This window comes from Halobacteriovorax sp. DPLXC-1, from assembly GCF_036903125.1.
In the GTDB taxonomy this organism is placed as follows: domain Bacteria; phylum Bdellovibrionota; class Bacteriovoracia; order Bacteriovoracales; family Bacteriovoracaceae; genus Halobacteriovorax_A; species Halobacteriovorax_A vibrionivorans.
The window spans coordinates 1-57,671 of record NZ_JAYMCO010000001.1 but is presented as its reverse complement, the minus strand read 5'-3'; the positions used below and the strand labels follow the sequence as shown (position 1 = coordinate 57,671).

Sequence of the window (57,671 nt, the reverse complement as noted above, 5' to 3'; positions counted from 1 at the left end):
GTGTTAGAACTTGGATTTGTTAAGAAAGCAGAAAGAATTAGTCCACTTCCAACAGTTCCCATAATCGCAGGGCGCCAAATATCCTCTTGTGCATCTTGATAGTCATTTAAGTAAGTTAGTGCAACTTTATCTTTTTCTAAGTGATATCTTAACCCTTCTCCTTTTAGAGAAGAACTTGGGTCAATAAGAATCTCTTGTTGATTAATTACTGCAATGCGAGAGCAGGTCTCATCATTTGCTATTGAAGTCGTTGAAAAAAGTATAAATATAGTGAGTAGTATATGTTTCACGTAATATTTTTACCATTTTTCTGGCAATAGGGCTATGCACCTTTTGTCGTTAGCGTGATAAAATACTATAATTTTAAGAAAGGATATTGTGTGGGGCTAATTACAACTAGTTTTAAGATTACTAAAACCATTAGAAATATTTCTCGATTAAGGGAGATTGCAACAGTTTTTGCTAAGAATGGACTAGATGAATTTATTTCACAGAATGTTCTAAATATTATTCCAAATTTTGTATTTCCTAAAAAAAGTGAAAAAGTAAGACAATTACCAGAGCATGATAACTCTTGGGGCGATGTTATGGGATATCGTCTAAAGTTATGCTTTGAAGAGTTGGGACCTGCATTTGTTAAATTTGGACAACTATTAAGTACACGTGAAGATATATTTGATGAAGACTTTATCAAACACATGAAAAAGCTTCGCGATCAAGTTAAGCCTCTGCCTTTTTCAAGTGTAAAAAAAGAAGTTGAAGAGTCACTTGGAAAGAAAGTCGAAGAGATATTTAAGTCAATAGAAGATAAACCAATTGGTACGGCCTCTATTGGTCTCGTCTATAAAGCTGAGCTTTTAACAGGCGAAAAAGTTGTTTTAAAAGTTAAAAGACCAAAAATTGATAGGCTGATCGAAACAGATCTTTCAATTCTTATTTTTCTGGCCAATCAAGCAGAAAGAGCAACAGATGAAATTAAGTTTCTGGGCTTCTCTAATGTCTTAGAAGATTTTTCATATTCATTACAAAGTGAATTAAACTTTAATGTTGAGGCCTTGAACTGTCAGAAGCTTAAGAAAGTTATTGCTAAATATGATGAGAAAGAAATTTTCTATCTTCCAAAAGTTTATAACGAGTACACATCTGAAGATCTTCTTGTAATGGAGCTGATAGAGGGGATATCTTTTAGTGATTCAGTTGAAATAAAGAAGCACATCTCTCGCTTAGAACCAAAAATAGATGAAAGTTTAAGTATCTTTATGCGTTGTTTTCTTAACGAAGGATTCTTTCATGCTGATCTTCATGGTGGGAATTTCTTCTTTTTAGAAAATGATCAAATTGCACTGATTGATTTTGGACTAGTTGGGAGCTTATCAAAAACAGGCCGTCAGAACTTTATTGCAATTATTTATGCTATCTTAACGCAGAATTTTGAAAATCTCGTTTATGAGTTTTTAGATGTCGCTATTTATAATGATGTGCCAGATGTTGATAAATTAATTGTCGATATAAAGAATGCAATTGGTCCTCAGATTGGATTAACAATTCAGCAAACAAACTTTGCTCTTATCATTCGTTCCATAATTACAACTTTAAGAGAACATCATATCTTTTTACCAAGAGAGTGGTTTGTCGTCTTCCGAGCATTAATAACTTTAGATGGTGTAGGGAAGTCATTAGATCTTGATTTTGATATCTTTAATCTTTTAGAGGGAGATATTAATGAGATCATTCAAGAAAGCTTCTCAACAGAAAGTTTTGTTGAAGATGGGATGTGGATCGCAAAAGATCTTTTAGGAGCTTCGCGAGTGATACCACGTCACTTCAAATGGTTTTTAAAAGAGTTCTCTAAAAATAATTACGCAATTAAAGTTAGACATAAAGGAATTTGGAAACCAATTCTATCTGTTGCTAGTTCAGTACGCCTTTTGTCATTTTACATACTAGGTGGAATTCTCTTTTTTGCAGGTAAAAGTTTTGTGTCCCAACATTATTTAACAAATCGTGACCTCTTAGATTATCCAACGATTACGTTAGTTTTATGGGCCGCTTCATTATTTTCAATTGGCTACGGTTCACTAAGGCATCGATAATAGTTTAGATACTATCAGCACCAGTTATGTAAATAGAAGGTAATAGATGGCCAATCTCTTGAGCTTTTCCTGGTCCAAATAAGATTGTTAAGATTTCATTTTGATCAATTTGATAAGGTCTCGTTTCGATTTTAAGCTCATCTCTTTTTATCTCAATAGACCCTTTACTTAACTTGTGGATAAACTTTGAAAATATATCCTCATTAATAATTTTTCCCCAAGCGAGATGAATAAAGAAAGAATCTTCATCCAATGTGCTTGGATTAAGAAGTTGGAGAGGCTTAAATTTCTTTAATTCTTTTTGATTAGAAGAAAAAGAAACTTCATGAATTATTCCTTTTAAGTCCTGTCCTTTCTCAAAAAATAAATATTCATTATTATCTTTATTTCTAAATAGCTTCATTGAAGATATTTGCTTGATATCTCTCCAGTCATTAAGTGTTCTTTTTATTGATATCGTATTCTTATAAGACTGATTATATAATTCATTTAATTGACTTAGTTGAGAATCACTATAGTTTGCAATATTGTCTTTTTGATAACCTCTCTTGATAATCTCTTCTTCAGTAACAGTCTTTTCTCCTATTACAGAAGTGAGTCCGAATTGGCGAAAGCCTAGCTTTTGATAGAAGTCATTCTTATCAGACCAGAGAATAATCATTGAATACTTATCTTTATATAGCTTACATATATATTCATATAACTTCTTAAATTGCCCCTGACCTTGGAATTCCTTCTTTGTAAAGATTCCTCCAAGAAGAAGTACATTAATATTTGCATCATTATAATGTAGTGTTACGGGACGAACTCCAATATGAGCAATCAGCTCTCTATTATCATTTAGAAGTAAGTGGCAATTTTCAAGATTACTATCTTTTATAAGTTGATGAAAATCGATAGCGAAAGAATTCTCTTCATTGTATTGAAAAGCATCTTCGATTTCATTTAGAACTTCGCTCTTGTACTGTGAATGTTTCTTTAAATTCGTGAAAATCATGTCTATTTATTTTACATTTTTTTTGAAGATCGATGTTGAGTGAAATACTCCGCTTTCCTCGAAGCCCATTAATACTGACTTCTTTGTCTAACTAGGCAAAAAAGTTCGTATAAGAATTAGACAAATTTTTTCTAAAGAGTTTCATATTTCTAGCGATAAGGAGTTGTAACAATTGTACAGCTGTATGGATTTCAGCTGACTGACAGGAAGGAATCTTGTCGGTACCCAGTCAAGGAGGATAGAATGGGACTACGAATTAACACGAACGTTGCATCTCTAAACGCACAGAGGAACCTACGTGGAACACGTCTTGGTATGCAACAATCTCTAGAAAAATTATCATCAGGTCAAAGAATCAACAGAGCAGGTGACGATGCCGCAGGTCTAGCGATTTCTGAAAACTTAAAGGCACAAATTAGAGGTCTTGGACAAGCAGAAAGAAACGCAGAAGATGGGATCTCTTTAGTTCAAATTGCTGAAGGGGCTTTAGGGGAAGTTTCAAACATCCTAATCCGTCTTAGAGAACTGTCTGTACAAGCCGCTTCGGATACTATCGGTTCAACAGAAAGAAAGTTTCTTAACGTTGAATTTGAGCAACTTACATCAGAAATTGATCGTATTGCTAACTCAACAGAATTCAATAGAGTACCACTACTAAATGGTACAGGTGCAGTTTTTGATATTCAGATCGGGACGCGTAATGACCCTATATCTGACCGTCTAACATTCGACGCTTCATCAGCAGATGTTAACGTCGCTGCCCTAGGTCTTAACCTTGCATCAGTTGCTGATAAGATTTCTGCACAGAACTCTCTATCATCAATCGATCAAGCAATTATTTCAGTTTCTGGTATTAGAGCAGACTTTGGTGCCCTTCAAAACAGACTTCAATCAACGGTAAACAATATCGCAACGTCGATTGAAAACTTAAGTGCAGCAAACTCTCGTGTAAGAGACACAGATGTCGCAGCAGAAACTGCAAACTTAACGAAACAAAATATTTTAATGACTGCCGGTACTTCGGTTCTTGCGCAAGCGAACACAAGTACAAATAGTGCACTAAGCTTAATCCAGGCAGCATCTCAAGGGTAATAAACCCTGAGATCGCCGGATGGCAAAGTGATTTAAAACTAATTTAAACGGAGTCAATATGCAAACTACTGGATAGCTAAGTAAAAGCAATGACAGACTGCAACCTTGATTTGCTTGTTAATACAATACAAGAGGAATGATTGGTTTATCCGTAGAAGCATTATTTAATTATTAACGAATTTATTGAGCTGGACGCTCAATTATCAAACAGGAGGTTTATATGATGATTGAAGGAGACTAATCATGGGAATCAGAATTAATACAAATGTGGCATCAATCGCAGCACAAAGAGCAATGTCACTTACAAATAAAAGAGTTGGAGATAACTTAAGAAAACTATCATCAGGTGAACGTATTACGAGGGCCGGTGATGACGCCGCTGGACTGGCAATTAGTGAAAACTTAAAAGCACAGATCAGAGGTATGAGGCAAGCAAAGAGAAACGCAAACGATGCTATCTCTCTTGTCCAAGTAGCAGAAGGTGGATTAAATGAAGTATCAAATATTATCATTCGTCTTAGAGAGCTTGCAGTGCAGACTTCCTCTGACACGATCGGTGATACTGAACGATCATTTTCAGACATCGAATTCCAACAGCTTAAAGAAGAGATCGACAGAATTGCTAAGTCGACTAACTTTAACGGAGTTCAGCTACTGGATGGAACAGGTGGTAGACTTGAGTTTCAAGTCGGGATTCACAATGATCCAACGCTCGATCGACTCACGTACGACGCAGCAGGATCAGACGCAACAATTACCGCTCTTGGGCTTGCCGCTGACAGTATCGCAACTAAAGAAGGATCTCAATCCGTTCTTAAGAAACTTGATGATGCGTTGGTTGAAATCAACGGACAGCGTGCAAATATGGGTGCGCTCCAAAACCGACTTTCGTCAACTGTTAACAACTTGGGAATTAGCGATGAGAACCTAAGTGCAGCTAAATCGCGAATAAGAGATGTGGACGTGGCCAAGGAAACAGCAGATATGGCCAAAAATAACATTCTTATTCAGGCGGGAGCCTCTGTTCTTGGACAGGCAAACCAAGTGCCGAATGTGGCATTAAAACTAATTGGATAAATCAATCATATAGGCGACTATGGTCCTGAATAGGACATAGTTGCCTCCTCTTATTTCTACTTATCAATTTTTTCATCTTACCCTTATAATAAAGACTATGAGTGAACTTAAACCTAAGACTATTCTAATCTTTGGGATCTCTTCTTTTGTAGGATCATCTTTAGCAGAATTCTTTAAAAGAGACTACAAGGTCGTGGGGACATATTGTCAAAACCCCGTATCAATCAGGGGAATTACGACTTTGCCTTGTGATGTTTTAAATAAGCAAGAAGTTCAACTTGTCCTTTATACTTTTAAGCCAGATATCACTATATATGCGGTAGGGAAGTCGTCAATTGTAGATTGCGCACTTTCTGAAAGAAGTGCCGACGCATTGAATACGAGTGGTCTATTTAACGTTTCAGATTCTTGTCAGCGATATAAGTCTCAAGTTGTTTATCTTTCTTCCAATTTTGTTTTCTCTGGTGAGTCTGATGAATATATGGAACTTGATATTCCTGATGCGACAACTACATATGGAAAGACTCAAGCAGCTGCTGAGTTTTATATTCAAAAATCATCTTTAAACTATTTAATCTTTCGCGTGTGTCGACTATACGGTCGTGGTGGCGTGCACACTCGAAGAAATCTCTTTGAAAAGATACAGTATAAGCTTCATTTGAGAGAGGAGTTTGAGCTCGATGATTATGTTAAGACAGGCTTTCTCGATGTGGACTACTTAGGGATGGTTATAAAAATCTGTATTGAAAGAAAGCTTAAAAATAGATTATTGCAAATAAGCTCATCTGACTTTATGTCGACCTATGCATTTGGAAAGCTATATTGTGAAAAGTTTCACGAACCTGCAAAGTTAATTAGCTCAGGAAAATGGCCTTATCCGATTATGAGCAGTGCTAAAGTTGGAGATAATCATAGTGGTTATCTAAACTTTAATATGAATATTGCCAATGCCGAAGGCTATCTTCACTTAAGACTTCCAACGGTCGAAGAATCACTCGAGTATTCTGCGCAAAAAATGCGAACGCTTGCTGATAACAAAGAAGCATCAGAGTCTAAGGATTCAATCAACTATATTTAAGTCTATCTTGCAGATAATTTTATGAATTCACTAAGGTAGTGCTTCACTAATGCATCACAATTAACTTCTTCATTCTCAAATCGCCATGTAATTTGATTAAAAGGACCAATATGAGCGCGAATTTCGTGAAGATTTCCTGCTCCGTGGTTTTGCGATTCACTCATTCTGGCACTAAAGATGTCTTTTCCATTTGCTAAGAACCCAATTGAAATTAAATCATCAGACTTTCTAGCAAAAATAAGACGTAGTGAGTTGCGATAGATCATGAAGTCATTAATCGTATTAGCAATCTTAAAGATTTTAATCGTATTAGTGTCACCACGATATTCATTGAATTTATGGACATAGATCTCAAAGAGATCTCTTAATTTATTCATAAAATTAACAGATGACTCTTCTAGCTGAAAAGCTGGGTTTAAATGATCATTGAAACTTACGACACCGCTCTCATCCATATTGATCTCTTCAAGAGCGAGATTTTCGATCCATTTCGTTGATACTTCCGTGTTTCTTTCGAATTTTGTAATATCCATAACTTAAATTCTACTAGATATTGGCGATTTGAAAAGATTTTTTTGAAATGCGTAATAATAAAGGGCATTTTGGAGATGTGAATGAGCTAGATGAGCGATTTGAAAGTTTCCGCCCGTCATGTGACAGGTGGATGCAGTGATAATCACTTTAGGCTTCCCACTGATTCATGGGCCTGCTCACCGTAACCAGTGACCGCTTCCTTTCTAAGCTTTGTAGGGCGAAACAACTTTATAGATGCCCATCTAGCTCACCCATAAATTATACCCGAAATTTGTAAACGGCAACAGAAATAGGCACATTTAAATCACCTTGACGATAGTATTTTCAGTTATTTATGAACATAAACCTAAAATATTAGGCCCTGTGAACGCGAGGTGTTAAAATAAACTTAAGAAAAGTTAAAGCTCTGGGCCATTTCAGCCGAAAAGTTGAGATAGTTACTGAGTTTTGTCCCCACGTTTGGGGTTAATTGAAAGGAGTGCAACAATGAAAACCTTACTAGCGTTTCTTAAAGACGAAGAAGGTCAAACATCAACAGAGTATATCTTACTTGTTGCTGTTGCTGCGATGTTAGTTATGAAGTTTAGAGAGAAAGCTTCTCAAGGGATTGAACAGCTTACAGATGGTGTATTTGGTAATACATCTAATCTACTGCAAGATCTCCAAGGCGGTAATTAATATATTTCCCCGCTCCCCAGTTTCTTCTAGGGAGCGGAGGAAAATCTTTCTCACCAACTTCAAAGTCGTACTTAATGTAAAATATTAAGTATGTTACGTCAGTCACAAAGCGGTCAGGCTTTAATCGAGTATATATTTATCTTAGCTTTCTTTGCGGGAATTTCTATTGCTATGGCAAGAGGAATTGGTACGTATACTACTGGCTTCTTTAAAAGTTTTGCATTTCATTTATCGCAAGAACTCTCTACTGGAGCATGCCCAAGAGGTTGCTGGCATTCACCTTTTGTAAATGGAAATGAGTAATTCGATATGCCAGTTAGTGTTTTTATTTTTCTTCTCGTTCAATTAATTTATATTTCTTATATTGATATTCAATCAAGAAAAATAGCCAATGCATGGTCAATTGGAAATATCTTTCTCTTTATTGTGTTGTTATTCTTCTTTCCAAATTCTTATAACCTAAGTGTTCAAACTTTTCTTTTTCCATTGGGGATATTTTGTGCCGGTTTTCTTCTTTTTATTTTAAAGATAATGGGAGGGGGAGACTCGAAATATCTAGCAAGTTTGTTTCTTATTATTCCAGTTGAAATTCAAGAACAAGCATTCATCTCTTTGGCCGTTGTTACAGTGATTGTGGGGCTATCCGTATTTATTACTAATATACTCAAGAATTGGGATTTTATAGTAAAGGCTTTCAAAGAAGGTAACCTGTTTCAGATAAAACGTATATTTGGGAAGAAATTTGCATTTGCTCCTGTTATACTAGTTTCATGGATTTTTCTAGGATGGAAAATAAAAGAACTCATTTACTTCTAAATAAGAAGGGGCAATCAACAGTAGAGTATATTCTGCTCTTTGTTGTCGTCACGACTTTTGCCATGACTATATTTAAAAGCGATGCCTTTCAGGACATGATTGGTGAAGGTATGTTTGGGACACTTGCAAGATCAATGGAGTACTCTGCTCGTTATGGAACGAAGGGAACTGTAGATGGTTATGGAAGCAATTATTCAAATCCAAGACACCCATTATATTATAATGAAGCAAAAGGGCAGACGCATTTCTTCTCACCAAGAGAGCCTTATAATGAATAAGTTATCAAAGAATAATAAAGGTCAGTCGACGATTGAATTCTTATCGACATTCACTTTTGTGATCGCCTTCTTCTTTGTGTTTGCTAAAATTGGCCTAAACTTTACGCATTCTTATTTACTACAATATGCAAATTTTATGGCCTCTCGTGCATACCTTGTTGCAGATAATAAGATACCTGGTGATAGCTTAGCACGCTCAAAGGCAAACCAGGTTTTTCAATCTTATAATGTTGTTAATTGTGGTCCTGAATGTGCTTTAAAGTTCAACTCTAAACAAACAACGGACTGGTTTTTAACAGGAACTTACCTCGATTATAAAACAAAGTTTTCTCTAATGAAGGTTTTAACAGGTGATATCGATATGAGCTTTCGTATTGAATCATTTTTGGGAAAAGAGCCCACGATTAGAGAATGCCTAGTTCGTGTTTGTCAGTCGTTTTCAGAAGTTACGACAGCAAGTGGCGCTGGAAATTGTTCGAGTACACTGACAACAATTTACGATAATGGATGTTAATTGAAGAAGAATAGCTATAAAGACATATTCAACAATGAAGAAGGTCAGGCATTATTTGAGGCCATGATATTTATTCCTATTCTTCTCTACTTAGTTGTAATGATGATCACAATCGGTAACTCCATTAACACTGCAATAAATCACAATAAAGCAGCTCGTACCTATACTTTCTATATTATGCGAGGAAACTCTGATGCAGCCGGAAAATTCGATATTAATCGACTAAATGGAACATTAAGTGAACTTGGTAATTTTATGATTGGTTGGAGTGATGAAATGGGTGGCGCTGGTGGAGAAAGTCCGATAGCTCCTACTTTTCAAATCCCAACACTGCCATGGGCCCCAGCAGCTGAGGAAAATTGTCAAGATAGAGGGGATCCAGAGGATACGACATGTATAAAAGTGTTCACTTTATTTGGTGTTTGCGGAGAAACATTTAATAAAACAGGTGATGCTTTATTTAGAAATACAGATCCTGGTATTGCCACACTAAATTCGTCGTGTAATTTCAAGTAGAATTACCTCTCTTCAAGTAGCCAAAAATGCCTCTTGGCCACCAACTCCTTGTTTTTTGATAAAATATTAACTGATTACTTAACTAAGTAAAGCAGGATGTTTTATGAATACAAGAGCTTTTACCCTGGCCCTAGTTATTGCAATGGTCGCAATGTTTATGGTCCATACATATATTGAAGACCAGCAGTCAGCGCTAATTAAAAAGTACGGAACAATGAGTTCTGTTCTCGTTGCAAAAGAAGATATTCGAGAGTTCGATCTACTGGATGAAACGAAGGTTTCGATTGTAACTGTTCCTCAGAAGTTCTTAGCACCTGGAAGTTTTAAAACAGTTAAAGAAATTGAAAACACAATTGCCACTGTTCCTATTTTAAAAGGGGAGCAAATCACAAAACCTCGTGTAACTTATCCAGGAGAGAGTACTGGACTTTCTAGAGAAGTTACTGTTGGTATGAGGGCCATCGCATTTCAAGTTGATGAAAGAAGTTCTGTAGGAAAACTTATTCGTCCAGGTGATCGTGTCGATGTACTTGCACCAATGGATTACACTGGTGGAGCGAGAATGGATCGTCAAAAAATTGTAACGATTCTACAAGACGTAAGAGTTCTATCAACAGGTAAAAGTGTATCTAATAATATTCCACTCATTGGTGTGAAGACGGCCGATGTCGTTCGAAAAATGAAGCTTAATACTTATTCAAATTATACAACAGTAACGCTTGAATTAAGTCCATTCCAAGCACAAAAGCTAACACATCTTTATCTCTTCCAATCAAATAAACCGATCTTAACTTTAAGAAATATTAATGATGGAGAGAAACAGCTAATTGAAGGAACAAGGCTATACGATATTTTATCAGATGCAGATCGTAACGAGGCAAGAGCTTACTTTAATGAAAAGTATAAGAAGAAAAATTAATGTATATATTTAAAATCTTAATCATATTCTCAATGACTTTTATGAGCTTTGCGCAGCAAAGCTCTTCAGGTATTGGTGTACAAGAAGAAAAAGTCGAAGTTGTTCTGGGTATTGATAAAGTACTTCCAATAGACTTTCGTATTACTTCAAGAAGTGTTCAAGTTGCAAATCAAAGAATCTTAAAAGTTCAACCAGTAAATACAGCAGCAGGAACTAGTGAGCTTGTTTTAAAAGGTGAGGCTCCTGGTATTACTTCCGTGACAGTTCGAGATCGCCTTGGTGCTATCAAAAAGAGATACCTTGTTACGGTAACAGCAACAGAAAAGTCAAAACTTATCTCTGAAATTAAAGAGCAATTAGGGCCAATTGAAGGGCTTGAAATTAACCTTCGTGGAGGAAAAGTCTTTGTTGAAGGAAAGATCATTGTTCCAGGTGATATTGGTCGAATTGTAAAAGTATTAGAAGATTACCCTGATGTGAAAAACTTAGTTGAAGTTTCACCTCAAACCTATTTGATTATCTCTCGAGAAATGCAAGAAGGATTACGTCGTAATAATTTAAAAGATGTAACAGTTAGGTTTTTTAATAACTCTTATCTGCTTGAAGGGATTGTAAATTCAGAAGAAGAAAGTGCTCTTGCTGTGAAAATTGCGGCCACTTATTTACCGGATCGTATTGAGAGTTTAGCAAGACGTACTGACTCGGTTCAACAGTTGGGTCGTGATGAAATTATTAAAAACTTTCTTGCAATTAATAGAAAACCACAACCACCTCAGCCTTCAAAGCTTATTAAGATTACAGCTCAATTCGTCGAGTTGTCTAAAGACTATAATCGAGTCTTTGGCTTTAAGTGGAATCCAAGCGTTGGAACCACTGGTGGTCAGATCATTTTTGGCCGTGGTGAAAACGGGGGAACAATTACAACTTCTTCAAGTGGAAACTTCGGAGGAACAATAAATCAATTATTTCCTAAGCTAAGTTCTGCTAAGGCCGCTGGCTATGCACGTATCGTTCAATCTGGAATGGTGATTACAAAAGATGGTGAAAAAGCCAAGCTCTCTAAAGGCTCAGAACGAAATGTTGCGGTAGGTACTGGAGAGTTTCAACAGGCAAAAGTAATTGAAGCAGGCTTTAACTTAGACGTTACACCAAAGATTCTTCAGGAAGAGAAGATCAATCTCGATATTGTCCTAGGTGTTTCTTCTTCACAAGGTGCAGATAAGCAAACAAATTCATTAGATACAAAGTTGATTGTTAAATCAAGAGAGTCAGCTGTTGTAGGTGGTATTTCCATTAATAAGACAGCAACAGAATACGATAAAGATCCGCCAGATGGTGTTTCAAGTACTCAGAGTGATGACTCTGACTCATCAGTTCAGACATTTTCATTATTCTCATTTGTCCGTTCAAAAGATGTCTCAAAGTCAAAGGAACAATTTGTTGTTTTTATTACTCCTGAGATTATTGAAAGTGCATCAACTGGAACTGAGGATATAAAAAGAAAGTTTAGAAAGAGGGGGCCATAATGGCCGAAGGTCATATTATAGCAGTTATTGGTGGTAAAGGCGGTGTCGGTAAGTCACAGGTCGCCACGAATTTAGCATTTGCTTTTAGTGGTGAAAAACGCTCAAAAACACTTTTATTGGACTTTGATCAAAAGGCCAGTGGAGATTTAAATCTTCTAACTGGAATAAAGACTAATAAGAACTTAAAAGATCTTTTCAGTTTTAATGGGAATATCGATCCTCGCTCCTTCCAACCATTCGTTAATATGCATCCAAGTGGTGTTCATTATATTGGTTTACCAAATGATCCCGTTGCAACCGAAGGGATGAGTGTTGATAACGCTGGTAAGGTGTTAAAAGCTGCAAAAAATATGTATCCCACTACGATAATTGATGTGGGAACTGAGATTAATGATTTAACAGCTAAAGCTTTAGAGCACGCTACAATGATTCTTGTGGTTATTACACCGGATCTTTTAGCACTTAATCAAACAAAGCGCATGGTTTCAGAACTGATTACCATGATGTTTCCAAAAGAGATGATTCACTTTGTTTTTAATCAGGCACAAAAAGGTCATCCTGTCTCTGCTGATGTTGCAGGTAAGTCTGTGGGAAGGCCAGTATTAGCTCAAGTTCCAAAAGATGATCAAACTTGTGCAATGGCATTAAATCAAAAGAAGCCAATCATGCTGGCAGCAAAAAATAGTGCTTTTGCTAAAGGTATTATCGAGTTAACTCGTACTATTAATGGTAAGGGAATTCTCAATCAGCTTGCTAAGCTAAATAAACCATCGGGTGTGGGTGTAAAGAAAGAGCGATCAGCAACTGGTGCAGAGGCCAATTCATGGAGAGATTTAAAACTTCGAATTCATAAGGCCCTTGTCGAAGAGATGGATCTCTCAAAAGATGATGATAACGATCCTAAAGCTAAAATTATTCTAAAAGAAAAAACAAAGAAAATTGTAATTGAGCTTCTTGGTAAAGAAGATACTAAGGGAATTGTTAATAATCGCGATGAAATGAATAGTATTGTTAAGGAGATTTTGGATGAGGCTCTAGGTCTTGGTCCTTTAGAGGATCTCCTTGCTGACCCACTTATTTCTGAGATTATGGTAGTTGGCCCTAGTAAAATTTATTATGAAGAAGATGGGAAGGTTAAGCTTTCAAAAGTGACCTTTTCCAATGATAGACAAGTTCTAAATGTAATTGAAAGAATCGTAGCACCTATTGGTCGTCGTATTGATGAGAAGACTCCATATGTTGATGCTCGATTACATGATGGTTCAAGGGTTCACGCTATTATCCCTCCCTCTGCCATTGATGGGTGTTGTATTACAATTCGTAAGTTCCCTGAAGAAAGGCTAACTCATAAGCACCTTGTGCAATACGGGTCGATTACTCAGAACATGGCCGACTTTATGAGAATTGCCGTTGAAGGGCATAAGAATATTATTGTCTCTGGTGGTACCGGTTCTGGTAAGACGACACTTGTAAATGTTTTAGGAAGTTTTATTCAAGCAAACGAGCGTATCATTACTTGTGAGGACTCTGCCGAACTTAGTTTTCCTCAAGAGCACGTTGTTCGACTTGAAACAAGACCTCCGTCACTTGAAGGTGATGGTGAAATTGATATTCGTTGTCTCGTTAAGCAGTGTCTGAGGATGCGTCCCGAAAGAATTGTCGTTGGTGAGTGTCGTGGTGGTGAAACTCTTGATATGTTACAGGCCATGGGGACAGGTCACGATGGTTCGCTTACAACAGTTCACTCGAATAATCCAAGAGAGTGTATTGGAAGAATTGAAACCCTTGTTCAATATGCAGGAGCAGGACTTACACCAAAGGCCATTCGCGATATGATTGCTAATGCCGTTCACCTTATTATTCAAGCATCAAGACTTGATGATGGTTCAAGAAAGATTACCCATATTACAGAAATAGGTGGAATCCAAGGTGATGTCGTAACACTACAAGATATTTTCTTATTTCAACAAAAAGATATTGATAAGAATGGGAAGATTATTGGATCCCATCAAGCAACAGGATTTATTCCTAAGTTTATCGAAACACTAGAAAGACAAGGTTATAATATCCCACGAGGTTTATTTTCTAATACTCCTAGTGGAGGAGCGCCAGGACAAAAGCCGGCAGCACCGCCAAAGGCCCCTGGGAATCGTCCACCACAAAAGGGACAAAAGCCAGGGCAAAGACCACCGCAAGGTAAACCACAACAGCGTCCAGGTGTCCCACCGGTGAAGAAGAAAGCTTAAGGTAGAGGTTTAAACAATGAGTTTCTTTATTGAATTATTAGGTCGAAATGGAATGATAGCCTTCATAGGTCTTATCTTCTTTCTATTTTGTTACCGCTATTCAGTAGGGATCTTTGACCTCATCGAGAAGCAGACTTTCGGAACGCGTACATATATTTTAGAAAAGTTTGAATTACTCTTTATTGATGTAAAACCTGAGCATGTCACATATGCTCTTTTGGCCTTATCTTTTGGACTTGGAACACTGACACTACTTATTTTTGGTGTTTTTGGAAAATGGGGAATCGGTGCATTTGTAGGTTTAATCCTCGGTTTTATCGGATTTAAGGCACCAAAGCCAATTGTCGACTATATGGTCAATAAGAGAGTTACAGATTACCAAAATCAAATGGTCGATGGCCTAACTCTATTATCTAATGGTCTTAGGGCCGGTTTATCTGTACCACAGGCCTTAGGAATGGTTGTGGATGAGATGCCACCACCTATTTCTCAAGAGTTCGGTGTAATCCTTCAACAGAACCGAGTAGGGGTAACTTTAGAAGAGTGCTTCGAAAACTTGGCAGCTAGAGTACCAACACAAGACAATGATATGTTCGTTTCAAGTGTTAATATTTTACGCGAAACAGGTGGTAATCTTGCCGAAGTTTTTGACACTATCGTCTCTGTTATTCGTGAAAGGATTCGTTTAAAGCAGAAAATTGATACTGCTACGGCCCAGGGAAAGTTCCAAGGACTGACTATTGCGGCCATGCCCTTTGTCATTCTAGCTATTTTCTCATCAAATGACCCAAGTCTATTACCGAAGATGTTTTCGACACCAATAGGGATTGTCTTATTTGTAGTCGCATGTATTTTAGACGGTATTGGGACCTACATTATCCTCCAAATCGTAAAAATCAAGGAATAAAGTTAATATATGTTTAAGTTTTGGTTATTGGATACCGATATATCTAGGGAGAGAATTTAGGATTCTTTAAAACCAAAAAGGAAATACGTCATGAGAATCAGTTTAAAGTTATTAGTACTATGTTTGTTTTCGCTGGCATCGATTGCTGGTGTGAACTTGAAGAACGGAAACTTCTACATCACGTACACGGACATTATTGTGCCTGGTGGTGGGAACGATCTCGTTATTGAAAGAACTTATAATTCAAAATCTCCTGGAAAGGGATGGTTTGGTTATGGTTGGGGTTCTGACTATGAAACACATTTAGTTGTTTCGGCAGATGGGTCAGTAACGATTCATGAAAATGGGTCAGGTGCAAAAACACGCTTCACACCAAGACAGGCCGTTGATCCTAAGGCAGCAGCACAAAAGATTGTGGATGTGATGAGAAAGAAAACATCGCTTTCAACTACAGTTGCAAGTACTCTTGTTAAGAAGCTAACAAATGATGCTGAATTAAGACAAGCGTATGCTAAGAAATTCAATGTTTCTTCAAACCTTGCTGTAGGAACAGAACTTTACTCGAATGTTCGCGGTCTTCAAAAGGTTGTGAAAACTAGAAAGGGTTATATTAGAAAGTATAATGATGGTAAAGAGAACCATTTCAATGAAGATGGTAAGCTTATCGAAGTTAAAGATAAGAATGGTTATGTTGTAAGACTTGATTATTCAAAAGCTGGAACTCTTCAATCAATTAAAGATTCAATGGCAAAGCAAATTTTCTTTAAGTGGTACCCGAATGGACTTGTAAAGTCTGTTGAATCAGGTGCAGGAAAGAAAACTGTTTATACTTATGATTCAGCTTATAACTTAAAAGAAGCAAAAGATGTTTCTGGAAACAACTTTAAATATGATTACGATGCTAATCACAACATGACGAAGATTACATATAAAGATGGTACTTTCCAAAAAATTGATTATGAAAAGAAAACACAATTTGTAAAAGAACTTACAAAAAGAAGTGGTGAGGTTGTTAAGTATTCATATGAAAGTAATCCAAAGAATCCAGATTTCCATTACTGGACTTTAGTTGCAAAGAAATCACCAACTAAGAAAGAAGTTGTAAACCGTTATGAGTATGAAATTAAGAAAAAACCAGACGGGTCTCATTACACTTACCGTATTCTTACTGTAATTAATGGACTTAAGACTGAAACTATTTATACAGAATGTTGTTCTCTTCCAAAGCAAATTAAAAGAGGAAAGCATGTTACAAACTTTGAATATAACAAAGATGGACTACTTGTTAAAAAGAGCTCTTCAAGAGGTGACTTTGTAGAACTTGATTACCACAAGAAGTTTAAGAAGATCACAAAAGTTGTTAATTCAAGAGGTTGGACTGAATTTGATTATGATAAGAAAGGTAACCTAAAGAAAGCTAACAACTCAAAAGGTATGTCAGTTGTTCTTCTTTATGATTCAAAAGGTCGTATCTCTAAGATGATGGACTACAATAAGAAAACAAAGAAGAAAAGAGCACTTGAATTCCAATACAATGCTCAAGGTAAGCCAGTTGAGATTACTATGAATAAAATTGGTAAGATCAATGTTAAATATGATAACTACGGCGAAATTTTAAAAGTAGAGTCTAAAGCAGGACATAAGATGGCCTTACAAGTAACAAGGGCCTTCCAATCACTTTTAGCAATTGTTAAGCCTGCTGGTGTTAACTTAAATATGTAATTGGAGGGAATATATGAAAAAGTTATTAATGGTTTTATTTCTTATGAGTACTCTTTCTGTTCAAGCAGAAATGTCAGAGGGGCCAACTCCTTGTGATGCAAATAATAACGAGGCTAAGTGTGAAAGTGGTGATAACTGCTTAACTCTTGACTCTGAGTCTGGAGAAAGTTCTCAAACAGATACATCTGCGAAAGGTGATGGTCAGTAAAAGAAGTTATTAAAATCTATTATAATGAATGGGCCCTCTTTATCAGAGGGCCTTTTTTTTGACTAAAAAGTGATCACTGTATAAAAATCTACACCTAGAACACTCTTAACTATCTAATATTACATAGAAAAAGTTGGCACTTCCCTTGCTTTATATAAGACATAGAAACACACAACCATAATGGGGGAATTATGAAAAAGTTAACATTAGTATTTTTATTAGTTTTAAGTGCCACAAACGTATTAGCTCTATCTGAGACTGAAACGAATTGTGATGAAATGTATGCAAGTAGTGATAGCGTTGCAAGCGTTGAGAGTGCAGCTCCAGCAGCTTCAGGCTCGACTTCTTCATCTTCATCTTCTGCAACAGGACAGTAAGAAGCACAACAATACCAAACTCAAAAATTTACCCACACTCCTTATAAAAAGCCTAGTCACGAACTAGGCTTTTTTAGTATACTTGGCCCATGGACAATAATATAGCAACGATATACACAGCTCAGAAAGGGCGAAAAGAACTTAGTTATAATGATCGCATATCAGTCTTGGAAGCCTTAGAAGAGAGGATAAAGGACTTAGAGCCGAGAATTGTAGATGCATTAAAAGCTGATTTGAGAAAGCCTCGATTTGAGTCTTTTTTATCTGAGATTGATTTTTGTTTACACGAAATTAAAACTGTAAAGAAGAAGCTAAAAAAGTGGATGAAGCCACGTAGGGTTTGTTCACCGTTACCTTTTATGCCTGCTAAAAGTCGTGTTCATTTTGAGCCCTATGGGCAGGTTCTAGTTATCGCTCCGTGGAATTATCCATTTCAATTGGCCATCGTTCCTCTGATTGGAGCAATTGCAGCCGGTAATAAAGTTATTCTAAAGCCTTCTGAGGTTGCACCCAATACTTCTAGCATCTTAAATGAACTCATATCAAGTGCCCTTGATAGCGAGATCGCTGCTGTTGTTGAAGGTGGTGTTGATGAAACAACTGAGTTATTAAATTTAAAATTTGATTATATTTTCTATACAGGAAATGGCCATGTCGGTCGTATTATCATGGCCGCAGCGGCTAAGAATTTAACACCGCTAACACTAGAACTCGGCGGTAAGTCTCCAGCAATTGTTGGAACTAAGAATCTTGATTTAGCGGCCAAGAGAATTGTTTGGGGTAAGTTCTTCAATGCAGGTCAAACTTGTGTTGCTCCTGACTATGTTCTTTTACGCAAAGAGGATCAAGACGAATTTATTAATTCAGCAAAGAAGTACCTAGTCCAATTCTACGGCGACAATGTTAAGAATAGTCCTGACTATGGACGCATCATCAATGAAAGACACTTTGATCGTTTAAATGCTCTTGTTAAAAAAGATGACGTACTTATTGGTGGAGATGTTGATAAGAGCGATTTATATATTTCACCGACATTCTTAAAAGCAAATGAATCAAGTGAAATTATGCAGGATGAAATTTTTGGACCAATCCTTCCTCTTGTGAATATCGATAATCTTGATGAAGCAATCGCTTACGTAAAAAGACATGATAAGCCTCTTGCATGTTATGCATTTCTTGATAAAACAAGTGAAAAGAATCGTGTCATCAATGAAATTAGCAGTGGTGGTATGGTAATTAATGATACGATCATTCATCTGTCAAATGACCAACTTCCATTTGGAGGTGTTGGTGAGTCAGGAATGGGAGCTTACCATGGGGAGCATTCTTTTGAACTCTTCTCTCATCGCAAGTCTGTTATGAATAGGGCCTTTTTCTTAGAAAATGACTTACGCTATCCACCATATAGTAAGAAAGAATCATTTATTAGAAAGTTGATGAACTTAATCAGTTAAATTTATTTTACTTATTTATTGGAAATCGCATGCTAGAATTTTCTTATGAAAAATCTAGCATTCCTTATTTTTATCACTTTGTTAAATCCGTTCTACTCCTTTGCTAAGTCCAATGTTAAAGCAAAAGAAGTTTTTAAAACTAATGAAATCATCTGGGGTTTAACATTCATTAATGAAAATGAAATTCTTTTCACCGAAAGAGAAGGTAAGATTAAATATCACAACTTTCTTACTAAAGAGACGAAGTCTTTAACAGCACCTAAAGTAGTTGCTTCAGGGCAAGGTGGGATGCTTGATATCGTCATTAAGAATATCGGTGAAAAAACTTATGCTTATTACACCTATTCTGGAAAGGTCGGTAAAACGGTTGCGACGATTCTTGCTAGAGCGCAGTACAAGGATAAGAGTTTATCTCGCCCAGAAGTACTACTTGAAACTAAGGTATATAGTGATACTTCAAGACATTTTGGTTCACGTTTACAGTTCAAAGATAACCATTTATTTATGACTGTTGGTGATCGAGGTGAAAGGGATTATGCTCAAAAACTTAATTATCACAACGGTAAGATCCTTAGGTTAAATCTCGACGGAACTCCTGCTAAAGGAAATCCTTTTGAAAAAACAAAGGGCGCATTAAAAGAGATTTGGAGCTATGGGCATCGCAATCCTCAAGGGATCTTTATGGATGCTAATAAGAGAATTTTTAGCTGTGAATTTGGTCCTCGTGGTGGAGATGAGTTAAACCTAATCAAGCCTGGGCTCAATTATGGATGGCCAATCATTACCTACGGTAAAGAATACTGGGGACCTAGTATAGGCGAGGAAAAAAAGGCCGGTATGGAGCAACCAATTGTCTATTGGACACCAAGTATTTCTCCTTCTGGTATGACCATATATAACGGTAAGAAATATAAAGACTGGAAAGGAAATGTCTTACTTGCGGCCCTCGGTAGCGAACACCTCAGAAGGCTTGTTTTAGAGGGTGATAAAGTGGTTAGGCAAGAAGTCTATCTAGAGGATTTAGACGAGAGAATGAGGCAAATAAGGGTCTCTCCAGCGGGAGAAATCTACCTCACCACAGATTCTGGAAAGATATTGAAAGTACTTAAAAACTAGAGACTTATGAGTTGTTTAAAAGATGAACACCTATGAAAAAATGTCTATCTTTTTTACGCTTTCATGTCTGTAAGTATTTAATATTACTACCTCCTAAGTTGGCACATGTTATGCATTAATATTAGTGACTAGCAAAGGAGAAGTATTATGAAAAAGCTATTTTTAGTATCAATTTTATCACTATTAACAAGTTATGTTCTGTCTGCACCACGTGAGACACCAACAGAAACTTTTGATGATTCAATTTGTTTAACTAGAGGGTTAGATTTAAAGCAAAAAATGAAAGAAGTAGATGAGTTAATTGCGAAATCTGCTGGTAGTGTTATTGAGAGTGATAACTCTTCAGCAACTAGTCAGTAAGCTTAATTATCTCGTAATACTTTTAAAAGGGCCTCGCGTTCTTCAACAGTGTATTCACCATGTTGATACTCATCAAGAGCGTCGAGGTCCTCAGCTCTCTTTATTTGTTCCTTTGTCACACCTGAAGATTCTCTTTTTACATAATCAACTTTCTTAGCAGTGTTATTAAATAACTTAACTGTCATTTCTTTGCCTTCTGATAGGCTTGTATTTAAATAAAAAGAAATCGTAGAATAAACCTTTTCTGTATAAGGGCGCAGCGGCTTATTGATTGATTCAAAGACTGTTTTTTTCTGACTTACAGGAAAGGCCAATATTAAAAAACTCACTGTAAAATAAATTGCAAAACGAATCATCTTCTAGCTCGCTTGTTCTTGGATCATATCGTGCATCATTTTTTCAACAGACTTCAGTAAATCTTCCTTTTTAAAAGGTTTTACTAAGAAGTCTTGTGCACCAGTTGATATTGAGTCGATACATACAGTTTCAATATCAAGAGAGGACATCATAATTACCTTAGCATCCATAAAGTTATTAACGATTGACTCTGCCAATTCAAGTCCACTTACTTGCGGCATAACGACATCAATTATGAAGAGGTTTGGATTTAATTCAAAAGACAATTTAAGGGCCTCTTGAGCATTTCCTACAGTGGCAACGACCTCATAACCTTCTTGCTCAAGAATATCTTTTGTTGATGTTCTTGCCATCTCTGAGTCATCCACAATCATTATTTTTAGATCTGTTTTTTCCATACATCTCTCATTTTAAGTGATACTTACTTAAAAAAAAAGAGGGCCAGTTAGGCCCTCTTTTCTATGCAGCCTCTGAGGCCATTGTTTTTTCTTGATGTTTTTTCTCTGTTTTTTGATGAACCTCTTTTTTGTACTCATGCCATCCGACAAGAGCTATATCGAGTACTTCATCAATAGTTTTAACAGGTACAAAGTTGATTTTCTCTCTTAGGTTCTCTGGAATATCTACTAAGTCCTTTTTATTACCCCATGGAATAACTACTGTAGAAATCCCCATTCTAAGAGCAGCTAGGGCCTTTTCTTTTAGGCCACCAATTGGAAGAACTTTTCCTGTAAGAGTAATCTCACCAGTCATTGCTACATCACGACTTACTGGAACACCTGTGCAATTAGATACAAGTGCTGTTGCTAGTGTGATACCGGCACTTGGTCCATCTTTTGGAGTTGCACCAGCTGGTAAGTGAACATGAAATTCATGGTTTTCAAAAATATCCTCATCAATTCCCATATAAAGTGCACGAGAACGGATGTAGTTAATTGCCGTTTTTGCTGACTCTTTCATTACGTCACCAAGTTGACCCGTAAGAGTAAGACCTTGTCCTTTCATCTTAGTTGTCTCAATGTAGAGAACTTCACCACCATGAGATGTCCAAGCTAGTCCTGTTGATACACCAACTTCATCATCTTCTTTATGATCTTCTTTTACAAAGATAGGTGGACCTAGGTATTTAACAACAGTATCTTTTACGATATGTGTTTTTGCCATTTCGCCTTTTGCAATTCTCATTGCAACTTTTCGACAAAGAGTTCCGATTCTTCTTTCAAGATTACGTAGACCTGCTTCTGAAGTATAGTGCTCAATTACACTTTCTACACCTTCATCAGTAAAGACAACGTGCTCATCGTTAATACCGTTCTCATCCATTTGCTTAGGGATGATGTATCTCTTAGAGATTTCAACTTTTTCTTCTCTTGTATAACCTGAAAGGTTAATAACTTCCATACGATCTCTAAGTGGACCAGGAATATTTTCAAGCATATTTGAAGTAGCAATAAACATACAATTTGAAAGATCAAATGGTACATTTAAGTAATGATCTCTAAACTCAACATTTTGTTCAGGATCAAGTACTTCAAGAAGTGCTGCTGAAGGATCACCTTTGTAGTCACCTGATAATTTATCAATCTCATCAAGTAGAACCACAGGGTTATTAGTTTTTGCTTGCTTCATCGCTTGAATAAAACGACCTGGCATTGCTCCAACGTAAGTTCTTCTATGACCTCTGATTTCAGCTTCATCTTTTACACCACCAAGAGAAATTCTAACAAACTCTCTTCCTGTTGCACGAGCAATTGACTTCCCAAGTGATGTTTTACCAACACCAGGAGGACCTTGGAAACATAGGATTGGCCCTTTCATATCATCACCTTTAAGTTGTCTAACTGCTAGGTGCTCAAGAATTCTTTCTTTGATTTTAGTTAGCTCAAAGTGGTCTTCGTCTAGAATATCCAGAGCTGCATTAAGATCAATGTGCTCTTGCGACTTTTTATTCCATGGAAGATCACACATCCACTCAATATAATTTCTCATGATGCTAGCTTCTGATGAATCTGGGTGCATCTTTTCGAGTCTAGTGAATTGCTTCATTGTTTCTTTTAAAACATCTTCTGGCATACCCGCTTCATCAATTCTTCTTTTAAACTCTGCGAATTCATCTTGTTCTTGTGATTGCCCATCACCAAGTTCTGACTTTATTGCCTTGATCTGTTCTTTAAGGAAAACATCTCTTTGGTTTGTTGATTCAGATGAAGTATTGTTCTTCATCTTTTGTTGCATCATTAGAATCTCTAATTCACGATTTAGAATGTCGTTGATTGCATGTAGGCGATCAACTGGATCTAGTGTTTCGAGAATTGTTTGAGCTTCTGAAACATGGAGGTTTAGATTTGATGCAATAAGGTCTGCAAGTCTAGAAGGATCTGTAATATCTTCTAGTACCATTAGAATATCTGGAGAAAGAACTTTTCCAAGTTGGATAACTTTCTCAAGCTGCTCTTTAATTGTTCTCATAAGAGCAGTTGTTGCAATATTTGCATTATCAGCGATAACATCTTCAACTTTCTCAACTTTTGTAACATAAAAAGGAGACTGTTGTTCAAAAGAAGTAATTCTCGCTTTAGATAGACCTTGTACTAAAATTTTAATACGTCCATCAGGCAGCTTTCTCATTCTCATGATCATGGCAACTGTTCCTAGCTCATAAATTTCTTCAGGGGCTGGATGTTCTGCAACGATGTCTTTTTGGCTTGATAATAATATTAATCTATCTGAATGATTAATAGCATGGTCAATAGCTTTGATTGATGCTTCTCTACCAACAAATAGAGGTAAAATCATAAATGGATAAATAACTAAGTCTCGGATTGGTAAGAGGGCCAATTCTTCCTTAAACTCAATGTTCTCACCCTCGTAATTTGTAACCATAAATCTTTCCTCCAACAGGTCGGCGCAATATAGGCAATATGTTCTTAAATAACATCGGGCAATAAAAAAAACTCTTTAATAAAAAGAGCGAAAATGCGTGATTTTTTTGAGTTTTTTAACTGATTTTTTTGCTATGATTTAGTTAATGTGTTGTAATTCCATAAAGAGTAAGTGGACCGTTATAGTCGGTTATTAGGAGATTAAATATGTCAGATAATTCATCAAAAAAAGTTGCAATTGTTGTTCTTGCTGCAGGTAAGGGAACGAGACTTAAGATGGACATCCCAAAACCACTAGCGCCACTTCACGAAAACACATTAGTAGATTATGTAATCGATACATTTAAAGACTTTGGTGACATCACATTAGTAACGGGCCATCAACGTGAACTTGTTGAAGAACATGTTAATAAGAAATTTGAAAATATTAACTATGTATATCAGAAGGAACAATTAGGTACTGGCCATGCTGTACAGACTTACTTGAAGGACTTTGAAAACTCTCGAGGTTATGATTATACAATTGTAACTTGTGCAGATACTCCTTTAATCACAAAAGAAACAGTTAGTTCATTAATTGAAGAGATTGAAAAAGGCTCAAATGCAGTATGTGCAACTTTTACGGCAGATAACCCAACTGGCTATGGCCGAATCATTCGCAAGGGAACAGGTTTTCAAATTGTCGAAGAAAAAGATGCAAATGATGATCAAAGACAAATTGATGAAGTTAACTCTGGTCTTTATATCTTTAAAACACTTTATTTAATGGATCATATTTTTAATTTATCTGATGATAATAAATCAGGTGAATTCTATTTAACTGATACATTTTCTCCGGAAGCAAATGTTACACCTTTATTATTTGAAGAGCCCCGTGAGTTTCTAGGAGTAAATAACCTTATTCAACTTTCTCAAGCGGATATTTATTTAAGACGCTCAATTGCTCGCTACTTAATGCTAGAAGCAGGAGTGCGCTTTACAGATCCTTCTCATACATATTGTTATTCAAAAAATATTGGTCAAGGAACACATCTATTTCAAAATGCTTTTATCGATGACAAAACAGTAATCGGTAAGAATGTTATTATCGAACAAGGCGTGACAATAAAGAATTCAATTATTGAAGACGGTGCCATTATTAAGGCCAATTCATATATTACTGACTCAAAGGTCTCAAAAGGTGCTTCAATTGGACCAATGGCACAACTTAGACCTGGAAGTAATATTGGTGAAGGGGCAAAGCTTGGAAATTTTGTTGAAGTAAAGAAGTCAAATATTGGTAAGAAGTCCGCTGTGTCTCATCTAAGTTATGTCGGAGATGCTGAAATTGGTGATGGTGTAAATATTGGCTGTGGATTCATTACTTGTAATTATGATGGGGCCAATAAGAATAAGACAATTATCGGTGATGGTTCATTCATCGGCTCTGATACACAAATGATTGCTCCTATTGAAATTGGCAAAGAGTGCTATGTTGCGTCAGGCTCAACGATCAATAAAAGTATGCCTGATGGATCTTTTGCTATTGCTAGAGGGCGTCAAGAGACGAAAGAAGGCATGGCAAAGCGTTTCATTAAGAAAAAAACAGATAAATAAGTCATCCAAAAATTTTAATTTCGCCTGCAAAATGGTATCTTTTCCTAATTAGTATTGTTTTAAACATATAAGGAAGTGACTATGTGCGGAATTGTTGGGCATTTAGGGCCATCAAATTCAGTTGACGTTGTTCTAGAAGGACTTAGAAGACTAGAATATCGCGGGTATGACTCGGCTGGAGTTAGTTTTATTAACCAAAATAATGAACTACTCGTTTATAAGAAAGAAGGAAAAATTCAAAATCTTGAAGCAGAGCTTGAAGGTAAGGATATCCATGCCAGATCTTGCATTGGTCATACACGTTGGGCCACTCATGGTGGAGTAACCGATTACAATGCTCACCCTCACGTTTCTACGAAAGATGGTATTGCTATGGTTCACAATGGAATCATTGAAAATGCATCTGAAATTCGTGAAGAACTTAAAGGTCAAGGAATCTATTTTGAATCTGAAACTGACTCTGAAACATTTTTAGGACTTCTTATTTATCATAAACGCCAGGGAACTCCAATTCGCGAGGCGATTGTAAAATCATTTGAAAGAATTGAAGGCTTCTCTGCATTTGTTGTTTTAAACCGCGAAACAGATGAAATCTTTGCCATTAAAAAAGGTGCACCTCTGGTATGTGGGAGTAATGAAGTAAACTCGGAAGTTTTTGTTTCAAGTGACCCTTATGCTCTTGCTGGTATGGCAACACGTATCTATTTTCCAGAAGACGGTGTTCTTTGTCATTTAAGTGTTAAAAATAATCAACTACTAAACTTCTATGAGCTTAGTGGTGAAAAATGTCATCGCTATATGTCTAAAGAGCAAACGATCGATCATGATCCAGCTTCTAAAGGTGACTTTGAACACTATATGCTTAAGGAAATCTATGAGCAGCCTGAACTAATCCGCTCACTTACTCAATATTATTTTCAAGGTGAAGGGAAAGAAAGCTTAGAAGAAGCGACAAAGCTTCCTATGAAAGCAGTTAATATCTCTGCCTGTGGTACGGCCTTTTATGCAGGCTTAGTAATTAAAGACTATATTGAATCAAAAAACCGCGTTCGCTGCTTTGCTGACATTGCTAGTGAGTTTCGTTACCGAAATCCAATACTAGATAAAGAAGAGTTAGCGATGTTTATCTCTCAATCAGGGGAGACGGCAGATACTCTTGCTGCCCAATCAATGTGTAAGGAGAAGGGCCTTAAGTCACTTTCTATTGTTAATACAGAAGGTTCAACTCTATATCGTGATTGTGATGTAAACCTTATGATTCGTGCAGGTGTTGAAATTGGTGTTGCTTCAACAAAAGCATTCACTCAACAAGTTCTTACAGGAAAGACTCTTTCTGAAGTTCTAGCGAATGGTGGAATTGATGATGAACTAAGAAATACTTTAGCTTCTCGATACAGCTTATTAGCTGAGAGAGTTGAGCAATTACTTGATAATACAAAACCAATTAAAGATGTTGCGGATGCAATCTATAAGCATAAGGGATTTTTCTATACTGGTCGTGGAGCATATTTTCCAATCGCTATGGAAGGGGCACTTAAGCTTAAAGAAATCGCATACGTACATGCTGAAGGCTACGCCTCTGGTGAGTTAAAGCACGGGCCAATCGCTCTTATTGATGAAGAGAAAGTAAATGTTGCTCTCGTGGGTGAAGAATTATTTGAAAAAACGGTTTCAAATATTCAAGAGATTAAAGCACGTAAAGGGCTTATTGTTTCAATTGGTCCTAAGAATCGTTACGAGCTTAAAGAAGTATCAGACCATTATATTGAATTAGATTTTGAAGGACTAGGAGACCTAGCTCCTTTATATGTAAATGTTGTAAACCAACTGTTAGCTTATTACATTGCTAAAAATTTAGGTACAGATATTGATAAGCCAAGAAACCTGGCGAAGTCAGTTACAGTTGAGTAAGACGAAATAGGAATTTGAATGAAGTTAGATCACCTCAATATTCAACAACGACAAGCTGTTAAAGAGATTGATGGCCCAATGATGATCCTTGCTGGTGCAGGGTCTGGAAAGACGAGAACTCTAGTAACGAAGATAGCGTATCTTTTAGAAGAGAAGAATATTTCTCCCTTTCAATTATTGGCCTTAACTTTCTCAAATAAAGCAGCAAAGGAAATGCGTGACCGTGTCGGCCGCGATGTTAGTTGTGATGTTGGGGCACTTCAAGTAACAACATTTCACTCTTTTTGTGCAAGACTTCTAAGAGCAGAGGCCAATTACTTAGGACTAAGTCGTAATTTTACAATTTACGATACGGCCGAACAAAAGAGCGTGGTTAAAGCAATTCTAAATCGCCGTGGTATCTCTCAAAAAGAAACATCTCCATTTGAAGTAATGTACTTCATTGAGGACTTGAAAAATCACGGTCATTATCCAGATAGAGATATTTCAGATAAAGATTATGAAGTTGAGGATGATGACATCTTCTATGACATGTATCTTGATTATGAGAAAGAGCTTCATAAGGCCAATGCGACTGACTTTGGTGGTTTAATTGGTGGAGTTATTCAGCTCTTTGAAAAATTTCCTGAAGTTCTTGAGCGCTATCAGGATCGTTTTCGTTATATCTTAGTGGATGAGTATCAGGATACAAACCGCGCGCAATTTGATCTTGTGACAAAGCTTGCAAAGAAAAGGCGAAATATTTGTGTCGTTGGAGATGAGGATCAATCGATCTACTCTTGGCGTGGAGCAGATATTAGAAATATTTTAGACTTTGAAGAAGTCTATAGCGATGCTCAAATTCTAAAGCTTGAACAAAACTATCGTTCTTCAAAGAATATTATTGAAGCAGCTGGAGCAGTTATTTCCCGAAATACCCAGCGTAAGGGAAAGAGTATGTGGACAGATAATCCGGAAGGAGACTCTATCGACATAATTGAATGTTCTAGTGATCGTGAAGAAGCAGACTTTGTTTCAGAAGAAATCATTAATCTTCATAATGAGCATGGAGCTAGTTATGATGAAATGTCTGTTTTTTATCGTACTAATTCTCAGTCTCGCCAGATTGAAGATGCTTTAAGAAAATCTAATATTCCATACCGAGTTGTTGGTGGAATCAAATTCTATGAAAGAAAAGAGATTAAGGATCTTATTGCTTATATTAGGCTACTTGTTAATGATAAGGACTCGCTTGCTTTAAGTCGTATTATAAACGTACCAACACGTGGTATTGGTGCAACAACCTTAAGGAAAATAGAAGAAGAAGCAATCAAGACAGATAGCTCTCTTTGGGAAGTTGTTAATAGAATTGTTGATAACCCTGAAGATTTTAAACATATTCGTCTATCATCTCGTGTTAAGTCCTCAATGTCACAATTTGTTCACCTAATTACTGAAGCTAAGATAGCTCATGATCAAGGTGAACCACTTGAAACAGTATATGAAAAACTTCTCTACGAGTCGGGATATTGGGAGATGCTAAGAGCGTCAAAAGATTATGAGTCTCAGGCGAGAATGGAGAACCTTGAAGAACTAGGTAGTGCTTTTACTCAATTTGAAGACCAGAACCCAGAAAGTCGCTTTGGTACTTTTCTTGAAACGATTACTCTAGATAACTCTGTCGTTGGAAAAGAAGAAGAGAATCAGGGGGAAGTTTCTTTAATGACTATTCACGGGGCCAAAGGTCTTGAATTTGAATACGTCTTTGTTACAGGAGTCGAAGAGACTGTATTTCCTAGTTACCAATCAATGGAAAATGGAGAGGCTGCAATTGAAGAAGAGCGTAGACTTTTTTATGTTGCCATGACTCGTGCCATGAAACATTTGTATATTACATTTGCTCAAGGGCGTATGCTTTTTGGTCAGCTAAGGTTTAATGGTTTTAGTCGCTTTATCCAAGAGATCCCAAACAAATACTATACTTGGAGAAAAATTGGTGGTGGAACCCAGGCCAATGAAAAAGATGATTGGGATGATCTATGTGATCCTGTTTATGATGATGAGCCGGTTTATCGAGTGGATTCATCGGCATCAAAAAAAATGCAAGAAAAGAAGGCCACTTATCCAAAAGGATCAAAAATTGTTCACTCTCTCTATGGTGAAGGTACTGTTTTAGATTGTATTGGGCCAAGTGGGGATGAAAAAGTAACAATTAAGTTTAATGATGGTGCACAGAAGAAGTTTATGGCAAAGTTCGCACCGTTGACTTTAATCTAAATACCATTGGAGGGTATGTGAAAACTAAGTCACCATTAAAAATAATTTTTTTATTTTTAGGAGCCGCTGTATTATTTGCAGCGATTATTCTCTTTGTGGCAAAGAGAAACTTGAAACCAGATGCTATTAGGCAAGTCTTTACTGAACAATTACAAAAGGCCCTTCCTAATGCACAAGTTTTTACGCAATCTCTTGATTACTCGCTAGGAGTAACTTCTAAGGTAAATATTAGAAAAGTAGAAATACTTTACCCTCATGCTGGAAGAAAGCTTCCTTTAAGTTCATTTGATAATCTACAAGTTGAAGTTCCTTTTTGGACGATGCTTTTAGGTTATGGAACGATTTCCATTAACATTAACAAACCAGAAGTCAGCTATATTGAATTTAAAAAGGGCTCCAATTGGGAAAACTCTTTAGAGAAAAAAGAAGTTGTTAAATTTGGAACAGAAGATAAAGCAAGCAATAAAGCTTCATCAAAAGAAGAAAGTAAGGATAATAATGACTCGTTTGGAGCATTAGGCTTCTTTGCAAATGCAAGTATCAACTTAAATATCAATGATATTAAGGCAAACTATGCTCTTAGGGATGGTGATCACGGTGAAGTTATTATTAATCGTTTTGCTCTTAGAGATGTCGGTCTAAATACGACAACAACGTTCGAGCTCAAGTCTCGTTTTGACCTGTTAAAAGATAAGCAAAATGCAATGTCTTTTAATCTGGCAATCTTAGGGGAGTCGAAGCTTGATAAGTGGCTTACAGAAAAGAAATTAGACTTTAATGCCGAAGCCTCGATTACAAATATAAAGTCGAATCTATTTATTAAGCCTTTAAATAAAATACTTTTAACGATTAATGGTGGCCTAAAAGATAAGCAGTTATCATCGGAATTAGCTGTTGCACTTGAAGAGCAGCAATTTATGAAATCTAAACTTGATTATGACTTAAAAAATGGAAGACTATTTTTACATAATCTAAATCTCGATACAGATTTAAAAAACTTTATCTCTTACTTTATCGATTTAACGACTCTCGACATTTTAATTAATGATGGAAGACTTAAGGTTGAAGGAAAATTAAGCAGTCAAAATAATAAGCTCAATCCAAATATTACAACTTCAATAAATGGAAATGTCGTTGCATATAATATCCCTTTGAAATTAGATGTAAAAAATAATCTTAATAATAAGCAGATTCGTTCTGCAATTGAGGTCAAAGCTTTAGAGGGAAGTGCAAAAATAGGCCAGTCAACACCATATGTACTTGGAGTTGATCGTTTTGATTATTTAAAAACATCTATTGTAAACGTTCATTTAAAAGATGTTGTTATTCCTACACAGATACAAAGCACGCCAAGAGAGGAAGAAAAGAAAAGCTCCGAGACAGATAAAGATGAGAGTGGTGAGACAAGTAGTAAAAAGTCACTATCCAATACTGAAGGAGAAATTTTTACTCAATTTCCACTAAAGTCCAAAGTTCGATTCTCAAATGTAATCTTAGGAGAGTCACCTATAAATGGGCAAATTTCTCTTAGTGTTAATAGGAAACAATTAAAGATCAGATCTAATAAGTTAAAACTTGGAATTGCTCCCTTGATGCTGAGTTATGATTCTCAAATAAAAGAGAATTCAAAAACTTCACAAGTCAAAAGCTCATTTAAGAACGTTGATATTTCAAGCGCTGCACTCTTTATCCCTGAAAATATAATTGATTCAATAGAAGGAAGCGCAAGTGGTGCTATTGATGGAAAGACTAAGGACCAGGAATACGACTTTAATGTTAATTTAAGAGTTAAAGAAGCAAAACTTAATAAAATAAACCTGACAAAGGTCTTAACCAGTTTATTTTCAAAAGTTGAAAAAATAGCCAAAAAGGATTTCCAAATAGATGGGAAAATAAATGAGATATCATTTAAAGGACGTTTTGATGATCGTCTTCATCAAATTCAAGAGTACCGTGTCATTGTTGATGATGGCCTTTACGTTCTAAGAGGTAAAGGAAAGATAGACTTTAAAACGACTGGTGAATTACTTGGAGAAGTTGTGATTAATAAACCAGATTTGAAGCATGATCTTGAAAGAGATTATGGTACATCTAGTATTCCTTTTCGTTTAGAAGGAGTTGGTTACCAATTAAGAAATGATTACGAATATACAGTAAAGAAGCTTGCTGAATATGCAGGTAAGAATTTATTAAAGAAAGAATCAGATAAGATTCTTAAAAAGAACAAAAAGAAAGTAAAAGAATTATTTAAAGGTTTATTTCAATGAGTAAAAATTTAATTGGATCAATTGATATTGGTTCAAATTCAACTCTTCTATTAGTTTTAAATACAAAGACGAAAGAAGTCGTTGAAGAAGTTTCAACGATTACGGCACTTGGTAGAGGACTGGATAAAAATGGTGTGTTCCAAGATAAATCTATGGAAGATACATTCCGTGCCTTAAGTGAATATAAAGATAAATGTAAGTCTATTGGTTGCGAAAAAATAATCGTTACTGCAACAGAGGCCTCTCGAGTTGCCAAAAATGCGCAAGAATTTTTCTCAAGAGTAAAAAGAGAATTAGGTTTAGAGATTCAAATTATTTCTGGTGAAGGTGAGGCTTATTACACTGCATTTGGAATAAATGAAATGATGAAATCAAAATCGAAGGTACAACTTATCTTAGATGTGGGTGGAGCTTCAAGTGAGTTAATACTTATTAAGCCAAAACCTTTTGAAATATTAAAAACAGTTTCACTGCCAATTGGATCAGTACGAGTTGATGATTGGATCAAAGACGGGGAACTTAAAAAGAACCTTGATGCTATTTTCGAAAAATATAATGTTGAAGATTATAGTGGTTACGATGTTATTGGAGTAGCGGGAACATTAACTAGCTTAGCTCTTATGTTTTCTGGGGCCAATGAATTTTCAAACGATGCAATTAATAATTTCTCACTAGCACTTGCTGACTTTAATGAGAGTGTGGATCGTATACAACTGGTTGATGCAAAGGCACTAGGAAAGCAGTTTTCTTTCTTAGGTAAAAGGTCTAAGACAATTCAATCTGGAGCGATTTGTTCTCAAACAATCTTAAATAAGATCAATCCAAAAGAAATAAAATTTTCAACTTACGGCCTACGTTATGGAACGGCCATTTCTGGAGCAATAGATGAAACTTACCTCGTATGAATTATCAACTTTAGAGGCCGAGTCTTTGATTTTTAAAGAAGGGCAAAAAGCGGATTATATTGTTCTTGTGAAGTCTGGTACAGTTGTCACTGTAAAAGATCATAATGGACGTCTTGTTCCAACTGGAATTCATAAAAATGGTGACTTTCTTGGAGTTTCAGGTGGAATAAATCGCGGTGTATATGATGAGTCAGCCTTTACTGTTGGTCAGGTGGAACTTATGCCTATTCCGATAAGTGAGGTTGCAAAAATTATCGATAATAATGAGTTATGGCTTAAGAAAATTATTAATACGACTATTGATCGTTTAGATAGCGCTGTAAATATTCTTGCTGAACATAAGATTTTTGATACTGCTAAAAGTAGTGATTTTTCTTTTGATGATGAAGCAGAGGCCAAGTTTAGGAAGTTAATGAATGCATAAGTTTATAATTGGAATTTTATTCGTCTTTCTTTTAGGCTGTCAGCAAGAAGAGACTAATTGGCAAGGTGGTGTTGATCAAAATAGTAATGGTATCCGTGATGATATCGATACTTGGATAAAAGAGAAAGCAGGGGATTCGAATCGTCTTAAAAAAGCACTTGAAACCCTGGCCAAAGTAAACCCTGCTGATTGTGAGTATTCTGTTAAGGCAAAATGTTTAGAGCAACTTAGTGAAGATGGAATTTTTCTTCAAATCGAGTTGTTGGAGCTACAATTAAATACGAGTGAATTAAGAGAGAAATTCGAGGACAACCTTAAAAATTGTCCCCGTATTGATGATCGAAAAATTAATTATAAGTGTGATTTATAGGCTAAGCCTTCCACGGTTATTAAGAGCAACAATTGTATCAGTAACTCTTTTTCTGGCCCTTTGAATATCTCTTGTTTCGTTTCCACCAAGATTCTTTACAAGGTAAGAGTATGCCTCTTCAGCACTTTCTCTTGGAAGAAGTGTAAGAATTTTCTTCTGAAATGTTTTTTCACACTCTTTAAGTGCAACACCTAGAATAGGGGCCTTAATAAACTTTAGGACTTGTGCTAAATCAATATCATCCAATGAGTAAATAGTATTGAATGTGATACTTTCAGCATATAGCTCTTTGGCCAGCGTAGGGTTTCTCATCTGGATATTTTTAAGTAACGTTGCCCTTTCTTCTGCTCCCATAAATTTGAGCATTTCAATAATTTGAGCTTTACCGTTAATGAATACTCCACCATTTTCTTTGCTAGCTTCCATTTAGTTTCCTTTGGGAGATTAAGCCTCTTCCCATTTCATTTTTTCTTTCATGTATTTTTCGCGAGCTTGTTCAAGTGTATCGCGGTGAGACTCTGTCATTTGCGAAATCTGATTGTCATGGGTTTCTTTTAATTCTGCAACCCTTGCTTCATGGGACTTTTTCATATTATTAAGCTCAAGCTCCATGCGCTCTTTTTCTTCTTTAACAAGTTCAGATTGCTTGTCTCTAATTTGTTTTAATTTAAGTTCCGTCTTATTTTCAAGACTACTGATCTCAGTTTCATAGTGTTTATTAAGTCTTTTAATGTCTGAAAGATGCTTTTTCTCAGTCTTTTCATATTCACGATTATTCTCGATCTTCGCCTTCTTTAATTGATGGGCGTGTCTCTTGTATTCTCGTTGCTTGAATCTTTCGAGCTGCTGACGGTTAATTTCTGTAGACATAATATACTCTTCTTTGACTAGGACCTAAAAGCGTCCTAATATATTTTATAAAGGATTTAACCGTAAGTGAATGGAGGCAAATATGTCCTTAAATAAAGGCCGTCGTGTATTTTTAATAGAGGGAAAACGAACACCATTTGGTAAATTTGGTGGCTCATTAAAAGATATTAAGCCTGTGGACCTAGCGGTATCTGCCACAAATTCACTACTTAGCGAAGTTGGCCTTAAGGCCGAGCTGATTGATCAGGTAATTCTCGGTAATGTCGTCCCTTCGTCAACTGATACTATGTATGGTGGAAGACATTTGGCCCTAAAGGCAGGATGTGATGAAAAGACTCCTGGAATTACTATTAACCGACTTTGTGGTTCGGGTATTCAGGCAATTTTAGATGCGACTAGGTTAATTAAATTAGATGAAGCTAATTGTGTACTGGCCGGTGGAACTGAGAATATGTCGATGGTTCCTCATCTAACATATGGTGCACGTTTTGGTACGAAATACGGATCACTTAAGAATGTGGATATGTTACTCGATGCCCTAACTGACCAACATGCTGGTTGTCCAATGGGGATAACGGCAGAAAACCTTGGTGGTAAATATGAAGTATCTAGAGCTGATTGTGATGAATTCTCACTACTTTCTCACCAAAGAGCAGCTGATGCCTATAACGATGGACACTTACAAAAAGAAATATGTGAAGTAGAAATCAGAAAGGGAAGTGTTTCAAAAGATGAACACCTAAGAGCTGATGCGTCTTTGGCCGATATGAATAAACTGCGTTCAACTTTTGTAAAAGATGGCCTAGTTACTGCTGGTTCTGCATCCGGAATTGTCGATGGTGCTGCTGTGGCCTTAGTTGCTAGTGAAGACTTTGTAAAAGAGCATGGTTTAAAACCTATTGCAGAAATTATTGATGGTGCAGTCGTTGGAGTTGATCCGACAATTATGGGAATTGGCCCAGTTCCAGCAATTAATCAAATCTTAGAAAATAATAAAATGGAACAATCACAGATTGATCTATTTGAAATTAATGAAGCTTTTGCTGCACAAACATTAGCTTGTTTAAAAGAACTTTCATTAGATGTGAGTAAAGTAAATATCTGGGGGGGAGCAATTGCTCTAGGACATCCTCTTGCTGCTTCTGGAACTAGAATTACAACAACACTTGCACATCAATTAAAAACTGAAAATAAAGAGTACGGTATTGCAAGTGCATGTATTGGTGGTGGCCAAGGAATTGGTATCCTTATCAAAAGAGTATAGATGAATAAGGTAAGTGAAGAATTAAAATTCTTTCATAATGATTATGTAGCTTTTCGTGACTGGCTTTGTCTCGATATTCAAAATGTAACGTGGCAAGGTAAGTACCGTGAGGATTTTGAAAGATTTTGGCAGGCTTTCTTTGATGAGGACTTAACATTATTTCAAATCTCTAAGCGCTTCACTTATTTAATCGAAAATATAAATGTAGGACCTCTAGAATCATGGTTTATTTGGCTTAGAGATAAGTTTAATTGCTATGTTTTTATTTCACGTGGAATTACAATTGAAGAGCTTGCACAAAACCTTCACCAAAATGAAAGAGATATTGCAATTCTTTTAAGAAGCTTCTTTGTTGAAGTTTTTCCTGAACATGAAGAGTATATAAACCGTAACTTTACAATTAACGATATCCTTTCAAGCAATAAATCTACAACAGTTCAGAAGTTAGTCGATGATCTCGGTGTGGATCTCACTTTTTCAGGAAGTCATAACCATGAGATTCTAACATCAATGGAGGTAACTCTTTATCAAGAGTGGGTATACTTTGTTAGAAAGATGGAAAAAGACTTCAAAGTTAGAAACTTTAATCTTTCACGTATTAAGTTAAGAGATAACTTAAGTTCAAAAATTCAAACTATGGCACAGATATTTGCCTTTGTCGGTATTGCTATTTTTCTTGTTTGGGCCATTGAGTATGCGAATAAAACTTATGAAAGTTATCTAGCGGATAAAATTAGTGTATATGAACCACAGTTTCGTTGGGAAAATGAAGGTTTAAAATTCACAGAAGAAACAATCGCTGATCAAGAACAGATTGCACAATTTGAATTAGATATTAAAGATATTGAAAATGTTGATGATTCAGAAAACTTTCTTGGTGAAACATTAGAAGACGAAGAACGTGATGAAGTTGAATCAGAAGTTGTTCTAACATCAATTGATACACTTCCAAGAGATATCTCGTCTGCTGATCGCGAGCAGTCGTCTTTTGAAGAAGATATTAAAGGTGGTGGTTATCGTGATTCTCGCTACGGTAATACAAAAGTATATAGAGTGATGATGAACTCTGCTGATACTGATGAAACTCGTCGAAGATTATCAAGACTTTTAGATCTATATAAAGTTACACAAGTCGATAACGTAAAGCCTGGCCTCGCTGTTCCTGGTGGTTTTTATTACAACCTCTATGTTCCCAGATCTCACTTAAAAGATTTCATGGCACAAGTTAAAGGTGATGATGCTGTTGTTATTTATGAATCTCGTACAAGAACACGTCGTAATCCACCTGGTAAAAATAAGGTATTTATTTGGCTTAAGACTATTTAGCCGTTACTTTGCGAAGGCCTTCCCAATCTTACAACTCGCGTTTAAAAGTTGCCCGAAGGCAAGTTTTAATGCGAAGTTGATTCGAGTACTTCTTAGTTACATTACAGGACTTTGAAGTGGATACTACATCTGACCATCTGGAATGCTAAACAATGTCTTTACTTCACGAAGTAGTTGGTGAGTCTGACCAAGGAAGTGCCATTGCCTAACAAACCCAATCAGCATCGAGGCAATAAACCCATACGCAACACCTGAGTGAGTTGTTTTTTCCACCATATTAGTGTCATGGGCACCACCTAGGAAAAATGCAATCATTCCTAGAATGATCATGAGCATTGTCCAAGGAATAGTTTGTCTCTTGGCCAGGTCGGCTTTATGAACATAGCGTTTAACTTTATCTTTATATGGAGTTAGGTCTGCCGGTGCGTCATCAAATAGCTCGTGCAGATTTTTTTCACTTGTAATAATCAGATTGATATTATTAACAAGTCTCGAAACACCTATAAAATAGAACATTACGAATGCTTGTGCGAAGATTGTATAAAGGTAGGCTGGAATGGCCAACTTTATGTGACTGATACCTACATCAATAAATCCTAGTGCTACGCAAGTAGTTAGGCCGATTGCGGCAACCATGATAACGATCAGTGCTCTTAATAGATAGGCCATAATTTCACCTTTTATAATTGTCAACTATACTCTAATTTGCTAATTCTTATTTCATATTTAATAAAACATTTACTATAAGGCAATTTCTTCGTGAGCGAGAAAAATCAAAGTAATAAACTAGATAAAAAACTTCTTGAAAGTAATCCGGTAATGGGCTCTTTAATGGTGCCTATTGCAATAGTGTTAGTTGGAGCATTAATTATTTTTGGTGTGACTAAAATGCTTTCAAATGATCACTCTTATAAAGATCTTGTCCATGAGATGAAGTCGAAAACCTTTGGTAATAAGTGGATTGCAGCATTAGAGCTTTCAAAAGTTATTTCTGCTGGAGCAATTGAAGAAGAAGATATTCCTTGGGTTGTAGAAAATCTAAAAGATGTTTATCGAACTAGTGTTGATCCAAGAACTCGTGACTTTGTTGTTGTGGCAATTGGGGCCCTTGGTAATGAAGGAGGCCTTCCTGTACTTGAAAGTGCCTTAAAAGATAAAAATCATCCTGAAATTAATTTTCATGCAATGGTGGCACTGTCAAAAATGCCTAAGGGGATTTTGTTTAACTGGGATCTCGTAAAATCTTTTTTAGGAAGAGATGATGCGGCGCTAACTCAGGTAACGATATTGACTCTTGCTACTCACGAAGTGAAAGATACAGAAAATTTATTTGTTGATCAGCTTAAAAGTGAGCTCGGTTTCACTGTTAGATATGCCGCAGCTACAGCATTAATCGCGTATAAGAACGATGAAGCGAAAAAAACGATCAATGAGATTTTAATGCTAAATGATGAGTCTTTAGGCAAAAGATTAACTGTACAGGAGATCCGTGGCCTTAAATATAATGTACTCACTGCGTTGAAAAAGTACGGTTGGAATGAAATGTCGCCAAGCGTTGAAAAAATGATAAATATTGAGAAGGATATAAAAGTTGTCAGCCTTGCAAAGGAAGTTTTAAATTCGTTGAAATAGTGATAACATCCTTCAAAGAATAAATTGAATTTGCAGTAACTTATGAATCACAATTTGAGTCATTGCGACTTAAATTAGTGCATTTTTGAATAAATAAGAAATAGAGGTTTCTAAAAATGTCTGAAAAAAAACAGCTAAACCGAAGAGAGTTCTTTAGCTTTGTAACTGTTGGTTGGGTTGCGTTTACTTCTGCAATCGCAGGTTTCTTAACATTAGCTTTCCGCTACACTTACCCGAACGTTAACTTTGAACCAGAAATGGACTTCGTTGCCGGAAGACCTAACGATTACGAAGAAGGCGTTGATGAGCGTTGGAAGAACGGTTACGGTGTTTGGATTGTTAAAATGGAAGGGCGCTTATTTGCACTTTCAAATATCTGTACTCACCTTGGTTGTGTACCAAACTGGCTACCTGCTGAATTAAAATTTAAGTGTCCATGCCACGGTTCTGGTTATTACCAAAATGGTATTAACTTCGAAGGGCCAGCTCCAAGACCACTTGAAAGATATAAAATTTCACTGAATGCTGAAGGGAAAATCATCGTCGATAAAACTAAGATCTTCCGTTATGAAAAAGGTCAGTGGGATAACCCTCAAAGTTTTTTAAAGGTTTAATTTAGTTAAATATATAGGAAGGAATAACAATGGCTAAAAGAGGTGTTGTTGATTACATTAGAGAGACTCAAGTCTGGAAATCAATCTTTAGACACGGTCCTCCGACAAACGCAAGAAATAGAGCAGCAGTAGTTGCTGGTAACGTGTTTTTACACTTACACCCAATCAAACTTAAGAAATCAGGGGTTCAACTTGGTTATACTTGGTGTATGGGTGGACTTACTTTCTTTATTTTCTTAGCACTTACTGTAACTGGTGTACTTTTAATGTTCTATTACAGACCAACTGCTGAGTACGCATATAACGATATTATCGCACTTAAAGAGCATGTGCCTTTAGGGATTATGCGTGAGATTCACAGATGGGGTGCCCACGCCATGGTTATTACTGTGTGGCTACACATGTTCCGAGTCTTTATGACTGGTTCATATAAACCACCTAGAGAATTCAACTGGGGTGTTGGTGTTATTCTATTAGTATTAACTCTTCTTCTATCGTTCACTGGGTATCTTCTACCTTGGGATCAGCTAGCGATTTGGGCGATTGCCGTTGGTTCAAACATGGCCAAAGCAACTCCATTCCTAGGGCATGGTGGTCCAGGTGCTGCGTTAGCACAAATTGGTGACTTCGTAATGGTTTCTGATAAAAACGACGTTCGTTTCCAGCTTCTAGCAGGACGTTTCGTTGGAGAGCCGGCGCTATTAAGATTTTATATTCTTCACTGTGTATTCATTCCACTTGTTGTAGGTGTTCTAATTGCAGTTCACTTCTGGCGTGTAAGAAAAGACGGTGGGATTTCAGCACCACTTTAGAAAGTATATTTTGAGAGAAAGGGATATATAAATGAAAGAACTTATCAACTGGCTAGCCGATCCGATTAGATCATTCCCGATTGTGTCGGTCTTATTCTTCTTCATGATGAAATATTATCGTGTTGTTGGAAGTAAAAAGTTTGCTAAATGGTCGTTAATCGCAGCTGCACCAATTACGGTTTGGTTTTGTATGGATGCGAACTTTAGAGCAATTATTCTTTGGCCAGATAACATTCCTATTAACATTATTATTGTTCTTATTGCTTGGCTTACTTGGTATGCACTTTATAGAGCTGCTGAGAATGATAAGAGAATTGAAAATGGTGAGTGTCCAATTGAAGCACTTCCAGAAAATAGAGAAAAAGTATGGGTATGGCCTAACTTAGTTTTCACTGAGCTTATGTGTATGATCGGTTGTACAATTTTCTTAGTTGTATGGGCGATTGTTTTCAAGGCACCTCTTGAGGAACCTGCAAATACTACATGGGCACCAAACCCGGCAAAAGCACCTTGGTACTTCCTTGGTCTACAAGAAATGCTTGTATATTTTGATCCTTGGATGGCAGGGGTTGTACTTCCTGGACTTATTCTAGTTGGACTTATTGCAATTCCATATATTGATACAAACCCTAAAGGTAATGGTTATTTTACAATTAAAGAAAGACCAATTGCTATGTGGGGATTCCTTTATGGTTGGATTGTTCTTTGGATGTATCTAATTATCGTTGGTACTTTCTTACGTGGTCCAAACTGGACATTCTATGGTCCATTTGAGTACTGGGACTTCCATAAAGTTGTTTCTGAGTACAACGTTAACCTTTCAGAGTTTGTGTGGCTTAAGTGGCTAAATACACCAATGCCTTCAAATATTATTGTTAGAGAGATTGTAGGGATTATCCTAACTCTTGTTTACTGTTGTGTACTTCCAGTTGCAATTGCTAAGTCAAAGTACGGGAAGAAGATTATCGAAAACACTGGTCAGATTAGATATTATATTTTCATTATTCTAGTACTAGGTATGACATCTCTACCAATTAAGATGGTTCTGAGATGGCTATTTAGTCTGAAATATATTATCGCTCTGCCTGAGTGGGAACTTAACCTGTAAGAAAGAAGAAGTAATAAAGGGTATATAAAAATGTCAAAGAAACATGAGCCAGGCATGGCCTATGATATGAAAAAACTGAATAAGATCTTCGCGATCTTTTCACTAGTTCTTTTGGTCACTGTGATTTGGGTTTTTCTCGATGATTACTTAAGACCTTGGAAAGCTATTCAAGTCGAAGCAATGAAGATCGAAAAAGAGAAGATTGCTAAAGACATTGCTGAAGAAGAAGCAAAGATTTCAAAAGAAAAACTTGAGATCTTAGAAAGAGAACTTGAAGTAGCCAAGAAAGCAGTTGCTGAAAAAGAAAAAACAATTGCTGAAGTAAATGAACAACTTCATAAAATTGAAAAAGAGATTAAGAAAGAACAGATTGTTAATGGTCGTCTTAACTCTGACGTTGCTGCCTTAGCATTTAATTATGGTGTTGCTCATGCTGAGCACGCTCCAAATGCTGGTGAGCTATATTCAAAACTTCAGGAAAAGAAGAAGTTATTTGCTGCATCTACAGATCGCAAGAAAGAACTCCAATCAAGTGAGAAAGCTCTTAAGAGAAAAGCTGCTTCTTTTAATTCAGATATTGAATCAATTAAGAAGCAGATCAATAGTATCGTAGGACGTAAAGAACTTCTTAAGAAAGCTGAAGCTAGAAAAGAAGTAACTCCTATTTTCGCTTTAAGAAACTTACCATTTATCGACTTTATGGACCCAACAGTTAAGGTTCAACAAGTTGTACTTGAAAACATTACAGATGATCGTTTCTTTCAACAGGTTCCTAAAGTTGACCGTTGTATGACTTGTCACACATTTATTGATAAGCCTGGTTACGAGAATCAACCAAACCCACATAAGACACACCCTAACCTAGACTTAATGGTTGGTGCACAAGGTAAGCACCCAATGAAGAAATTTGGATGTACAGCTTGTCACGGTGGTGAAGGTCATAGAGTTAATGACTTCAATGCAGCAGCACACATGCCTGCTACAGAAGAGCAAAAACAAGAGTGGATTGCTAAGTATAATTGGCATGAGCCACACAAAGTTCCAATCGTACAGTTTAGACGTGGTGACTATGAAGCTGGTTGTGTTAAATGTCACTCAGATGTTCAATATATTCCACAGGCAACGACTCTTAATGAAGGACGTCGTAACATTGAAAAATTTGGTTGTTATGCTTGTCACAAAATTGAAGGTTGGGAGCATAAGAGAAAACCAGGTCCAAGTTTAGAGAAGATTGCAGCGAAAGTTGATAAAGAATTCTTTAAAAATTGGGTATGGGAACCAAAGGCATTCAATAAGCATGCAAAAATGCCTCAGTTCTTCCAAAATGATAATAACTCAACACCAGAGTTTACAAAGAAGAATATTGCAGAAGTAAATGCAATGGCCGAACTTATCTATGAGCAATCAGAGAGCTACAAGCCATTCATGAAATATACTGGTGGTAATAAAGAACGTGGTAAAGAACTTGTTGGTTCTGTTGGATGTTTATCTTGTCACGGCGCTAAGGACTTCCCACTTGAGTCTCAAAAAATTGATGCTCATAAAGGGCCATATTTAGATGGAATCGGTTCTAAGATTAAAGATGCTAACTGGATGGTTTCATGGCTTAAAAAACCAAGCCACTTCCAACCAGATACAATCATGCCTTCTTTCAGACTTACTGATAGAGAAGCAAATGACATTACTGCTTACTTAATGAGTTTAAAGAATGAAAAATTTGAAAAGCTTAAGTTTGCAAAAATGGATAAAGAAGCAAGAGATGAAATGCTTGTTACTTACTTCTCAGCGTTTGACACTGTAGAAGTTGCAAAAGCAAAACTTGCGACAATGAGTGATCATGAAAGAACAATGGAACTTGGTCGTCGTTCAGTTGGTAAGTACGGTTGTTATTCTTGTCACAGCATTAAGGGATTTGATGGAAGAGCTCCTATTGGTCCTGAATTAAGTAAAATTGGTTCTAAGCCTCTAACTCAATTTGGTTTCTCTCATGAGAAAGTTGAGCACTCTAGAGAAGCTTGGATTAAGGCACACTTACTAAACCCAAGAAGATGGGATAACGGTGTTGATAAGCCATTCAAAGATCTTTTAAGAATGCCTCAATTCCACATGAAAGAAGAAGAGGCTGCAACAATTACAACTGCTCTAATTGGTATGGTTGATCAAAAAATCCCACTTAAGGGTGTTAAGAGATACGATGCTGATGAAACTGTTGTTAACGAAGGTATGAAAGTTGCTGTTAAATACAACTGTATTGGATGTCACCAGATTGATGGACGATTTGGAGATATGCTAAAGATTTACGATGATGTAAATGCTGCACCTCCAAGACTTGTTGAGCAAGGACATCGTGTACAAGCTGATTGGTTCCATTATTTCTTAGGAAATGTTTATCCAATTAGACCTTTTGTTGATGTAAGAATGCCTTCTTTTGATCTTACTGATGAAGAAAAAGAAAAGCTTGTTGATATGTTCCGTGTAAAAGCTGATCAACCTTTCTTTGATAAGAATGAGAAAGTTGTTTGGGAAAGCAAGGAAGAAAGACGTGCTGCAGTTAAGTTATTTAATGACCTTGCATGTACATCTTGTCACACTCAAGGATTCAATAATGATGAAGCACTAGCTCCAGATCTTCACTACGCTAAGAGAAGACTTAGAAAGAGCTGGATTAAGAAATGGCTAAGAGGACCAGACCAAATTATGCCTGGTACAACAATGCCTTCTTTCTGGCCTGAAGGTATGGCAGCTGATCCAGATCTTCTTGATGGAGATGCTGAAAGACAAATTGAAGCTGTTACTAAATACGTTTTAGAATTAGGAAGTGACTTTTACTCACCAAAGCACAAGAAGCAGAGTAAATAGGTAAAGGGAGTTAACAAATGGCAGGACATGCTAATACAAAAGATTTAGTTCATGATGGTGTAATTGCTTACCCTGATGATCCACAATTCGGTAAGGCTAGCCCTAATAAACTTGGTATGTGGCTGTTTCTTGGAACAGATGCCATGTCGTTTTCAGGTCTACTAATTGCTTATGCTGTACTTCGTGCAACTAAGCATTGGCCAAATCCTGTTGAAGCACTTGGTGGTGTTCACCTTTCAGGGATTATGACATTTATTCTTATTTGTTCTTCTGTTTCAATGGTTATGGCAATTGATGCTGTAAAAATGAGACAACCTAAGCAAATTAGAAATTGGCTTCTAGCAACGATTATTGGTGGAGTTATCTTCCTTGGTATTCAGGCATATGAGTATGTTCACTTAATGACTGATATGGGAATGACTTTCTCAACATATGAGCACGGAAATAACCTGTTCTCTTCAACATTCTTTGCTATTACTGGCTTCCACGGTCTTCACGTACTTTCAGGGGTTATTTACCTAACTTATATGTATGTACTAGCACTTAGAGGTCGCTTTGATAAAGGTGACTATGGACTACTTGAAGTTTGTGGTCTTTTCTGGCACTTTGTTGACCTTGTTTGGATTCTAGTATTCACGTTCATTTACTTAATTTAATTAATTAGAATATATGTAAAAAGGGCCCCAGTTAATCTGGGGCCTTTTTGTTTTTGGCCAAAATATTAGACGAAATCAATCGAAAAGAGTATAAGGTCAAGTATATGAAAGCATTTATCGTTCCCTTACTTATACTAATAGTCGTTCTATTTTCTGATTATGTGATGGCATGTCCAGGCTGTGCTGGTTCGATGGATAATCCAAAAGATGCCCGTCTCGTGTGGATTTTAGTTATATTTATCGGGCTAATTTATATTCCATTTTTTATTCTCTATAAAACGATTTACAAATATCGCAAAAATTCAAAAGTTGCTATCGCCAATGAAGAAGAATAACAGCAACTTCATTTATACACTTCTATTTATTTTAAGCGGCTTTATTGCGCTTTTTCTTGTTTGGTTTATTTATTTCAAACCAGAAGCGGCCGTAAAATTGTGGTGGGTAGATCATCTTCCACTTGTAAACGCTATCTTAAATACAATTTCTGCGACATTACTTTGTATGGGATATTACTTTGTAAAAACAAAGAGGGTTTCCCTTCACATAAAGAGTATGTCAGGTGCGACCGTAACATCAGCACTTTTTCTGATTTCATATCTACTTTATCATCACTATCATGGTGATACGAAATTCATCGCACAGGGAATGGTAAGGCCAATTTACTTTGCAATTCTCATCTCTCACGTACTTCTGAGTATTGTGATGTTACCAATGATTTTAATCACTCTTTGGAACGCTTTTTCTGGAAATTTTTTAAGTCATAGAAAATGGGCAAAGTGGACTTTACCCATTTGGCTTTATGTTTCAGTAACAGGTGTTCTTATTTTTATTTTCCTAAAGTATCTGAATTTTTAGTCGTTCTACGTTTTTCAATATCAAGTCTTGATTTTGGAAGAACCACTTCATGTGGGGCAACTAGAACTTTTTCACCAATAACGGTGTCACCAAAGATCGATGCTTTCAGTCCTACTGTTGCACCTCTTTTTATTACTGTCGGAGCAATAACGAGATAACCAGCTTGCGCGTAGTGAGCAAAAATTGTAGCAGAGCCACCAATTGTTACATAGTCTTCAAGAGTGATGAGGCCAGGGTCAGATATATTTGTTGTATTGATGACACAATTTTTTCCTATTTTCATTCCCATCATTCGATAGAAGAGAATAATAATTGGAGTCGCTTGCCAAAAGTCTAAAACAGTATAACGAACAAGTTGAGTTAAGGCATTGTGATAGTACCAAGGAAGAGTTTCAAGAGAGATCCAACTTCCTTTAAACGGCTTCATCTTTAATGGATAGAGCCAATTGAAGAAGGGAACAATAAAGATCAACGTTATAGTATATGCCCCGTATGACATCACAAAAGCAAGGGACATAGAAAGGCCTTGTACAAGGATATTACTATTGGCAACCATGGCATATGTTTCAGTAAGAAATATATAGCCCGGAGTTAATGCAAGTGTAATACAAATTACATAAGTAATTGCCGGAGGTAACATTGCCACGACATATCCAATGGCATTACTTTTTCTAAAGATATTCTCAAAAAACCTCGCAATTCCCTTTTTGTCAGATGCGCCTGAGCCAAGTTCTTCATGGCTCTTTTTTTCTTTTGTACTCATTAATCAACCTATTTGATATTATTAATAATATTTGTAGCCCTTATTATATCATCAATATCTTGGTAAATGCTAAAGCCAAACCTTAAAATATTTTGTCGGTAATCAGTTTCAATACTTTCTTTTCTCAGTTTTTGAGCAAAAGATTCGCATTCTTTAGAGTTTGGAAACTCAAAGGCCAGGAAGTGGCCCCTTGTATCCATTGGGATAAGGTTCTTAGATAGATCAGTATCAGAAATACGATTGAGAAACTCATTCATATTTGTTTTTACGTGATTATGAATTTGTTCTACTGAAATATTCTCTTCTTTCCAAAGTTGTAAAACTGCATTCATTCGATAAAGGGCAGAGAAGTCCATTGTGGATCCTGCAAAACGAAACCCTTCATTGCTAAAAGGAACTTCATTTTCTTTGTAGTTTGTTAGTTCTCCCATTTGAGCAAACCAGCCAGTATTCTTGGGTTTAAGTTTCGTGTTTCTTGGTGAAATTAAGAAACAAGATCCTTCTCCTGAACCACAATATTTATAACCGCCGGCCATATAGAAAATTCGATCCTCAATGGCCGATAAGTCAGTCGGTAATGCCATGAATCCATGGTAGGCATCGATAACGATGGGTGCTTCGGTTTTAATTTCGTTAATAAACTCCGTTAAATCTGGAATTGCATAACCAGAATTAAAGAAGACATGACTAATAAAAATTAGGTCGTATTTATTAGAGTTTGCTTCTTTGATGAAGTCATTTATGAAAGAGTTATCTCTTGTATTTTTTATTTTCGTAACTGATACAATATTTTCTTCTGCAAGCCTATTGATCTGTCGGTCAAATGAATAAAACTCACTATCTGTTGTTAGGATTTTTGCTCCATTAGGAAAACAAGATAATAAGCGATATGTCAGTTCATGTGTGTTAGGTGCAAATGTAATTTGCTCTGGACTTGATATGTTTAATATTTCAGCTAATCTCGTTTGAAGCTCGCGAAATGTGTTTGAGAAAAATTCTCCCCATTTATGGTCTGCGTACTTTGCACTGTCATCCCAATACTGAATCTGTGCCTCTCGCGTGACGTTTGGCCAGTAATGATGTGAATGTGCTGCAAAGTGAAGCTTTCCCTCGTTTGCTTTTAGAAATTTTGAAAAGTATTTCTTATACATTCTAGTCCTTATAATTAAAGTTCATTTCGTCTCGCAGTTCCTGTGGAAGACTTGGCCTTTGAGATCTTGGAATTAAAAATGTTGAAAGATTAAATAAATCAATAAATGACCTGTTATTTTCAGCGGCATCCCTTAAGTATTGATGTCCAGATGATCCACCTGTTCCAATCTTAGTTCCTAGCATTCTGTGGGCCATTAATGCGTGCTTATATCTCCACGTTGTAAAATTCTCATCAATATCCATTAGGTGGGAAAGTATTGTATATGGAAGAGTTAGAATAGGCTCATCTCGATAGAGAAGCACAAATAAAGCATTAAGAGTTGCTTTTTGTGAGAGTCTACGCTTGCCCTCTTTGACAAGATTGGCATATTTTTCTTCATTAAATAGAGTATCAAAAGTTTCTCTCGTACTTTGTAGATTTGCTTTTTGAATCTCAAGTGCTTTAGGAGTCATATTTGCAACATTACTAAAAATTGTAATTTCATCCCCACAGAGCATATCTTCTACGCAAGCTTGGTATTCTTTCCAAAAATCAAAATCTTCTTTAAAAGTAAATGGCATTCTTTCTAGCCATTTTTCAAGAGCTGAGAATAAAGTGTCTTCTTTTTCGATTTTTAAAAGTCTTTCTTGATCTTGTTTATTTAATCGACCGAGAAAGTATTCTCGATCCACTTCCTTACGGTCACTTGTTGATAACCCAAGTAAAATCTCAATTTCTCTAAACTGAACACTTTGAAAACCAGAAGCTGGAACAAGAAGCTCTCTAAACTCAAGGAAGTCCATCGGAGTCATTGTTTCCATGACTTCTAATTGACCAAGTAGTAATGTTTGAATCTTTTTAATTCTTTCTAATCGAGAAGATACCGTTGAAAGTACTGACTCTTGAACTTTTTCAACTGAGAAAATTTTCTTTATTGAGTTGAGCTCGTGTAGAATCTGTTTAAACCATAATTCATATACTTGATGCACTAGTATAAATAGTGTTTCATCGTGGGCCTCGTCACCATATTTTTTTGACAGAGGATTTTGAGTATCGAGTAATTTATTTAATTCTAAATAGTCACCGTAATAGACAGGTCCTTGATTTTTGTGCATATTGACTCCTATAGAGAAATACTATCCTATCCCATCGAAATTGGAAATTATTGATAGCTAATGTTGGGTAAAGAAGTTGTAAAAGTAGAAGACATAATGATGGATAAGAATCGATTTAAAAAGTTTTTGCCTATAGTCATAATCACCGTTTTTACATTGATTTTCATTGGAGGAATGGTTCGTAGTACTGGTGCAGGTATGGGATGCCCTGATTGGCCGACCTGTTTTGGAAAAGTCATTCCACCTACTAGTGTTGATCAACTTCCCGATGACTATCGTACACGTTTCTCTAAACCAGGACGAATTGTTGCAGTCTTTAATCCTGTACATACTTGGACGGAATACTTCAACCGTATGGCCGGAGTTTGGACTGGTATCGCTTCAATTATTTTATTCGTCTTATCTTTTGCCTATAAGAAGGATAATAAGAAAGTTGTCTGGCTTGCAGGACTTTCCTTATTCTTAGTTGTTTTAAATGGAGGAGTCGGAGCAATGGTTGTCCGCTCTCATCTTCATCCAAATGTCATCACTGTTCATATGCTACTGACAATCTTTCTAACCTTTGCTTTGGCACAGCTGAAATATGAAACTAAGCCAATTTCATTTGAACGAAATTATAATGTTGATAAGTACAAAGATTATTTATGGGTTTTAGTTACTTTTCTCGTAATCCAGGTTGTCCTAGGGACACAGGTAAGAGAGCAGATTGATGTGATCACAAATACTGAGCCAAATTTAGCACGTACTAATTGGCTTGAGAGGCTTGATATGATTTTTTATATCCATCGCTCATTCTCGATTCTAATACTTTTAGGCTTCTCATATACTCTGCGAAGAATTATGCAGGAATTTCAAGACCATGCATTTGTCCAAAGAAAGTGTATTTCTATCATGTTAACGCTGATAGGAGTGGTTGCTGCGGGGGTAATTTTAGCATACTTAGCATTTCCGGCCGTTGCTCAGCCTATACACCTACTCTTTGCAATCTTACTCACATACTTTATATATGAGTTAATCGTAATTTTAAAAAAAGCAAAACAGGTGAGTGTATAAGTGTTTCGTACTTTGGCCTTTATCAATATTGTTCTGACTTTAGGGCTAATTGTTATTGGTGGGCTCGTTAGTGCAGACTTTACTGGTTTAGAGTGTACTTCTTGGCCTATTTGTTATGCATCAACTGTTGATAAGGCCTCAATATATCCGATTCTTCATAGAATTTTTGCTGGAATCATCATTATTTTAAATACGATTCTTTTTATTAAAAAACCAAAAGAGAGAGCAATTCGTTTAGGTTTATTCCTACTTATTCTTCAGTCACTTCTTGGTGGTATAAATTTTATCTATAAGTTACCTACATTAGTTAGTGTTTTTCACTTAATGCTAAGTTTTGCGTATATCGCAATCTTTGCTCAGCTATTTGTTCCTGATATTGAAAAAATCAGTGAAAAAATTGTCAGTTATAATCCCAAAGCTAAAGACTTTGTTTTTGTAATGCTCCTAATTGCATTGGTACAATTTTTCTTTGGCGGTGTAATTCACCAAACAGCAACAAAAGATGTTTGTGGTATGGGTGAGAATATTAATATTCTTTGTAATACAGCAAATGGTATTAAGTTTTGGCCTAGTACTGTAGCGGCCCAAATTCACTCGCTACATAAGTATCTAGGGATACTTTTCTTACTTACATTAATTGTTTATCTATTTAGTATTATTAAGACTGCATTGAGTCTCCATGGGAGAGCTTTTAAGCAATTTTCATTTTTAAGTTCAAGTTTAGTTATCTTATTTTTAATCCATTTATTTAATGCAAAGAGATTGTTCTTATTAACTGATACGACTTACTTCCAAGTTCTTCACTTGTTATTGGCCGTACTAATAAGTTTAAACTTAATCTTTTTATTTCAATGGTTTAAAAAGTTCGAAGAAGTAAATCTTGGTGGATACCAGCATACATTTGCAAGTGATATGTTAAGTCTCACGAAGCCTAGGCTTGGGTTATTAGTCGTTTCGACAATCATTTCTGGAATCTTGTTAACTGGTGAGTATATCGACTTTTTTTATCTAGTTAATGCACTAGTCTTTTCGATTTTAATTGTAATGTCGGCCACGACTATTAATTGCTATATGGAAATTGATGTTGATGCCAATATGGTTAGAACTAAAGATCGAGCGCTACCTGCTGGAAGAGTAAAGCCGATTTATGCTCTTATTCAGGGATGGATTTTATTTATAGTTGGTTTTCTCGCAACGTACTTTTTTGTTAATACTGCGACGGCATTGCTCGGTGCGTTGGCATTTTTTTCTTACCTATATGTGTATACACCTATGAAAAGAAAGAGTCCTGCCGCGTTATTTGTAGGGGCATTACCGGGAGCAATTCCACCAGTTATGGGCCGCACAATTGTCACTGGTGAGATTGATGGCCTTGCCATTTTACTCTTTACAATTTTATTTATTTGGCAGATTCCACACTTTATGGCCATCTCAATCTATCATAAACAAGACTATGCTGAAGGTGATATTAAGGTCTATCCTCACTTCTATTCAATTACTAAGATGAAGATCTGTATTGCTGTTTGGACATTTTTGTTAGCACTATCTGCTGTCAGCGGATACTTTTTCGATCTCAATTCAAAGAACTTTTTTATAGCTTCGATAATTGCTAATGGATTATTTTTTGCTCAAAGTTTGCAAAGTTTTTTCATTGATGACGAGGAGAGTTATGTGGCTTGGGCCCGACAATATTTTTGGGGTTCTATAATCTATTTACCTCTCTTGTTATCCTTGATGATTTTCCTTAGCTAAATCGTGGAAAATGTTATAAAAAAGGGTTAAAATTTAGCAATTCAATTTAATTAGGTATTTCAATAGAAGGAAGGTCTATGGGATTTTTGACACCTGTTTATGCTGCAGTTGTTAGCACAACTTCTAAGCAGATGAGTCTTTGGGAGAGAATGACTCCTCCAGAAGACATCTCAGTTAACGGTCATTTAATTGACTGGTTATTTGGTTACACGACTTATATGAACTTATTTTTCTTTGCATTAGTTTGTATTGGTCTTTTTGGTTTCTCTTATAAATACGCAGCTAAGAGACACCCTAAGCCGTATTATACTTACGGAAACAAGAAAATTCATATCATCATTGCGACTGTAATTGGTCTATCGGTATTCCTGGGAATCGATATGAACATTACAAGAATTTCAAATGATGATTATGTAAACGTTTTTGCAAAGTGGCCAAAAGCTGATGAGAATCCACTTCGAATTCAAGCTCTAGGTCAACAGTGGGCATGGCACTTTAGATATGCCGGTGCAGATAACGTTTTCAACACAGAAGACGATGTTGTGCAATTAAATGACCTTAGACTTCCTACTGATCGTAAGGTTGTTATTCAAGTTCTTTCTAAAGATGTAATTCACTCTCTATACTTTCCAAATGCGCGTCGTAAAGTTGATGCTATTCCTGGTCGTTTAACTCGTATGTGGTGGGAACCTACAAAAGCGGGAACTTGGGATATTGCATGTGCAGAGATGTGTGGAACATATCACTATAGAATGAAAGCTTCTCTGACTACTTATTCACAAGAAGACTTCGCAGTATGGCTTGCAGAAGCACAAGAGAAAGCTCTTCAAGAGAATGATCCTGAAAACCCTGAATTATTCTGGGGTTGGAAGTGGCAGTATTAATTTTAAAATAATTTTTAGGAGAATATAAAATGGCATTTTTCGAGCAACATATTCACTCAGAGCCAAAGACTTTTATCTCAAAGTATATTTTCTCTTTTGATCACAAAGTGATCGGAAAGCAATTTCTTTGGTATGGAATCATTGGTCTAGGTTTAGGTGGGATGATGGCCCTAATGATTCGCTGGACACTAGCGTTTCCAGGAGAGGCATTCCCAGTACTTGGTCACCTTCTTTTCCCTTCAACGGGAGGAGTTGTGCCACCAGATACGTACGCGATGTTATTTACAATGCACGGTACGATCATGATTTTCTACGCAATTACACCTATTCTTATTGGGGCATTTGGTAATTACCTTATTCCTCTACAGATTGGTGCGCGAGATATGGTTTTCCCACTACTTAATATGCTATCTTTTTGGATTGCAGCAGCTTCTGCATTAATTCTTGTGGCATCTTTATGTTTACCATTAGGTGCAGCAGCAGGTGGTTGGACTTCATACCCAACGTTATCAACACTGATAGGATCACCAGGTGCAGGTCAAACTCTTTGGTCTTTAGCGCTTTTCCTACTAGGTGTTTCTTCAACAATGGGTGCTGTTAACTATATTACTACGGTTATCGTTCTTAGAGCTCCAGGTATGGGATATTTTGATATGCCACTTTCTGTTTGGGGTCTATGGCTTACAGCTATTCTAAACGCGATCTTCCTTCCAGTTCTTGGTGCAGGTCTACTTCTTCTTATTTTTGACCGTGTATTTGGAACGACATTCTTCCTAGCTGGTGCAGCAGCAACAACTGGGACAGGTGATCCAATTCTTTACCAACACGTTTTTTGGATCTTTGGTCACCCTGAAGTTTACATTCTTATTCTTCCTGCTTGGGGGATTGTATCTGATTTACTTTCTTTCTTTGCAAGAAAACCAGCATTTGGTGCGAAAGCAACTGCGCTTTCAATGACTTCAATTACAATTCTTTCAACGCTTGTATATGGTCACCATATGTATACGACTCAAATGAGTCCACTTTTAACTCAAACGTTTATGACTCTTACTATGACGATCTCGATTCCATCAGCAATTTTCTTTGCTAACTGGTTAGGAACAATCTGGAAAGGGTCAATTAGATTTGATACACCAATGATTTTCTCTCTAGGTGTTGTATTCGTATTTGGTCTTGGTGGTTTAACTGGTCTATACCTAGCTACAGTTACAACTGACCTTTACCTTCACGATACTTACTTCGTTGTAGGTCACTTCCATTACACTATGGCCGCTTCAGTTCTACTTGGTGGTTACGCTGCTATTTATTTCTGGATGCCAAAGATGTTTGGTAAATTCCTAAATGAATTCTGGGGTAAGGTACACTTTTGGATCACAATGATTGGTCTAAATGGTGTTTTCATGGGAATGATGATTGTTGGTTACGCTGGAATGCACAGACGTCTATACAATCCATTCGTATATGAATTCATGGAAAAAATGATTCCTATTAATACATTTATTACTTACTCAGCTCTACTTATGGGGCTTGGGCAGATTCCATTTGTTATTAATTTTGTGTACACAATTTTCTTTAAGAAAGAAAAAGAGCCAGTACCTAATAACCCATGGAATGTAGGTACACTTGAGTGGACTATCCCATCACCATCACCGGTTTATAACTTCAAGGAAATTCCTGTTGTTAAATGTGGGCCACACGAGCTAGGAAACCCTAATCTTCCAGAAGGTAAGGATTTCCAATACCAAACTGAAGAAATAGTTGAGGCATAATTAGAATGAGCCAGGTTATGACGAATAAAGACATTGAGGCAAGAAAACTAACATCTTCAATTGCGATGATCGTTATCCTTGTTTCTTTTACGATGCTCTTTGCTTCGATGTTACTTGGCTATTCTGTATATCGCTTTACTGTTGATGTATGGCCACCAATGGGAATGCCGAGAATCCCTCTGACAATTCCAATGGTGAGTACGTTTATAATTGCGTTAAGTTCTGCAACTCTTGTTCTTTTTGAGTCTTCTTTTGAAAAAAAGAACCTTAAGGCCATGAGAGCTTACTTTGGTTTAACGTTCTTATTAGGACTTGGGTTTATGTTTGTACAGTTACAACTATGGAACTCAATGGCCGCAATGGGATTACACGCCTCAGGCGGTGTTTTTCCATCATTATTTTATGCATTAACTTGGACACATGCTGCGCATATTGTTGCAGGTTTAATTGCATTATTATTTCTACTTCCTGTAGCTGCAAAAGGTTACAGTGTTGAGAAAATAACTTGGGTACAGAATGTATCTAAGTTTTGGCACTTTCTTGGTGTCGTATGGTTAGTAATGTTTATCGTTATGTTTGTATTTTAAGAGGATAGCTATGAAGAAAATGGCATTAACTTTAACAGCAATGTTTACAATTTTATCTTTGGTTTCATGCCAGGAAAACCATTTTAAAGAAGATAAAGTATTCGCAGGTGGTCTCTATGTTAAGAGTGAAGTTCTTAATAGAGGGAAACAAATTTATACTGAGTACTGTATGGCCTGTCACGGTGTTAACGGTGATGGAAAAGGTGTTGCAGCTAAGTCAATGAAAGTTCCACCGCGTGACTTTACAAAAGGTGTCTTTAAATTTGGTCTTGTTCCATCAGGAGAACTTCCACATGATAAACATCTTTATACAATCCTTGAAAAAGGACTACATGGAACAGCAATGCTTCCTTGGGACCTTACAAAAGATCAAATGTTTGAAGTAGTTCAATACATCAAGACATTTGCTCCAGATGTTTGGGAAGGTAAAGATAAGAAGCTTGGTGAGCAAGTTATTTTAACTAAAAATCCATATGGTGTAGCTCACTTAGAAGCTGCCATTGAGGAAGGTAAGAAAGTATATCACGCCGATGCAATGTGCTGGTCTTGTCACAGAGCTTATGTTCCAAAAGAGGAGCTAGCAGAGCTTACTGGAATGGGGGAAGATGACTTCACTGAACTTGACTACCAAGTTAAGCTTCAAGAAACGGAATGGGGATTTAAATCACTTCCACCTGAATTCACTTGGAACTCAATTCGTTCAGCAGATACTGTTGAAGAAATCGCTCTACGTTTAGCTGCTGGTGTTGGTGGTACAGCAATGGCCGCCTGGAAAGGAACAATAACTGATGATCAAATTTGGGCAGTTGCTCATTACGTTCATTACTTAAAGAGTTTAAAGAATACAGATGCTCGTAAAGAGTTAATGGATCGTATTAAAAACCAATAACAAAAAAAGAGAATCGATAAGATGGCAACTCTAGGTATAAAAAGATCAAATAACTTATTCGAAGTGCTTATTTCAAAGAAAGCATTTTGGTTAGTATTTGTTCTTTATTTCTTCTCTGTTCCGGTTATTAAGTCGGTAACAAGAGAGTTACCACAAGAGCTGCCTGTCTTAAAGAAGCTTCCAGACTATTCACTTGTGAATAGTTTTGGAAAAACATTTGGTTCGAAAGAACTTGCAGGTCGTGTTTATATTGCAAACTTTATTTTTACAACATGTCCTTCAAGTTGCTTGAGATTAACAGCTGAAATGCAAAAGATTCAAAAAAGAGTAAGAGGACTGGGACAAAAAGTTGCTCTTGTTTCTTTTACTGTTGATCCAGATACTGACAAACCAAAAACTCTTTTTAAATATGCAAGAAAACATCAAGCGAATCCTTATGTTTGGACATTCTTAACTGGTGAAACTAAAGACCTTCAAGCTACAATTATTGATGGCTTCGGAGTTGCCATGGGTGAGATGGAAGAAGTTAAAGGAAATGTTAACGGTGAAACTGTTACAATGTTTGATATTGCACACTCTGAGAAGTTAGTTCTAGTTGATGGAACAGGAAACGTCAGAGGTTATTATGATTCAACAAAGAAAGACATTAATAAATTAATGATCGATGTTGGCTTACTAGTAAATAGAAAAGAATATTCAAAAAACTAATATAAAAATGGAGAATAAAATGGCCGAAGGTGCACATCATTCACATAAGAAACTTTATATCTTTATTTTCTTCGTACTTGCGTTTCTAACTGCTGTAGAACTTATCATTCCTGGTATGACTAATATTGCAAAGATCTACCGCGACTCTGCTTTAATTCTTTTAGCATTCGGAAAAGCATTTCTTGTTGCTTATTACTTCATGCACTTAAACGAAGAAACAAAGTGGACTCGCTTTATCGCAGCTATTCCAATTTCAGCTGGTGTATATGCGACAGTACTTATTTTAGAATCAATGTTTAGATAGGACAAAAAGGAGTTTGTATGTCTGAAAATACAAATACGAATACAACGACTGAAACACAAGCAAGTAAGAAAGAACCATTACCAGTAAAAGATGGCCAATTCACTGCAAAGACTACTTGGATTATTGGTTTTTTAATCCTTATGCTATTAGTTCTAAAAACCTTCATCTACACAAAAGATAAAAAGAGACATGGAAAATAATAAAAAAGCCTACTAAACAGTAGGCTTTTTTTATGCACAAATTTCTTTTTAAAAACTTTACTCTATATATTCAATACTAATTATCTTATCGCCCTTTCTGACTTTATCTAAAACATCTAATCCATCAACAACTTGTCCAAATACAGTATACTTTTTATCTAAGTGTGGAAGTGCTGTTAAAGCAATGTAGAACTGCGAGTCTGCACTATTTTCATCTGTTAAAGTACGTGCCATGGCCATTGTTCCTTTAACATGACTTAATTTATTAAATTCTGCTTGTAACTTTTGACCGGAACCCCCTGTACCAGTACCTGTAGGGTCACCTGTTTGTATAACAAAGTCAGGCACAACACGATGAAAAGATAAACCATCATAAAAACCACTTTGAATAAGTTGAATAATGCGTGCAACGGTATTAGGAGCCACTTTCGGGTAGAATTTAAAGGTGATTACACCATGAGAAGTCTTAATAATACCTTCAGATTCAGATAATCCAGTACGATCAACTTTTATTTTAAAGACATCGACCTTTTTGTCCGATGTATTTTCTTGCGGGTTTTGCTCTGTATTTTTAGTACAACCTAAAATAAAGCATAGAAATAGTGTTATTCTTACAAACTTTGCAATAGTCATTATTGAGAAACTCCTTGTATATATGAAATTATGATAGGGAATAAAAAAAAATGCAAAAAAAAGTTAAAAAAAAGAAAAAAGTGTATTGACATATAAAACGAGAAGACATAAATTACGTTTCACCTTGAGAGATGAACGACAAACATCACTGCAAAACAGTTGATGCGAAATCTTGTGGGCGTGTAGCTCAGTTGGGAGAGCACCTGCTTTGCACGCAGGGGGTCGCAGGTTCGACTCCTGTCATGTCCACCATTTATTTCAAGAGGCTCTTTAACATTTGAATATAGTATAAAAGATTTGCTGCTTCGGTAGCAATCAAGATGAGAAGAAATCCAAAAAAAGTTTTAAACGGTTTTTGAAAGATCTGACGTAACTGAATCATTGAAGTTACTTCAATCAGTCAGATGCCA

Annotated in this window: 59 protein-coding genes, 1 tRNA gene and 1 other RNA gene (1 of these 61 running past the window's edge); 47 read left to right on the top strand and 14 right to left on the bottom strand. The window is 36.4% G+C overall.

The window, feature by feature from the left end; all coding sequences use genetic code 11:
- Positions 1-290, bottom strand: partial view of a hypothetical protein gene (locus tag VCM44_RS00305; protein ID WP_114706165.1) — the 5' portion only. Its footprint begins 202 nt before the window's first position; the window shows 290 of its 492 coding nt (coding positions 1-290); the start codon lies at positions 288-290; its stop codon lies off the left edge, out of view.
- Positions 291-380: 90 nt separating this feature from the next.
- Between VCM44_RS00305 and VCM44_RS00300 the strand changes: the two genes are divergently transcribed.
- Positions 381-2,093: an ABC1 kinase family protein gene (locus VCM44_RS00300; protein ID WP_334677720.1), complete on the top strand. Its 1,713-nt coding sequence runs from the start codon at positions 381-383 to the stop codon at positions 2,091-2,093.
- 4 nt (positions 2,094-2,097) lie between these two features.
- Here the strand turns inward: VCM44_RS00300 and VCM44_RS00295 are convergent, their stop codons facing one another.
- The gene (locus VCM44_RS00295) at positions 2,098-3,090 is read right to left on the bottom strand and encodes a GNAT family N-acetyltransferase (RefSeq protein ID WP_334677719.1); all 993 of its coding nucleotides are present in this window, start codon (positions 3,088-3,090) and stop codon (positions 2,098-2,100) included.
- 243 nt (positions 3,091-3,333) lie between these two features.
- Between VCM44_RS00295 and VCM44_RS00290 the strand changes: the two genes are divergently transcribed.
- The 3 genes from VCM44_RS00290 (at position 3,334) to VCM44_RS00280 (ending at position 6,337) form a co-directional block, all read left to right on the top strand.
- Positions 3,334-4,182 carry a flagellin N-terminal helical domain-containing protein gene (locus VCM44_RS00290; RefSeq protein WP_114706168.1) on the top strand — a complete coding sequence of 283 codons (849 nt, stop codon included), beginning with the start codon at positions 3,334-3,336 and terminating at the stop codon, positions 4,180-4,182.
- A gap of 243 nt (positions 4,183-4,425) precedes the next feature.
- The gene (locus tag VCM44_RS00285; RefSeq protein ID WP_114706169.1) at positions 4,426-5,259 is read left to right on the top strand and encodes a flagellin N-terminal helical domain-containing protein; all 834 of its coding nucleotides are present in this window, start codon (positions 4,426-4,428) and stop codon (positions 5,257-5,259) included.
- A 97-nt stretch (positions 5,260-5,356) separates the two neighbouring features.
- Positions 5,357-6,337: a sugar nucleotide-binding protein gene (locus VCM44_RS00280; protein ID WP_133296891.1), complete on the top strand. Its 981-nt coding sequence runs from the start codon at positions 5,357-5,359 to the stop codon at positions 6,335-6,337.
- Positions 6,338-6,339: 2 nt separating this feature from the next.
- Here the strand turns inward: VCM44_RS00280 and VCM44_RS00275 are convergent, their stop codons facing one another.
- Both VCM44_RS00275 and ssrS read right to left on the bottom strand, forming a co-directional pair.
- Positions 6,340-6,870, bottom strand: a complete 531-nt coding sequence (locus tag VCM44_RS00275; protein ID WP_114706171.1) for a hypothetical protein — start codon at positions 6,868-6,870, stop codon at positions 6,340-6,342.
- 79 nt (positions 6,871-6,949) lie between these two features.
- Positions 6,950-7,123, bottom strand: a non-coding RNA gene (ssrS, locus tag VCM44_RS00270) — 6S RNA.
- 234 nt (positions 7,124-7,357) lie between these two features.
- Between ssrS and VCM44_RS00265 the strand changes: the two genes are divergently transcribed.
- The 16 genes from VCM44_RS00265 (at position 7,358) to VCM44_RS00190 (ending at position 20,508) form a co-directional block, all read left to right on the top strand.
- A complete protein-coding gene (locus tag VCM44_RS00265) occupies positions 7,358-7,549 on the top strand; it encodes a Flp family type IVb pilin (RefSeq protein ID WP_114706172.1) in 192 nt (63 codons plus the stop codon).
- Positions 7,550-7,639: 90 nt separating this feature from the next.
- Complete coding sequence (locus VCM44_RS00260) at positions 7,640-7,852, top strand: Flp family type IVb pilin (protein ID WP_114706173.1); 213 nt, start codon at positions 7,640-7,642, stop codon at positions 7,850-7,852.
- A gap of 6 nt (positions 7,853-7,858) precedes the next feature.
- Entirely contained in the window at positions 7,859-8,365 is a 507-nt protein-coding gene (locus VCM44_RS00255; RefSeq protein ID WP_114706174.1) for a prepilin peptidase, read from the top strand.
- Positions 8,335-8,643, top strand: coding sequence for a hypothetical protein (locus VCM44_RS00250; protein WP_114706175.1), 309 nt, complete (start codon positions 8,335-8,337; stop codon positions 8,641-8,643). Before VCM44_RS00255 ends, VCM44_RS00250 begins: the two co-directional genes overlap by 31 nt.
- Positions 8,636-9,157, top strand: a complete 522-nt coding sequence (locus tag VCM44_RS00245; protein ID WP_334677718.1) for a hypothetical protein — start codon at positions 8,636-8,638, stop codon at positions 9,155-9,157. Before VCM44_RS00250 ends, VCM44_RS00245 begins: the two co-directional genes overlap by 8 nt.
- The gene (locus tag VCM44_RS00240; protein WP_334677717.1) at positions 9,158-9,673 is read left to right on the top strand and encodes a hypothetical protein; all 516 of its coding nucleotides are present in this window, start codon (positions 9,158-9,160) and stop codon (positions 9,671-9,673) included.
- A 103-nt stretch (positions 9,674-9,776) separates the two neighbouring features.
- Positions 9,777-10,592 carry a Flp pilus assembly protein CpaB gene (gene cpaB / locus VCM44_RS00235; RefSeq protein ID WP_114706178.1) on the top strand — a complete coding sequence of 272 codons (816 nt, stop codon included), beginning with the start codon at positions 9,777-9,779 and terminating at the stop codon, positions 10,590-10,592.
- Complete coding sequence (locus tag VCM44_RS00230) at positions 10,592-12,118, top strand: pilus assembly protein N-terminal domain-containing protein (protein WP_114706179.1); 1,527 nt, start codon at positions 10,592-10,594, stop codon at positions 12,116-12,118. Before cpaB ends, VCM44_RS00230 begins: the two co-directional genes overlap by 1 nt.
- Positions 12,118-14,364: an ATPase, T2SS/T4P/T4SS family gene (locus tag VCM44_RS00225; protein ID WP_334677716.1), complete on the top strand. Its 2,247-nt coding sequence runs from the start codon at positions 12,118-12,120 to the stop codon at positions 14,362-14,364. The genes VCM44_RS00230 and VCM44_RS00225 overlap by 1 nt, the downstream gene beginning before the upstream one ends.
- A 16-nt stretch (positions 14,365-14,380) precedes the next feature.
- Positions 14,381-15,271 carry a type II secretion system F family protein gene (locus VCM44_RS00220; RefSeq protein WP_114706181.1) on the top strand — a complete coding sequence of 297 codons (891 nt, stop codon included), beginning with the start codon at positions 14,381-14,383 and terminating at the stop codon, positions 15,269-15,271.
- A 90-nt stretch (positions 15,272-15,361) separates the two neighbouring features.
- On the top strand, positions 15,362-16,993 hold the full coding sequence (locus VCM44_RS00215; RefSeq protein ID WP_114706182.1) for an RHS repeat domain-containing protein: 1,632 nt from the start codon (positions 15,362-15,364) through the stop codon (positions 16,991-16,993).
- A 13-nt stretch (positions 16,994-17,006) separates the two neighbouring features.
- Positions 17,007-17,201, top strand: a complete 195-nt coding sequence (locus VCM44_RS00210) for a hypothetical protein (protein ID WP_334677715.1) — start codon at positions 17,007-17,009, stop codon at positions 17,199-17,201.
- A gap of 191 nt (positions 17,202-17,392) precedes the next feature.
- Positions 17,393-17,578 (top strand): hypothetical protein, encoded by a 186-nt coding sequence (locus VCM44_RS00205; protein WP_114706185.1) that lies wholly within the window; start codon positions 17,393-17,395, stop codon positions 17,576-17,578.
- An 89-nt stretch (positions 17,579-17,667) separates the two neighbouring features.
- Positions 17,668-19,032, top strand: coding sequence for an aldehyde dehydrogenase family protein (locus VCM44_RS00200; RefSeq protein ID WP_334677714.1), 1,365 nt, complete (start codon positions 17,668-17,670; stop codon positions 19,030-19,032).
- Positions 19,033-19,077: 45 nt separating this feature from the next.
- On the top strand, positions 19,078-20,148 hold the full coding sequence (locus VCM44_RS00195; RefSeq protein WP_334677713.1) for a PQQ-dependent sugar dehydrogenase: 1,071 nt from the start codon (positions 19,078-19,080) through the stop codon (positions 20,146-20,148).
- 147 nt (positions 20,149-20,295) lie between these two features.
- Positions 20,296-20,508 (top strand): hypothetical protein, encoded by a 213-nt coding sequence (locus VCM44_RS00190; protein ID WP_114706188.1) that lies wholly within the window; start codon positions 20,296-20,298, stop codon positions 20,506-20,508.
- Positions 20,509-20,510: 2 nt separating this feature from the next.
- On the opposite strand, the gene VCM44_RS00185 is transcribed toward VCM44_RS00190, so the two are convergent.
- The 3 genes from VCM44_RS00185 to lon all read right to left on the bottom strand — a co-directional run bounded on the left by VCM44_RS00185 (position 20,511) and on the right by lon (position 23,748).
- A complete protein-coding gene (locus tag VCM44_RS00185; protein ID WP_133296892.1) occupies positions 20,511-20,837 on the bottom strand; it encodes a hypothetical protein in 327 nt (108 codons plus the stop codon).
- 30 nt (positions 20,838-20,867) lie between these two features.
- On the bottom strand, positions 20,868-21,263 hold the full coding sequence (locus VCM44_RS00180; RefSeq protein ID WP_114706190.1) for a response regulator: 396 nt from the start codon (positions 21,261-21,263) through the stop codon (positions 20,868-20,870).
- Between the two features lie 61 nt (positions 21,264-21,324).
- Positions 21,325-23,748: an endopeptidase La gene (gene lon, locus VCM44_RS00175; RefSeq protein WP_114706191.1), complete on the bottom strand. Its 2,424-nt coding sequence runs from the start codon at positions 23,746-23,748 to the stop codon at positions 21,325-21,327.
- Between the two features lie 206 nt (positions 23,749-23,954).
- On the opposite strand from lon, the gene glmU reads away from it, so the two are divergent.
- The 7 genes from glmU to VCM44_RS00140 all read left to right on the top strand — a co-directional run bounded on the left by glmU (position 23,955) and on the right by VCM44_RS00140 (position 33,476).
- Complete coding sequence (gene glmU, locus VCM44_RS00170) at positions 23,955-25,343, top strand: bifunctional UDP-N-acetylglucosamine diphosphorylase/glucosamine-1-phosphate N-acetyltransferase GlmU (protein WP_120404063.1); 1,389 nt, start codon at positions 23,955-23,957, stop codon at positions 25,341-25,343.
- Positions 25,344-25,424: 81 nt separating this feature from the next.
- Positions 25,425-27,254 (top strand): glutamine--fructose-6-phosphate transaminase (isomerizing), encoded by a 1,830-nt coding sequence (gene glmS / locus VCM44_RS00165; RefSeq protein ID WP_334677712.1) that lies wholly within the window; start codon positions 25,425-25,427, stop codon positions 27,252-27,254.
- 18 nt (positions 27,255-27,272) lie between these two features.
- Positions 27,273-29,510, top strand: a complete 2,238-nt coding sequence (locus VCM44_RS00160) for an ATP-dependent helicase (protein ID WP_334677710.1) — start codon at positions 27,273-27,275, stop codon at positions 29,508-29,510.
- A gap of 17 nt (positions 29,511-29,527) precedes the next feature.
- Positions 29,528-31,777 (top strand): hypothetical protein, encoded by a 2,250-nt coding sequence (locus VCM44_RS00155; RefSeq protein WP_334677709.1) that lies wholly within the window; start codon positions 29,528-29,530, stop codon positions 31,775-31,777.
- Entirely contained in the window at positions 31,774-32,682 is a 909-nt protein-coding gene (locus tag VCM44_RS00150; RefSeq protein WP_334677708.1) for a Ppx/GppA phosphatase family protein, read from the top strand. The genes VCM44_RS00155 and VCM44_RS00150 overlap by 4 nt, the downstream gene beginning before the upstream one ends.
- On the top strand, positions 32,663-33,106 hold the full coding sequence (locus VCM44_RS00145) for a Crp/Fnr family transcriptional regulator (protein WP_114706197.1): 444 nt from the start codon (positions 32,663-32,665) through the stop codon (positions 33,104-33,106). Before VCM44_RS00150 ends, VCM44_RS00145 begins: the two co-directional genes overlap by 20 nt.
- Complete coding sequence (locus VCM44_RS00140) at positions 33,099-33,476, top strand: hypothetical protein (RefSeq protein ID WP_114706198.1); 378 nt, start codon at positions 33,099-33,101, stop codon at positions 33,474-33,476. Before VCM44_RS00145 ends, VCM44_RS00140 begins: the two co-directional genes overlap by 8 nt.
- Here the strand turns inward: VCM44_RS00140 and VCM44_RS00135 are convergent.
- Positions 33,471-33,902, bottom strand: coding sequence for a FliG C-terminal domain-containing protein (locus VCM44_RS00135; protein WP_114706199.1), 432 nt, complete (start codon positions 33,900-33,902; stop codon positions 33,471-33,473). The two genes, VCM44_RS00140 and VCM44_RS00135, sit on opposite strands and share 6 nt — an antisense overlap.
- A gap of 18 nt (positions 33,903-33,920) precedes the next feature.
- Positions 33,921-34,346, bottom strand: coding sequence for a hypothetical protein (locus VCM44_RS00130; RefSeq protein ID WP_120404068.1), 426 nt, complete (start codon positions 34,344-34,346; stop codon positions 33,921-33,923).
- A gap of 82 nt (positions 34,347-34,428) precedes the next feature.
- Here VCM44_RS00130 and VCM44_RS00125 point away from each other — a divergent pair, with 82 nt between their 5' ends.
- Both VCM44_RS00125 and VCM44_RS00120 read left to right on the top strand, forming a co-directional pair.
- The gene (locus VCM44_RS00125) at positions 34,429-35,610 is read left to right on the top strand and encodes a thiolase family protein (RefSeq protein ID WP_334677707.1); all 1,182 of its coding nucleotides are present in this window, start codon (positions 34,429-34,431) and stop codon (positions 35,608-35,610) included.
- Complete coding sequence (locus tag VCM44_RS00120) at positions 35,611-36,936, top strand: hypothetical protein (RefSeq protein ID WP_114706202.1); 1,326 nt, start codon at positions 35,611-35,613, stop codon at positions 36,934-36,936.
- A 123-nt stretch (positions 36,937-37,059) separates the two neighbouring features.
- On the opposite strand, the gene VCM44_RS00115 is transcribed toward VCM44_RS00120, so the two are convergent.
- Positions 37,060-37,605 (bottom strand): hypothetical protein, encoded by a 546-nt coding sequence (locus VCM44_RS00115; RefSeq protein ID WP_120404070.1) that lies wholly within the window; start codon positions 37,603-37,605, stop codon positions 37,060-37,062.
- Positions 37,606-37,695: 90 nt separating this feature from the next.
- On the opposite strand from VCM44_RS00115, the gene VCM44_RS00110 reads away from it, so the two are divergent.
- From VCM44_RS00110 to VCM44_RS00075, 8 genes are all read left to right on the top strand, one after another.
- Positions 37,696-38,568 (top strand): HEAT repeat domain-containing protein, encoded by an 873-nt coding sequence (locus tag VCM44_RS00110; protein WP_334677706.1) that lies wholly within the window; start codon positions 37,696-37,698, stop codon positions 38,566-38,568.
- 116 nt (positions 38,569-38,684) lie between these two features.
- Positions 38,685-39,182: a QcrA and Rieske domain-containing protein gene (locus tag VCM44_RS00105; protein WP_114706205.1), complete on the top strand. Its 498-nt coding sequence runs from the start codon at positions 38,685-38,687 to the stop codon at positions 39,180-39,182.
- Between the two features lie 29 nt (positions 39,183-39,211).
- Positions 39,212-39,994 carry a cytochrome b N-terminal domain-containing protein gene (locus VCM44_RS00100; RefSeq protein WP_103218399.1) on the top strand — a complete coding sequence of 261 codons (783 nt, stop codon included), beginning with the start codon at positions 39,212-39,214 and terminating at the stop codon, positions 39,992-39,994.
- A gap of 31 nt (positions 39,995-40,025) precedes the next feature.
- A complete protein-coding gene (locus tag VCM44_RS00095) occupies positions 40,026-41,102 on the top strand; it encodes a hypothetical protein (RefSeq protein WP_205570963.1) in 1,077 nt (358 codons plus the stop codon).
- A 30-nt stretch (positions 41,103-41,132) separates the two neighbouring features.
- Complete coding sequence (locus VCM44_RS00090) at positions 41,133-43,961, top strand: c-type cytochrome (RefSeq protein WP_334677705.1); 2,829 nt, start codon at positions 41,133-41,135, stop codon at positions 43,959-43,961.
- 17 nt (positions 43,962-43,978) lie between these two features.
- The gene (locus tag VCM44_RS00085) at positions 43,979-44,617 is read left to right on the top strand and encodes a cytochrome c oxidase subunit 3 (protein WP_334677704.1); all 639 of its coding nucleotides are present in this window, start codon (positions 43,979-43,981) and stop codon (positions 44,615-44,617) included.
- A gap of 53 nt (positions 44,618-44,670) precedes the next feature.
- Positions 44,671-44,952: a hypothetical protein gene (locus VCM44_RS00080; RefSeq protein ID WP_133296894.1), complete on the top strand. Its 282-nt coding sequence runs from the start codon at positions 44,671-44,673 to the stop codon at positions 44,950-44,952.
- Positions 44,939-45,472: a DUF420 domain-containing protein gene (locus VCM44_RS00075; RefSeq protein WP_114706208.1), complete on the top strand. Its 534-nt coding sequence runs from the start codon at positions 44,939-44,941 to the stop codon at positions 45,470-45,472. Before VCM44_RS00080 ends, VCM44_RS00075 begins: the two co-directional genes overlap by 14 nt.
- Here VCM44_RS00075 and VCM44_RS00070 read toward each other — a convergent pair.
- From VCM44_RS00070 to VCM44_RS00060, 3 genes are read right to left on the bottom strand one after another with little or no spacing between them, the layout of a single operon-like run.
- Entirely contained in the window at positions 45,444-46,235 is a 792-nt protein-coding gene (locus tag VCM44_RS00070) for a hypothetical protein (protein ID WP_114706209.1), read from the bottom strand. The genes VCM44_RS00075 and VCM44_RS00070 overlap by 29 nt on opposite strands.
- Positions 46,236-46,243: 8 nt before the next feature.
- A complete protein-coding gene (locus tag VCM44_RS00065; protein ID WP_334677703.1) occupies positions 46,244-47,386 on the bottom strand; it encodes an aminotransferase class V-fold PLP-dependent enzyme in 1,143 nt (380 codons plus the stop codon).
- 1 nt (position 47,387) lies between these two features.
- Positions 47,388-48,482: a tryptophan 2,3-dioxygenase family protein gene (locus VCM44_RS00060; RefSeq protein ID WP_114706211.1), complete on the bottom strand. Its 1,095-nt coding sequence runs from the start codon at positions 48,480-48,482 to the stop codon at positions 47,388-47,390.
- 60 nt (positions 48,483-48,542) lie between these two features.
- Here VCM44_RS00060 and VCM44_RS00055 point away from each other — a divergent pair, with 60 nt between their 5' ends.
- The 9 genes from VCM44_RS00055 to VCM44_RS00015 all read left to right on the top strand — a co-directional run bounded on the left by VCM44_RS00055 (position 48,543) and on the right by VCM44_RS00015 (position 56,628).
- The gene (locus VCM44_RS00055; RefSeq protein ID WP_114706212.1) at positions 48,543-49,535 is read left to right on the top strand and encodes a COX15/CtaA family protein; all 993 of its coding nucleotides are present in this window, start codon (positions 48,543-48,545) and stop codon (positions 49,533-49,535) included.
- Entirely contained in the window at positions 49,536-51,287 is a 1,752-nt protein-coding gene (gene cyoE / locus VCM44_RS00050; protein ID WP_334677701.1) for a heme o synthase, read from the top strand. It begins immediately after the preceding gene.
- 77 nt (positions 51,288-51,364) lie between these two features.
- Positions 51,365-52,171, top strand: coding sequence for a cytochrome c oxidase subunit II (locus VCM44_RS00045; RefSeq protein ID WP_114706214.1), 807 nt, complete (start codon positions 51,365-51,367; stop codon positions 52,169-52,171).
- Between the two features lie 29 nt (positions 52,172-52,200).
- Positions 52,201-53,940, top strand: coding sequence for a cytochrome c oxidase subunit I (locus VCM44_RS00040; RefSeq protein WP_114706215.1), 1,740 nt, complete (start codon positions 52,201-52,203; stop codon positions 53,938-53,940).
- 17 nt (positions 53,941-53,957) lie between these two features.
- Complete coding sequence (locus VCM44_RS00035; protein WP_158536807.1) at positions 53,958-54,527, top strand: cytochrome c oxidase subunit 3; 570 nt, start codon at positions 53,958-53,960, stop codon at positions 54,525-54,527.
- A gap of 10 nt (positions 54,528-54,537) precedes the next feature.
- Positions 54,538-55,416 carry a c-type cytochrome gene (locus VCM44_RS00030; RefSeq protein WP_114706217.1) on the top strand — a complete coding sequence of 293 codons (879 nt, stop codon included), beginning with the start codon at positions 54,538-54,540 and terminating at the stop codon, positions 55,414-55,416.
- 21 nt (positions 55,417-55,437) lie between these two features.
- Complete coding sequence (locus tag VCM44_RS00025; RefSeq protein ID WP_114706218.1) at positions 55,438-56,124, top strand: SCO family protein; 687 nt, start codon at positions 55,438-55,440, stop codon at positions 56,122-56,124.
- Positions 56,125-56,143: 19 nt separating this feature from the next.
- The gene (locus VCM44_RS00020) at positions 56,144-56,428 is read left to right on the top strand and encodes a cytochrome C oxidase subunit IV family protein (RefSeq protein ID WP_158536808.1); all 285 of its coding nucleotides are present in this window, start codon (positions 56,144-56,146) and stop codon (positions 56,426-56,428) included.
- A gap of 17 nt (positions 56,429-56,445) precedes the next feature.
- A complete protein-coding gene (locus VCM44_RS00015; protein ID WP_114706220.1) occupies positions 56,446-56,628 on the top strand; it encodes a hypothetical protein in 183 nt (60 codons plus the stop codon).
- A 57-nt stretch (positions 56,629-56,685) separates the two neighbouring features.
- Here the strand turns inward: VCM44_RS00015 and VCM44_RS00010 are convergent, their stop codons facing one another.
- Complete coding sequence (locus VCM44_RS00010) at positions 56,686-57,261, bottom strand: peptidylprolyl isomerase (protein ID WP_120404079.1); 576 nt, start codon at positions 57,259-57,261, stop codon at positions 56,686-56,688.
- A gap of 176 nt (positions 57,262-57,437) precedes the next feature.
- Here VCM44_RS00010 and VCM44_RS00005 point away from each other — a divergent pair.
- Positions 57,438-57,513 (top strand) — tRNA-Ala (locus VCM44_RS00005).
- Positions 57,514-57,671: the final 158 nt, after the last annotated feature.

Bases quoted from the DNA above. Each gene is read 5' to 3' on its own strand.
- VCM44_RS00295 (WP_334677719.1), bottom strand. From the start codon at position 3,090: ATGATTTTCACGAATTTAAAGAAACATTCACAGTACAAGAGCGAAGTT.
- VCM44_RS00140 (WP_114706198.1), top strand. From the start codon at position 33,099: ATGCATAAGTTTATAATTGGAATTTTATTCGTCTTTCTTTTAGGCTGT.
- VCM44_RS00220 (WP_114706181.1), top strand. From the start codon at position 14,381: ATGAGTTTCTTTATTGAATTATTAGGTCGAAATGGAATGATAGCCTTC.
- VCM44_RS00015 (WP_114706220.1), top strand. From the start codon at position 56,446: ATGTCTGAAAATACAAATACGAATACAACGACTGAAACACAAGCAAGT.
- glmU (WP_120404063.1), top strand. From the start codon at position 23,955: ATGTCAGATAATTCATCAAAAAAAGTTGCAATTGTTGTTCTTGCTGCA.
- VCM44_RS00045 (WP_114706214.1), top strand. From the start codon at position 51,365: ATGGGATTTTTGACACCTGTTTATGCTGCAGTTGTTAGCACAACTTCT.
- glmS (WP_334677712.1), top strand. From the start codon at position 25,425: ATGTGCGGAATTGTTGGGCATTTAGGGCCATCAAATTCAGTTGACGTT.
- VCM44_RS00255 (WP_114706174.1), top strand. From the start codon at position 7,859: ATGCCAGTTAGTGTTTTTATTTTTCTTCTCGTTCAATTAATTTATATT.
- VCM44_RS00060 (WP_114706211.1), bottom strand. From the start codon at position 48,482: ATGCACAAAAATCAAGGACCTGTCTATTACGGTGACTATTTAGAATTA.
- VCM44_RS00275 (WP_114706171.1), bottom strand. From the start codon at position 6,870: ATGGATATTACAAAATTCGAAAGAAACACGGAAGTATCAACGAAATGG.
- VCM44_RS00230 (WP_114706179.1), top strand. From the start codon at position 10,592: ATGTATATATTTAAAATCTTAATCATATTCTCAATGACTTTTATGAGC.
- VCM44_RS00095 (WP_205570963.1), top strand. From the start codon at position 40,026: ATGAAAGAACTTATCAACTGGCTAGCCGATCCGATTAGATCATTCCCG.
- VCM44_RS00125 (WP_334677707.1), top strand. From the start codon at position 34,429: ATGTCCTTAAATAAAGGCCGTCGTGTATTTTTAATAGAGGGAAAACGA.
- VCM44_RS00195 (WP_334677713.1), top strand. From the start codon at position 19,078: ATGAAAAATCTAGCATTCCTTATTTTTATCACTTTGTTAAATCCGTTC.
- VCM44_RS00205 (WP_114706185.1), top strand. From the start codon at position 17,393: ATGAAAAAGTTAACATTAGTATTTTTATTAGTTTTAAGTGCCACAAAC.
- VCM44_RS00085 (WP_334677704.1), top strand. From the start codon at position 43,979: ATGGCAGGACATGCTAATACAAAAGATTTAGTTCATGATGGTGTAATT.
- VCM44_RS00070 (WP_114706209.1), bottom strand. From the start codon at position 46,235: ATGAGTACAAAAGAAAAAAAGAGCCATGAAGAACTTGGCTCAGGCGCA.
- VCM44_RS00105 (WP_114706205.1), top strand. From the start codon at position 38,685: ATGTCTGAAAAAAAACAGCTAAACCGAAGAGAGTTCTTTAGCTTTGTA.
- VCM44_RS00260 (WP_114706173.1), top strand. From the start codon at position 7,640: ATGTTACGTCAGTCACAAAGCGGTCAGGCTTTAATCGAGTATATATTT.
- VCM44_RS00075 (WP_114706208.1), top strand. From the start codon at position 44,939: ATGAAGAAGAATAACAGCAACTTCATTTATACACTTCTATTTATTTTA.
- VCM44_RS00200 (WP_334677714.1), top strand. From the start codon at position 17,668: ATGGACAATAATATAGCAACGATATACACAGCTCAGAAAGGGCGAAAA.
- VCM44_RS00100 (WP_103218399.1), top strand. From the start codon at position 39,212: ATGGCTAAAAGAGGTGTTGTTGATTACATTAGAGAGACTCAAGTCTGG.
- VCM44_RS00035 (WP_158536807.1), top strand. From the start codon at position 53,958: ATGACGAATAAAGACATTGAGGCAAGAAAACTAACATCTTCAATTGCG.
- VCM44_RS00215 (WP_114706182.1), top strand. From the start codon at position 15,362: ATGAGAATCAGTTTAAAGTTATTAGTACTATGTTTGTTTTCGCTGGCA.
- VCM44_RS00040 (WP_114706215.1), top strand. From the start codon at position 52,201: ATGGCATTTTTCGAGCAACATATTCACTCAGAGCCAAAGACTTTTATC.
- VCM44_RS00030 (WP_114706217.1), top strand. From the start codon at position 54,538: ATGAAGAAAATGGCATTAACTTTAACAGCAATGTTTACAATTTTATCT.
- VCM44_RS00225 (WP_334677716.1), top strand. From the start codon at position 12,118: ATGGCCGAAGGTCATATTATAGCAGTTATTGGTGGTAAAGGCGGTGTC.
- VCM44_RS00280 (WP_133296891.1), top strand. From the start codon at position 5,357: ATGAGTGAACTTAAACCTAAGACTATTCTAATCTTTGGGATCTCTTCT.
- VCM44_RS00290 (WP_114706168.1), top strand. From the start codon at position 3,334: ATGGGACTACGAATTAACACGAACGTTGCATCTCTAAACGCACAGAGG.
- VCM44_RS00250 (WP_114706175.1), top strand. From the start codon at position 8,335: ATGGAAAATAAAAGAACTCATTTACTTCTAAATAAGAAGGGGCAATCA.
- VCM44_RS00010 (WP_120404079.1), bottom strand. From the start codon at position 57,261: ATGACTATTGCAAAGTTTGTAAGAATAACACTATTTCTATGCTTTATT.
- VCM44_RS00245 (WP_334677718.1), top strand. From the start codon at position 8,636: ATGAATAAGTTATCAAAGAATAATAAAGGTCAGTCGACGATTGAATTC.
- VCM44_RS00115 (WP_120404070.1), bottom strand. From the start codon at position 37,605: ATGGCCTATCTATTAAGAGCACTGATCGTTATCATGGTTGCCGCAATC.
- VCM44_RS00160 (WP_334677710.1), top strand. From the start codon at position 27,273: ATGAAGTTAGATCACCTCAATATTCAACAACGACAAGCTGTTAAAGAG.
- VCM44_RS00285 (WP_114706169.1), top strand. From the start codon at position 4,426: ATGGGAATCAGAATTAATACAAATGTGGCATCAATCGCAGCACAAAGA.
- VCM44_RS00130 (WP_120404068.1), bottom strand. From the start codon at position 34,346: ATGTCTACAGAAATTAACCGTCAGCAGCTCGAAAGATTCAAGCAACGA.
- lon (WP_114706191.1), bottom strand. From the start codon at position 23,748: ATGGTTACAAATTACGAGGGTGAGAACATTGAGTTTAAGGAAGAATTG.
- cpaB (WP_114706178.1), top strand. From the start codon at position 9,777: ATGAATACAAGAGCTTTTACCCTGGCCCTAGTTATTGCAATGGTCGCA.
- VCM44_RS00055 (WP_114706212.1), top strand. From the start codon at position 48,543: ATGTTGGGTAAAGAAGTTGTAAAAGTAGAAGACATAATGATGGATAAG.
- VCM44_RS00120 (WP_114706202.1), top strand. From the start codon at position 35,611: ATGAATAAGGTAAGTGAAGAATTAAAATTCTTTCATAATGATTATGTA.
- VCM44_RS00210 (WP_334677715.1), top strand. From the start codon at position 17,007: ATGAAAAAGTTATTAATGGTTTTATTTCTTATGAGTACTCTTTCTGTT.
- VCM44_RS00065 (WP_334677703.1), bottom strand. From the start codon at position 47,386: ATGTATAAGAAATACTTTTCAAAATTTCTAAAAGCAAACGAGGGAAAG.
- VCM44_RS00190 (WP_114706188.1), top strand. From the start codon at position 20,296: ATGAAAAAGCTATTTTTAGTATCAATTTTATCACTATTAACAAGTTAT.
- VCM44_RS00025 (WP_114706218.1), top strand. From the start codon at position 55,438: ATGGCAACTCTAGGTATAAAAAGATCAAATAACTTATTCGAAGTGCTT.
- VCM44_RS00020 (WP_158536808.1), top strand. From the start codon at position 56,144: ATGGCCGAAGGTGCACATCATTCACATAAGAAACTTTATATCTTTATT.
- VCM44_RS00180 (WP_114706190.1), bottom strand. From the start codon at position 21,263: ATGGAAAAAACAGATCTAAAAATAATGATTGTGGATGACTCAGAGATG.
- VCM44_RS00135 (WP_114706199.1), bottom strand. From the start codon at position 33,902: ATGGAAGCTAGCAAAGAAAATGGTGGAGTATTCATTAACGGTAAAGCT.
- VCM44_RS00265 (WP_114706172.1), top strand. From the start codon at position 7,358: ATGAAAACCTTACTAGCGTTTCTTAAAGACGAAGAAGGTCAAACATCA.
- VCM44_RS00145 (WP_114706197.1), top strand. From the start codon at position 32,663: ATGAAACTTACCTCGTATGAATTATCAACTTTAGAGGCCGAGTCTTTG.
- VCM44_RS00090 (WP_334677705.1), top strand. From the start codon at position 41,133: ATGTCAAAGAAACATGAGCCAGGCATGGCCTATGATATGAAAAAACTG.
- VCM44_RS00150 (WP_334677708.1), top strand. From the start codon at position 31,774: ATGAGTAAAAATTTAATTGGATCAATTGATATTGGTTCAAATTCAACT.